Genomic DNA, 57,671 nt, shown 5'->3' with positions numbered 1-57,671 from the left:
GTCGGCGACGATCAGTCCCGCACACAGTCCGCCGAACATGGCGATCCCACCGAGCCGAGGAGTCGGCTCCCGGTGGACGTCGCGCGCGCGGATCGCGGGCATCGCCCCGACCGCGATGGCGAACTTACGCACCGGTCCGGTCAGCAGATAGGTCACCGCTGCCGTGACACAGAGCGTCAGCAGGTAATCACGCACGGGCTGCCCCAGAGAACTCGCCGGCCATCCAAAAACCACACCCTAGTCTCTTGAACAAGGACTCCACGGTACGGGTGATGGTTGCACAGGGTTCGTCTGCCCCGGATACGGCGGAGTCCGCTACCCCGGATAGGGCGGATTGCGCGCGGCCAGTTCACGGACCTCCGCCGCGATCGGGCTCACATCGCCCGGCTCCCGTACGGCCGCTCCGAACAGGGCCGCGATCCGGGCCATGTCCCCGTCGTCCATCCCCTGCGTGGTGACGGCGGCGGTGCCCAGGCGGATGCCCCGGGCGTCCCCGTACGGCAGTGCGCAGGTGTCCAGGACCATGCCGGCGGCCGACAGCCGCATCCGGGCGGTGCGGCCGTCGACGCCGAGCGGGGCCGGGTCCGCGACGATGATGTGGGTGTCCGTGCCGCCCGTGGTCACCTCGAACCCCTCGGCCTCCAGACCGGCGGCGAGCACCCGGGCGTGGGCGACGACCTGGTGGGCGTAGAGCGTGTACGCCGGTGTCTCCGCCTCCCCGAACGCGACCGCCTTCGCCGCCACCGTGTGCATCTGCGCCCCGCCCTGGGTGAACGGGAACACCGCCCGGTCGATCCGCTCGGCCAGCTCCGCGCCGCACAGGATCATGCCGCCGCGCGGGCCGCGCAGCACCTTGTGCGTGGTGGCGCAGACCACGTCGGCGTACGGGACCGGGCTCGGCGCCGCTCCCCCGGCGATCAGCCCCATCGGGTGGGCGGCGTCCGCGATCAGATACGCCCCGACCTCGTCGGCGATCTCCCGGAACAGCTCGTAGTCGGGGTGGCGGGGGTAGGAGATCGAGCCGCAGACGATGGCCTTGGGGCGGCGGGCGCGGGCCAGGGCGCGGAGCCGGGTGTAGTCGATGAGCCCGGTGTCCGGGTCCACCTCGTAGCCGGCGAAGTCGAACCAGCGGCCGGAGAAGTTGCCCGGCGCCCCGTGGGTGAGGTGTCCCCCGTACGGCAGTCCCATCGCGAGCACGGTGTCGCCGGGGCGCAGCAGCGCGGCGTACGCGGCGAGGACGGCCGAGGAGCCGGAGTGCGGCTGGACGTTGGCGTGCTCGGCGCCGAAGAGGGCGGTGGCCCGGCGGACCGCGATGCGTTCGGCGGCGTCCGCGTGCTCGCAGCCGCCGTGGTGGCGGGCGCCCGGGTACCCCTCGGCGTACTTGTTGCCGAGCGGGGAGCCGAGGGCCGCGAGGACCGCGGGCGACTGGAAGTTCTCGGCGGCGATCAGCTGGAGGGTGGTGGCCTGCCGGCCGCTCTCGGCGAGCAGGACACCGGCGATCTCCGGGTCCTGGCGGAGCAGGGCGCCGAAGTCCTGGGGCAGGGCGTCGGGCGGGGGTGACACGGCTGCGGGTGCGGCGGGCGAGGTGACCGGCATGGGACGGCTCCGGGCCAGGAGGTGGGTGCGCCGGCGAGAGGTGCCGGTGCCAGCTCCAATGTAGGCCGGGGCCGGGCGCCGTGCCCGCTGTCGCGGGATGCCGTACGCCGGTCGGCGCACCAGCCCTTCGACCACGGCGCGGGCAGGCCGCTCAGCTCGGAGCGCGTACGCCGGTGAGCGCGGTGACGACCGGGTCGAGGGCCTGGTTGATCTCGTCGCCGATGGAGCGGAAGAAGGTGACGGGAGCGCCGTAGGGGTCGTAGACCTCGTCCGCCTCGGCGGTCGGGGCCAGCAGCCAGCCGCGCAGCGCGGCGGCGGCGCGCACCAGGGCACGGGCGCGCTCGACGACGCCCTCGTCGCGCGGGTCGGGCAGGGTGGCCGGGTCTATGGCCCGCACCAGTCGGGTGAACTCCTTGAGCGTGAACGTGCGCAGGCCCGCGGAGTGACCCATGGAGATGACCTGGGCGCGGTGGTCGCGGGTGGCGGTGAGGACCAGGTCGGCGCGGATCACGTGCTCGTCGAGGAGCTCCCGGCCGACGAAGCCGGTGGCGTCCGCGCCGAAGTCGGCGAGGACGACCTCGGCGTTGGCCTCCATGGGCGCGCCTTCATGGCCCCAGGTGCCCGCGCTCTCCACGATCAGGCCGCCGCTGAGCGGGTCGCCGAGGCGGTCCACCAGGGCATGGCGGGTCAGCCGCTCGGTGATCGGTGAGCGGCAGACGTTGCCGGTGCTGACGTGGAGGATGCGGAAGGTGTCGGTCCGCCCCGCTATGCCACGCCCCTCGGGGGCGGTCAATTGGCCACCTCGAGGTCGGGGACCACCTTGCGCAGCTCCTCCGCGGAGAGGGCGCCGGCGCGCAGCAGGACCGGGGTGGCGCCGGTGACGTCGACGATCGAGGACGGCACGATGCCGGGCGTCGGGCCGCCGTCGAGGTAGACGGAGACGGAGTCGCCGAGCATGCCCTGGGCGGCGTCGCAGTCCTCCGGTGCGGGGTGTCCGGTGAGGTTGGCGCTGGAGACGGCCATCGGGCCGACCTCGGTCAGCAGCTCGATGGCGACCGGGTGCAGCGGCATCCGGATGGCGACGGTGCCCCGGGTGTCGCCGAGGTCCCACTGGAGGGAGGGCTGGTGCCGGGCGACGAGGGTGAGGGCGCCGGGCCAGAAGGCGTCGACGAGCTCCCAGGCCTCCTCCGAGAAGTCGGTGACCAGGCCGTGCAGGGTGTTCGGCGAGCCGATGAGGACGGGGGTGGGCATGTTGCGGCCCCGGCCCTTGGCGTCCAGCAGGTCCGCGACGGCCTCCGAGGTGAAGGCGTCCGCACCGATCCCGTACACGGTGTCGGTGGGCAGCACGACCAGTTCGCCCCGGCGGACGGCCGATGCGGCCTCGCGCAGGCCCGTGGTCCGGTCGGTGGCGTCGTTGCAGTCGTATCGCCGAGCCATCAGCCGGCCTCCTGGAGCGGGTACGGGTACGGGTGGTGGTGCCGGGGGCCGGTCACGGCATGGCCCTGCGGGCGGTGGCGAACCGGGGCCGCTTGTTCAGGTCGGGGTGGTCGGCGGCGTCCGCCCAGCCCCGCTCCTCGGTGAAGATCCACGGCACCTGGCCGCCCTGGGTGTCGGCGTGCTCGATGACGACGAGGCCGCCGGGGCGCAGCAGGCGGTGGGCGGTGCGTTCGATGCCGCGGATGAGGTCGAGGCCGTCCTCGCCGGAGAACAGGGCCATCTCCGGGTCGTGGTCACGGGCCTCGGGGGCGACGTACTCCCACTCGGTGAGCGGGATGTACGGCGGGTTGGAGATCACCAGGTCGACCTGGCCGTCGAGCTCGGGAAGGGCGCTCAGGGCGTCTCCCCTGTGCACGGTGACCCTGGAACCCTCGGCGTTCTTCCGGGTCCACCTGAGGGCGTCCTCGGACAGCTCCACGGCGTGCACCTTGGAGCGGGGGACCTCCTGCGCGATGGCGAGCGCGATGGCGCCCGATCCGGTGCACAGGTCGACGACGACGGGCTCGACGACGTCCATCGCGCGCACGGCGTCTATGGCCCAGCCGACGACGGACTCGGTCTCCGGGCGGGGCACGAAGACACCGGGTCCGACCTGGAGCTCCAGGTAGCGGAAGAAGGCGCGGCCGGTGATGTGCTGGAGGGGTTCGCGGGCCTCGCGGCGGGCGATCGTCTCCCAGTACCGGGCGTCGAAGTCCGTGTCGGGCACCGTGTGCAGCGCGCCCCGCTTCACTCCGTGGACGAAGGCCGCGAGTTCCTCGGCGTCGAATCGCGGTGAGGGGACACCGGCGTCGGCCAGCCGCTGGGTGGCCTGGGCCACCTCGGCGAGCAGCAGGTTCATCGCGGTTCTCCGTACGGGTTACGGGCGTGCGGGGCGGGCAGGTCGCTTACGCGTTGGCGAGCTTGGCGGCGGAGTCGGCGTCGACGCATGCCTGGATGACGGAGTCGAGCTCTCCGTCGAGCACCTGGTCCAAGTTGTACGCCTTGAAGCCGACGCGGTGGTCGGAGATGCGGTTTTCCGGGAAGTTGTACGTCCGGATCTTCTCGGAGCGGTCGACGGTACGGACCTGGCTGCGGCGTACGTCGGAGGCTTCCTGCTCGGCGGCCTCCTGGGCGGCGGCCAGCAGCCGGGAGCGCAGGATGCGCATGGCCTGCTCCTTGTTCTGGAGCTGGCTCTTCTCATTCTGGCAGGAGGCGACGACGCCGGTCGGCAGGTGCGTGATGCGGACGGCCGAGTCGGTCGTGTTGACGGACTGCCCGCCGGGGCCCGAGGAGCGGTAGACGTCGATACGGAGATCGTTGGCGTGGATCTCGACGTCGACCTCCTCGGCCTCGGGAGTGACGAGCACGCCCGCGGCGGAGGTGTGGATACGGCCCTGGGACTCGGTGGAGGGCACCCGCTGCACGCGGTGCACGCCGCCCTCGTACTTCATCCGGGCCCAGACACCCTGGCCGGGCTCGGTGGCGCCGTTGCCGCCCTTGGTCTTCACGGCGACCTGGACGTCCTTGTAGCCGCCGAGCTCGGACTCGGTGGAGTCGATGATCTCGGTCTTCCAGCCGATGCGCTCGGCGTAGCGCAGGTACATGCGCAGCAGGTCGCCCGCGAACAGGGCGGACTCGTCGCCGCCGGCGCCCGCCTTGATCTCCAGGAGCACGTCCTTGTCGTCGCTGGGGTCGCGCGGGACGAGGAGGAGGCGGAGCTTCTCGGTGAGCTCTTCGCGCTGCTTCTCCAGGTCCTTGACCTCGGCGGCGAAGTCGGGGTCGTCCGCGGCGAACTCGCGCGCGGTCCCGATGTCCTCGCCGGTCTGCTTCCAGGCCCGGTACGTGGAGACGATCGGGGTCAGCTCCGCGTAGCGCTTGTTCAGCTTGCGCGCGTTGGCCTGGTCGGCGTGGACCGACGGGTCGGCGAGCTGCTCTTCGAGACCGGCGTGTTCACCGATCAGTTCCTCGACCGCCTCGAACATTCGGGGGCTCCTGGTTGCTCTGCGTCTGCGGGCCTGCTGGAGGGCGTATTGCCGGGTGGGGTGTCCGGAGGGCTCCCCCGGACACCCGACCGGAAAAAACGCCGGTTCCGACGCCCCCGGGAAGAGGGCGCCGAGAACCGGCGCTGTGGCTCGCTACTTGCTGGCGGAGCCGGCAGCCTTGCCGAAGCGGGCCTCGAAGCGGGCCACGCGGCCGCCGGTGTCGAGGATCTTCTGCTTGCCCGTGTAGAACGGGTGGCACTCGGAGCAGACGTCGGCGCGGATGTTGCCGCTGTCGATGGTGCTCCGGGTGGTGAACGACGCACCGCAGGTGCAGCTGACCTGCGTCTCGACGTACTCGGGGTGGATGTCGCGCTTCAAGGTGTCTCCTAGTTTCGGGAGGGCGCCGGGTCGTCCGCGCGGATTGCGCGGCCGTGAACCGGGGCCGACGTACCAGTCTGCCAGGACCGGCCGTATCTCCCAAAACCGGGGGCGGAGCACAGGTATTCCCCGAACGCTCCGCGCACACGGCGTGACCGCCCGGTTCCGTGCGCCGTCGGGGCTACTCGACGACCTTCGCGGCGTCGCCCTTGTCGCCGGCCGACTCCTCGGTGGCGGAGGCGGGGATCGGCCGGTCGTTCTGGAGGGCGGCCCAGACCTGGCGGCCGGCCTTCTCCTGGGGCAGGACCCGGTTCGGGTCGGCCGGATCGTACTCCACGGGCAGGGTCACCATGTGGATGTTCTTCGCGTTCAGCCCCTTGAGGCCGCCCGCGAACCCGGTGAGCTTCTTGACCGAGCCGAGCCCGGAATCGGTGGTGACGGCCTTGGTGGCGGCGTCCGCGAGGCCGAACAGCCTCTTGGGGCTGGAGAACACCCCGACGCTCTTCGCCTGCTCCATCAGCGCCTTGATGAACGCCTGCTGGAGCTGGATGCGTCCCAGGTCGCTGCCGTCGCCGACGCTCTTGCGGGTACGGACGAGGCCGAGGGACTGCTCGCCGTTCAGGGTGTGGGTGCCCGGCTCCAGGTCCAGGTGGCTCTTGGAGTCGTCGATCGCGGCCTTCGTGGTGATCTCGACACCGCCGAGTTCGTCGATGAGCTCCTTGAAGCCGGTGAAGTCGACTTCCAGGTAGTGGTCCATGCGGATGCCGGACATCGACTCGACGGTCTTCACCGCGCAGGCGGGCCCGCCGACCTCGTAGGCGGTGTTGAACATCGCCCGGTGCGCGGCGCCGACGGGATCGCCCGTCGTGTCGCTCTCGCAGGCGGGGCGGTCTATCAGGGTGTCGCGCGGTATCGAGACGACACTCGCGGACTTGTGACCCTTGTCGACGTGCACGACCATCGCGGTGTCGGAGCGGGCCGCGCCCTCGTCGACGCCGTACTTCCCGTTGTCACCGGAGCGCGAGTCGGAACCCAGCACCAGGATGTCCTGCGAGCCGTCGTCCACGTCGTCGGGACGGTCGGCGCCGAGCTTGGCGTCGATGTCGATGCTGGAGAGGTTGCCGTCGAGCGCCATGTACGCGTATCCGAGTCCGGCCCCGCCGACGACCACGACGCCCGCCACCGTCCAGGCCGCGACGACCTTGGCACGGTGCCGGCCCGAGGGCTTCCGCCGTCGGCTGCCGGTGCCACGTATGCGGCCCGTGCTCCTGCTCTGCTCGCTCACGCGTCTCCTCGTCGCTCCTGTTGCTCCGCGCCCCCGGAGCCATGGTTCCGGGAGGGTTTGTCATCTCTTGATCAGACGACGGAGCAGCAAGAAGGGTTGCACAGGGGCCTGTGTGCCCGGCTCGGACGGCAGGCGCGGTGCACGGGCCGGCGGCAGGCCGGTGATCCGGCGTCCACCTGCGGTTTCCCGGCCACCGCCGGCCCCGGCCGGAGCGCCGTCGGGCGGTCCACCGTGTGGCAAAGGTCTCGGGCCGGGCCGGCGGACGCGCGAAGGCCTCCGTCACCGGAGTGACGGAGGCCTTCGCGCTCAACTGCCGGACGAACGTCAGTCGTTGCCGTTTCCGCTGCCCGGCGTCGTCTTCTGGATCTGGAGCAGGAACTCCGCGTTGGACTGGGTCTTCTTCATCCGGTCCAGGAGGAGCTCGATCGCCTGCTGCTGGTCGAGCGCGTGCAGCACCCGGCGCAGCTTCCAGACGACCGCCAGCTCGTCGGTGCCGAGCAGGATCTCCTCCTTACGGGTGGAGGACGCGTCGACGTCCACCGCCGGGAAGATGCGCTTGTCCGAGAGCTTCCGGTCGAGCTTGAGCTCCATGTTGCCGGTGCCCTTGAACTCCTCGAAGATCACCTCGTCCATGCGCGAGCCGGTCTCGACGAGCGCGGTGGCCAGGATGGTCAGCGAGCCGCCGTCCTCGATGTTGCGCGCGGCGCCGAAGAAGCGCTTCGGGGGGTACAGCGCGGTCGAGTCGACACCACCGGAGAGGATGCGGCCGGAGGCCGGCGCCGCGAGGTTGTACGCGCGGCCCAGGCGGGTGATCGAGTCGAGCAGGACGACCACGTCGTGACCCAGCTCGACGAGGCGCTTGGCGCGCTCGATGGCCAGCTCGGCGACGGTGGTGTGGTCCTCGGCGGGGCGGTCGAAGGTCGAGGAGATGACCTCGCCCTTCACCGACCGCTGCATGTCGGTGACCTCTTCCGGACGCTCGTCGACGAGGACGACCATCAGGTGGCACTCGGGGCTGTTGACCGTGATCGCGTTGGCGATGGCCTGCAGGATCATGGTCTTGCCGGTCTTCGGCGGGGCCACGATGAGCCCGCGCTGCCCCTTGCCGATCGGGGCCACCAGGTCGATGATCCGCGTCGTCAGGATGTTGGAGTCGGTCTCCAGACGGAGCCGGTCCTGCGGGTAGAGCGGGGTCAGCTTCTGGAACTCGGGCCGGCCGCGGCCGGACTCGGGGGCCATGCCGTTGACCGAGTCGAGGCGGACCAGCGCGTTGAACTTCTCGCGCCGCTCGCCGTCCTTGGGCTGACGCACCGCACCGGTGACGTGGTCACCCTTGCGCAGGCCGTTCTTGCGGACCTGGGCGAGCGAGACGTACACGTCGTTCGGGCCCGGCAGGTAGCCGGAGGTCCGGATGAACGCGTAGTTGTCGAGGATGTCCAGGATGCCCGCGACGGGGATCAGGACGTCGTCGTCGGCCACCTGCACGTCGCTCGCGAAGTCGTCGCGCCCGCGACGGCCCCGGCGGTCCCGGTAGCGGCCGCGACGGCCGCGACGGCCGCCCGCCTCGTCGTCGAAGTCGTCCTGCGGACCGTTGTCACGGTTCTGCTGGCCCTGACCCTGGCCCTGGCGCTGCGGGCGCTGCCCGCCGCCGCCCTGCTGGCCCTGGTCGTCGCCCTTGCCCCGGCGGTCGCGCTGACGCTCGCGGCGGTCGCCACGCTCACCGCGGTCGCCACGCTCACCCCGGCCCTGACGGTCGCCGCGACGGCCCTCGGCCGTGTCGGCGGCGGCCTCGGCCTTGGCGTCGCCCTTCGGCTCGCCCCGCTCCTCGGTCTTCTGCTCGGCCTGGGGCTCCGCCTTGGCCTTGACCTCGGTCTTGGTGTCCGGGCTGCCCGCCTGCGCGGTCGCACGGCGGCGACGACGCTCGCCCGCGGGCTGGTCGTCGCTGGCCGGCTGTCCGGGGATGTCGATCTGCTGCTGGGCGGCCGTGTCCTTCTCGGCGGCGGCAGCGGCGCCCTCGTCCCCGGTGCGCGCCTTGGAGGTCGCGCGGCGCTTCGGCTTGCTCTCCGCCTCGGCGGGGGCCTCGGCGGCCTTGGAGGAGGTCTTGGGGGCGGCGGATCCGCCGCCCGCCTGCGCCTCCTTGATGACCTCGATCAGCTGGCTCTTGCGCATCCGCGCGGTGCCCCTGATGCCGAGGCCGGACGCGACCTGCTGCAGCTCGGCCAGGACCATGCCCTCGAGGCCGGTGCCGGAGCGGCGGCGCCGTGCGGTGGTGCCAGTGGCAGCACCTTCGGCGGGCGCGGCGCTGTCGACGTTCTTGTCGGCAGTGACGCCCATCAGATCGGTGGTGTCGCTCACGAAGGGTCCTTCCCTGGAGCGGACGTCGGCCTTCTGGCTCGGCGACCGGTTGTGCTGTCCGACTGCGGTCTGTTGATCTTGCTGGATCGCGGACCTTGCCGGGGCGGTGGTCCGCCGGGTACGGCGGAGAGATGAACGTACGGGGTCCGGCGCGAGATCCCCCTGCTCGGCCCACTCCTGGACCAGCGAGGGGTGTCGTGCCGGTTCCGGAGCGTGCTCGAAACTGCTCAGGCAGGCTGCTCAGGCAGTTGGGGAGGCTCCCGGAAGAATGGTGGTCCCGGAGGGGGACACGAAGCAACGCGCCTCAAAGACGTCGGTTGCAGACTTGAGGTTAACACTACCGGCTCCAACAAACATTCCCCCTCTCGCTCACCGGTAATCACATGCGGTTACGCGGCCAGCGGCAGCACACTGGCGCCCGTCGCGTCGAGGGCCAGCCGGTTCGCCGCCCAGCCCTCCCCCGCCAGTCGGGCGACCTTGTCGGCCGAGCCTTCCTCCGTCAGCGCGAGGACCGTGGGCCCCGCGCCGGAGATGACCGCGGGCACACCGTCGGCGCGCAGACGGTTGACCAGTTCCACGCTCTCCGGCATGGCGGGACCCCGGTATTCCTGGTGGATCCGGTCCTCGGTGGCGGCGAGCAGCAGCTCGGGCCGACGGGTCAGGGCCTCGACGAGCAGGGCCGCCCGGCCGGCGTTGAGGGCCGCGTCGACGTGCGGGACGGTGCGCGGGAGCAGGCCGCGCGCCGTCTCGGTGAGCACCGGGCGTCCGGGGACGAAGACCACCGGGACGACGGAGTCGGCGGGATCCATCCTGATCGCCCGGGCCGCGCCGCCGTCCATCCAGGCGAGCGTGAAGCCGCCGAGCAGACAGGCCGCGACATTGTCGGGGTGCCCCTCGATCTCGGTCGCCAGCTCCAGCAGGGCCGCGTCGTCGAGGCGGGCGTCGCCGCCGGTCGTCACGGCGCGGGCGGCGACGATTCCGGCGCAGATGGCGGCGGAGGAGGAGCCGAGGCCGCGGCCGTGCGGGATGCGGTTGGCGCAGACGATCTCCAGCCCGCGGGGCTGGCCGCCGAGCAGGTCGAACGCGGTGCGCAGGGAGCGCACGAGCAGGTGGCTCTCGTCGCGGGGCAGCGTCTGGCTGCCCTCACCTGCGATGTCGATGTGCAGCCCGGAGTCGGCGACCCGGACGACGACGTCGTCGTACAGCCCCAGCGAGAGGCCCAGGGCGTCGAAACCCGGGCCCAGGTTGGCGCTGGTTGCGGGGACGCGCACCCTGACGGCGGCGGCTCGGAACGCGGGACCGGCCATCGGTCGGACCACTCCTTGTAAGGCGGCGGGGATGCAGTGCGGGTGGCTCTGCGGCGGCGGGGCGTGAGGGCGGGGCTATGGGCGGGTGCGAACGGCGGGGGTCATGGCAGTGGGGGTCGCGGCTGTGCGGAGGGCTCCGAAACGGTGCGGGAATCCGGCGGCCTGCCCGACGGCCACGACGGGGACCGCAGGCCTGGCGGTCCGGCGGGCGGATGCCGGGCGGATGGGGTACAGCTTATCGAAGGAAGGTTCTGTGGCGACATAGGGCGCACAGGAGGCGCACGATGCGTGTCGCCCGCCTCGCATGCGCTCTCCGCCCCGGAAAAGGGCTGGTTGGGCCGGGTTGTCGCGGTTGCCCCGGGTCGGCCGCGGCCGGCCCGGGGCCGGATCAGACGAGTCCGAGCTTCTCGGCGGCGGTGGCCGCGTCGACCGGGACCGTGACCGGCTGCGGGGCGCCCGCGACGGCCCAGTCGGGGTCCTTGAGGCCGTTGCCGGTGACCGTGCAGACGATGCGCTGGCCGGGGTCGACCCTGCCCTCCTCGGCGGCCTTGAGCAGGCCGGCGACGGACGCGGCCGACGCGGGCTCCACGAAGACGCCCTCCTGGGAGGCCAGCAGCCGGTACGCGGACAGGATCTGCCGGTCCGTCACCTCGTCGATGAAGCCGCCCGACTCGTCGCGCGCGGCGAGCGCGTAGTCCCAGGAGGCCGGGTTGCCGATGCGGATCGCGGTGGCGATGGTGGACGGGTCCTTGACGACCTCGCCGCGCACGATGGGCGCCGAGCCGGAGGCCTGGAAGCCCCACATGCGCGGGGAGCGGGTCGAGACGCCGTCACCGGCGTACTCGGTGTACCCCTTCCAGTACGCGGTGATGTTGCCCGCGTTGCCGACCGGCAGGACGTGGATGTCGGGGGCGTCGCCGAGCGCGTCGACGATCTCGAACGCGGCGGTCTTCTGACCCTCGATACGGACCGGATTGACCGAATTGACCAGCGCCACCGGGTAGTTGTCCGAGAGCGAGCGGGCCAGGGTCAGGCAGTCGTCGAAGTTGCCGTCGACCTGGAGGATCGTGGCGCCGTGCACGAGCGCCTGGCCCATCTTGCCGAGCGCGATCTTGCCCTGCGGTACGAGGACGGCGCAGACCATGCCCGCGCGCACCGCGTACGCCGCGGCGGAGGCCGAGGTGTTGCCGGTGGAGGCGCAGATGACGGCCTTCGCCCCCTCCTCCTTGGCCCGGGTGATGGCCATGGTCATACCGCGGTCCTTGAACGAACCGGTGGGATTGGCGCCCTCGACCTTGAGGTGCACCTCGCAGCCCGTGCGCTCGGAGAGGACCTGCGCCGGAACGAGCGGCGTACCGCCCTCACGAAGCGTGACGACGGGCGTCGTAGCTGTGACCGGAAGCCGGTCCCGGTACTCCTCGATGATGCCGCGCCACTGGTGGGTGCCCTTGCTGGTCATGGGTCCTTTACTCCCCTTCAACACGCATGATGCTGGCGACACCGCGCACGGTGTCGAGCTTGCGCAGCGCTTCGACGGTCCCGGAGAGGGCGGCGTCGGGCGCGCGGTGGGTGACGACGACGAGGGAGGCCTCGCCGTCCTTTCCCTGCTGGCGGACCGTATCGATGGATACGCCCTGCTCGGCGAAGACCGTCGCGACCTGGGCGAGGACGCCCGGCTTGTCGGCCACGTCGAGGCTGATGTGGTACCGCGTGACGACCTCGCCCATGGGGCTGACCGGCAGGCGGGTGTAGGCGGACTCACCGGGACCGGTGGCCTCGCCCAGTTTGTTGCGGCAGACCGCGACGAGGTCGCCGAGGACCGCCGAGGCGGTCGGCGAACCGCCGGCGCCGGGACCGTAGAACATGAGCTGGCCCGCGGCGTCGGCCTCGATGAAGACCGCGTTGTACGCCTCGCGGACCGAGGCCAGCGGGTGGCTGAGCGGGATCATCGCGGGGTGCACGCGGGCGGTGACGGAGGCGCCGTCGGCGGCGCGCTCGCAGATGGCCAGCAGTTTGACCGTGCAGCCCATCCGGCGGGCGGAGGCGATGTCGGCGGCGGTGACCTCGGTGATGCCCTCGCGGTGCACGTCGCCGATCTTGACGCGGGTGTGGAAGGCGATCCCGGCGAGGATCGCGGCCTTCGCGGCGGCGTCGAAGCCCTCGACGTCGGCGGTCGGGTCGGCCTCGGCGTACCCGAGGGCGGTGGCCTCGTCGAGCGCCTCGGAGTAGCCGGCGCCGCTGGTGTCCATCTTGTCGAGGATGAAGTTGGTCGTGCCGTTGACGATGCCGAGCACCCGGTTGACCTTGTCCCCGGCGAGCGACTCGCGCAGCGGCCGCACCAGCGGGATCGCCCCGGCGACGGCGGCCTCGTAATACAGATCGCGGCCGTACTTCTCGGCGGCGGCGTGCAGGGAGGCGCCGTCCTCGGCGAGCAGCGCCTTGTTCGCGGAGACGACGCTCGCACCGTTCTCGAAGGCGGTGGTGATGAGCGCACGGGCCGGCTCGATGCCCCCGATGACCTCGATGACGATGTCGATGTCGCCGCGCCGCACGAGCGCGGTCGCGTCGGTGGTGACCAGTGCGGGGTCGATGCCCTCACGCACCTTCGAGGGCCGGCGGACGGCCACACCGGCGAGCTCGACGGGCGCGCCGATGCGCGCCGCGAGGTCGTCGGCGTGCGTCGTCATGATGCGCGCCACCTCTGAGCCGACCACTCCACAGCCCAGCAGCGCCACCTTCAGCGGACGCGTACGCATCATCCGACCTCGTTTCTCATACCTAGACCCTCCGGCGATTGGGGGGCGGCGTCACGGGGCTGGGCACGCACTCCCCCAAGCTCTCGGCTTCGCTCGAGCAGGGAGGGGCCCCCTCCGGCGTTGTCGTCAATCACCATGGCTCTGCCATGCCTCAATCCTCCGCCTTGCAGCTGCACGCACCCAGCCCCGCTTCTTCTCCCACCCCCCAATCGCCGGAGGGTCATGCTCATGTGTGGACCAGTCTCACTCACCGGACGGGAGTTCCTGACCCCCGTCCGGATCCTGAGATGACTATTTCATCAGCCGACATCGAGGCGCAGGAGATCTTCCTCCGTCTCGCGCCGGACGATGACGCGCGCCTCTCCGTCGCGGACCGCGACGACCGGCGGGCGCAGTGCGTGGTTGTAGTTGCTCGCCATGGAACGGCAGTACGCGCCGGTGGCGGGGACGGCGATCAGATCGCCGGGGGCCAGGTCGGCGGGCAGGAACGCGTCCTTGACCACGATGTCGCCGCTCTCGCAGTGCTTGCCGACGACCCGGACGAGCATGGGTTCGGCGTCCGAGGTGCGGGAGACGAGCGCGACGCTGTACTCGGCGTCGTACAGCGCGGTGCGGATGTTGTCCGACATGCCGCCGTCGACGCTGACGTACGTCCGCAGCCCCTCCAGGGGCTTGATCGTGCCGACCTCGTACAGCGTGAACGCGGTGGGTCCGACGATGGCCCGCCCCGGCTCGACGGAGATACGGGGGGTGCGCAGCTTCGCCGACTCGCATTCGCGGGTGACGATGTCGCTGAGCGCCTTGGCGATCTCGTGCGGTTCGCGGGGGTCGTCCTCGGAGGTGTACGCGATACCGAGACCGCCGCCGAGGTCGATCTCGGGCAGCTCGACGCCGTGCTCGTCGCGGATCTCGGCGAGCAGCTGCACCACGCGCCGGGCGGAGACCTCGAAGCCGGCCATGTCGAAGATCTGCGAGCCGATGTGCGAGTGGACGCCGATGAGTTCGAGCCCGTCGAGGGCGAGCGCGCGGCGCACGGCCTCGGCGGCCTGCCCGTCGGCGAGCGCGATCCCGAACTTCTGGTCCTCGTGCGCGGTGGCGATGAACTCGTGGGTGTGGGCCTCGACGCCGACGGTGACGCGGATCTGCACGCGCTGGCGGACGCCGTGCCGCTGGGCGATGTGGGCGACGCGGACGATCTCCTGGAAGGAGTCGAGCACGATCCGCCCGACGCCGGCCTCGACGGCCCGCTCGATCTCGGCGACGGTCTTGTTGTTGCCGTGGAAGGCGATGCGCTCGGCGGGCATCCCGGCGTCCAGTGCGGTGGTCAGCTCACCACCGGAACAGACGTCGAGATTCAGCCCCTCCTCCTTGAGCCAGCGCACCACGGCACGGGAGAGGAAGGCCTTCCCGGCGTAGAAGACGTCGGCGTCCGGCCCGAAGGCATCCGCCCAGGCGCGGCAGCGGGCCCGGAAGTCGCTCTCGTCGAGGAAGTAGGCAGGCGTGCCGAACTCCTCCGCGAGCCGGGCGACGGCGATCCCGCCGACGGTGAGGGCGCCGTCCGCGTCGCGGGTGACGGTACGCGACCAGACCTTCTCGTCGAGGACGTTGAGGTCGGCGGCGGGCGCGGAGTAATGGCCCTCGGTGAAGACGTCGGCGTGGCGGGGTCCTGCGGGGTGTGCGGAGCGGCTCATCGTGATGGTTCTCTCGGGTCTCTTCTGATCGCGTCAGAGGTGTTCGGGCGCACGGATGCCGAGGAGGGACAGGCCGCCTGCCAGCACCGTCCCGGCGGCTTCGGCGAGAGCCAGCCGGGAGCGGTGGGCGGCCGAGGGTTTCTCGTCACCGGCGGGCAGGGACGGGCAGGAGTCGTGGAAGTCGAAGAACGCGTGCGCGACGGCTTCCAGCTGCCGGGCGACCCGGTCGGGCGCGCGGTGACGAGCTCCGGCGAGCAGGACGCCGGGGTGGTCGGCGATGAGGTCGAGGAGGGGGCGGGCGGCGCGGTCGTACGGGGCTTGGCCCTCGGCGTGGTCTTCGGCGTGCGGGGCGGGCTCGGCGTGGCTTCCGCCGTACGGGGCGGGCTCGGCGGTGAAGCCGAGGAGGGCGGCCCCGCGGGTGAGGGCACGGGTCCTGGCGTGGGCGTAGCGCACCCGGAAGAGCGGGTTGGTCTCACCCTGGACGAGCAGTTCGGGTCCGAGGGCGGCGCGGTCGTGCCCGGCGGGCCGCAGGAGCCCCCAGAGGGCCGCGTCGGGCCCGAGCCGCTCCAGCAGCTCCCCCGCGGTGGCCGCGGCGGGGACGGGCCGGATGCCGGTGTGCGGCACGGGGGGCGTCCCGTGCGTGTCGACGGTGACGCCGAGGCGGGCCCAGTCCGGGTCGGGCGCCTCCTCGCAGCTGATCCGGGCCCGGGCGCCCTGGGAGATGACGAGCCGGCGCACGGCATGGGCGGTGACGGCGGCGCGCACCTCCCGCGCGTGGTGGAGCTGGAGGACCTCGTCCCGGAGCGCGTCCCCGTGCCCGTACGCGAGGCCCTGTTCCCGTACGGCGTCGAGCACGGCCCGGTCGCCCTCGGCCGGGGCGTCGAGCGTGAAGCTCAGGAACCCCGGCCCGGTGATCTCGACCCGCCCGACGCCGGGCTCGGCGGCGACGCGTTCCCGCAGGATGCGGGCGACCTCCAGGGCGGGCAGCGCGGCGGGCCCGGCGAGCTGGAGCGCGACGGCACAGGCGTAGTCCCCGCTACCGCCGGGCCGTGTCCTCTCCACTCGCACGCGCGCGGGCACGGGTGCGCGCAACGCATCCTCGTCGACCGCGCGGCGCACGGCGTGCAGCACGGTCCGGGAGAGGTCGGCGGGGGTCACGGGTCAAGCGTAGGCGAGAGAGGGGGGCACTTCGCGACCCGGTTTCGCCATCCGGTCGGCCGGGGCCCACGTTCCACCGCCCTGACCGGCCGGGGCCACGTTCCACCGCCCTGACCGGCCGGGGCCACGTTCCACCGCCCTGACCGGCCGGGGCCCGCCGTGGCCGCCAGGGCCCCGGCTTCGACGCCCCGGTCAGCCGGCGGTGCTCCCCGCCCGCCCGGCGCCGTGCCGCCCGTCCACCGAGGGCTCTTCCTCCCCCGTCACCAGTCGGCGCATGATCCGCACCAGCTCGCTCGGCTCGAACGGCTTCGCCAGAAACGCGTCGACCCCGGCCGCCACGCCCGCGTCGACCTCGTAGGGCGTACAGGCGCTGATGACGGCGATGGGAAGGCCGCGGGTGCGGGGATCGGCGCGCAGGCGGGTGGCGGTCTCCAGACCGTCCAGCCGGGGCATCACGACATCGAGGGTGATGGCGTCGGGGCGGACCCGCTCGACCAGGTCCAGGCACTCGACGCCATCGGCCGCGGTCACGACCTCGAAGCCCTCCAGCTCGAGATTGACCCTGATCAGCTGCCGGATGACCTTGTTGTCGTCGACAACAAGCACGCGGCCGTACGCCCCTGACACCCTTCGAGAGTAGGTCGGCGGGAGGGGCGGCGTCCGAGTTTTGTCCACTTCCGCCCCGGACGGGTGGACACCGGTCGCACGGGCCTCCCGGCCGGGAGGAAGGGGCGCGGAGCCACGGCGGAATACCTGTTCACGGACACCCCGTGGGAGCTGGTAGTGTTTCACCCGTCGCAGAGCAGCACCGCGATACGCCCCCGTAGCTCAGGGGATAGAGCATCGGCCTCCGGAGCCGGGTGCGCAGGTTCGAATCCTGCCGGGGGCACTTCCGGATTGAAGAACCGGACCAGCAGAGGCTGGTCCGGTTTTTTCGTGTGCGCCACGCCCTCGTGCGTTCCGCACCCTCGTGAGGGCGAGCGGAGTCGGAGTGTGGTCCGGCTCGCCCTCCGAGGAGGTCGGGTCAGTACTCGCCGTCGACCGGGATCCAGCCGGACCAGGCCTCGGGCTGGTAGAACTTGCCGGTGTCGCCGTCGTACCGCAGAACCCGCAGGCGTACGTTGCCGGTCTCGCGGTAGTCCTTGTTGCAGGTCGCCCAGGTGTTCACGCCGAGCTTGTTGATGCAGACCGCCTCGGCTCGGCCGTAGTCGGTATAGACACCGATGGCCGCCGACATGCCGTCCTTCTTCGTGTCGCCCGCCCAGACGATGTCGCCGTTGTGCTGGAAGCACCCGCTGGAGCCGTAGGCGGCGGTCGCGCCCAGGCACGTGTTCGAGGGCGGAGCGGCCATCGCGGATGCCACCGCGTCCGCCGTTCCCGTCGTCTCCGTCCCGCCCACCGGGAAGGGGACCTCGGTCCCGGGTTCCGGGGCGATGCCCTCGACGATCTCCACGTCCGCGGGCACCTGCACTTCGAGGGGGGCCTCCGGTGCGTCGTCGGCCAGCGCCGGCGTCGCGGTGACGGCCGAGAACGCAAGTGCCGACGCACCGACGAGAACGCTCAACTTCGAGCGCCAGTTTCCACGCATGCTTCCTTACCCCCGCGCCTGACCTCTGTAGCGAGGTCATCAGTTGTCACATGTGAACAGGATGTGAGACTAAGAGATCGCTGTGACGGACGGAAGGGGCTCCTGTGACGCATGGGCCCCGTGGTGCCCCTGGTGACCTGCGTCGCCCGTGCGCCGGAGAGCGGGCAGGAACGCCGAAGCCGGGGCGGGACACAGAACTGGAGGGCGGCACGCCGATGGCGTGCCGCCCTCCAGTTGCGTCGCTCCCACTCGTTCGCGGGCCGGGCGCTACGGCAGAGTGGGCGGCTCCGCGGCCCGCTCCCCCTCCGTGACGTCGGCGAACGTGAGGTCGAGGGCGCAGGCCGCCGGGATCTCGGAGGCGGAGGTCGCGCACTTCGCGGGACCGGCCACGCTCTGCCCGTTCAACTCGGGCGGGCCCGCCTGGCGCTCGCCCGTCTCGATGTTCCCCGCCAGGCCTTCCACGGGAGCCGGCGCGGTGGGGGCGGCGGGCCGGGTGGCGTCCGCGGCGTCCGGCGAGGACGAACAGGCCGCCGCGCCCGCCGTGGCGCACAGGACGAGCACGGCCGAGGCCGCGGCGGTACGAAGTCGCATCAAGGTCCCCCTTCGCGGATGCCCGGACACCCGGGTCATCAGTTGATCCACGGTGTCACAGGGGGCGGTTCGGAGGGCGGAGAACCTGTGAAAGACGCGGGGTGGTGTGCGTGACTCGTACAGCCACCCGTACGAATTGCCCATACCGACGGCATGCCCCAGGTCGTCCAGTCCGAGAGTGTCTGCGCATCCGTGTGTCCGGAGCCGTGCGCGGGAGGAGGTGCCGCCGACCTGGAAGTGCACCGGTGCCGGCGACGGAGGACGGGCATCCCACACTGGCGGCGGTGAGCGGGCTGGGCGGGGTGGAGAAGACCGTGGTCACACTGGCCTGGCTTCACACGCTGCGCCCACACTTCCCCAGGGTCAGGTGTACGCCGATCTGGGCACGCAGGCGCCGGGCGGCCCCGGCGTGGGCCATGGGGAGTGGCGCCGGGCACTCCCCCCGCCCTCGTCAACAGCCGCTCCGTCGAGGAAATTGTCCAAGAGGCCGTCCGGCAACCTACTGAGAACCGCGTTCTCCGCGTGAGCCTCTCTCGCGCGCATGTGGAGCCTGCCGACGACCTGTGCGAACCGCTCACGCATGGAAGACGGGGGCCAATGGAGTACAGAGGAAGCCAACGCGTTGCGGCTCAGTTCGCGCCCCCCCGGCCCTTGGGCCGCAGCGGTGAGCTCCCTGCTTCGGGATCGGACTTCGTGCAGGAGCCAGTACGTGTCGGCCAACGTCTCGGTATGCAGGGCCAGCACGCCTCGCCCGGGCACTACCGGCACCTCGTTCAGGACAGCATGCACGCCGTCCTCCCTGGTCGCGAGGAGAAGGGACTGGGGAGCGCACACGGAGTCCCCGTCAGGGGATACCAGCCAGGCCTCTGTCCGCGAGACGTACGGAAGGCCCTTGCGCAGCACGTCCGCAGGCGCGAGGAAAGGCACACCGTCTTTCGGGAGCACCCCTGTTGGGGAAGAGGCACCCTCACGGGGGCGCGCCACTTGCCCCATGCGCAAGTGCGTCACCGCGCCAAAGGATCGTTCGGGCCAGGCTCCCCTGTTCCGCGCCTCGACGGCGAACAGCGCGTCGCTCAGCGACATGGCGCATTCCGCGATACGCCTGTTCACCGACATCTTTCCCTCTGCTGCCTTCACCGTCCGGAGAAGTGCCGCCTCGGCTCCTGCGGGCGGCAGCGGCACGGGGAGCCCGCGCAGGTCCTTCAGGTTGAGAGTGCGTTGCAGCGTAGAGCCTCTGACGTGCCTGTCGCACCAGGCCCGGACGTACGACGACCTCAGCCACAGTCTGAGCCAGGCTGCCTGGTCCGGACCCGTCGTGCGCACCAGTGCGACCGTACGGGCCACGTTCCATCCTTCGTGCGCCTCGGTCACCAGAGCTGTCTCACCAACTCTCCCCACGAGCACGATGAGTACATCCCCCACCCTCACCTCGCTGCGGGCATTCGCCTTGTGGGTGAGGGGACTGATCCTCCTCGGTTCCTCGCTGAGGAGTCGGCCCTCCTGGATGTCGGAGGCTCGGACCATCCCTACGCCGTCGTCCTCGTGCGCACCGGGCCGGGTGATGCCGTAGCGGATGTCCTGAACCCATGGCAGCCGCTCCAGGGGGGCTGCTCGCCAGCCTCGGGGCAGTCGGCTCAGGCGCTCCTCCAGGGGGTCCGGGCTCACCACTGCTCCAGAAGATCGCGCAGCTCGGCCTCCAGCCGGTGGGACATGTCGAAGAGGCCGTACAGCTCCTGGGTCAAGTCGCCCACCCGCTCCTTGTCATCGCCGTGGCCAGCCTCCACTACGGGCGCGCCGACACGGCGGGAAGGCAGAACGTCGTAGTCCTGAGCGGCGATCTCCTCGATCGACAGCGATCTGCACCAGCTGGGCACGTCCTCGTAGGGCTCCTCGTCCTGCGCACCGCGCCAGGATGCGAAGGTGGCCGTGATGCGGCTTCTGGCGTCGTCCGGCAGAATCCGGCGTCCGCGCGCGACCTTGACCGCGGTATCGCTGGCGTCGATCAGCAGGGTGTGCCCGGACCGGTCGCTCGCTCCCCAGGGCATGCCGCCTTTCTTGCTGCTGTTGAAGAGCCACAGCGTCACCGGGTTACGTACGTGCGGGAGTAGACCCGCAGGAAGCTCGATCACGCAGCTGAGGGCATCGTTCTCGATGAGGTTTGCACGGATCTGGAGTTCCGCGGACCGTGTGGTGGAGGCAGCGGCGGTGGGCAGAAGCAAGGCTCCGCGGCCGGGCCCCTTGGGCGACATCCTGCTCACCACGTGCTGCGCCCAGGCGAAGTTCCCGTTTCCTGCCGGCGGGACCCCGTAACGCCAGTCGGGATGGATCTCCCGGCCCTGCTGGGACCACGCGGTCTGGTTGAAGGGCGGGTTGGCGAGGACCACGTCGAAGGTCAGGTCCTGGAACCCGCCCTCGGTCAGGCTGGACGCCGGGCCGTGCAGAGAGCTCGGAACGCCGTGCACCGTGAGGTTGATCGCAGCCGTTTCCAGCGCTGCCCGGTTGGAGTCCTGTCCGTACAGAGCCGTATCGCCGGGCTGCCCGCCCCGCGTACGCGCGTACTCATCGGCCTTGAGCAAGAAGCCGCCGGAGCCGCATGCCGGGTCGTAGACGCTCTCGCCCGGACGAGGTTCCATCAGGCCGGACACCAGTCCGGCCAGGTCCATGGGGGTGTAGTAGTCCCCTCCCTTGGCCGACCTCTGGACGTGTTCCAGGCAGTCCTCGAACAACGTCGCCAGGTCCTGAGCCGTGGACACGCAGTGGACGAGCGGCTCCAGATCGGCCCCCCGAACGTCCGTGAGGTCAGGCGGCAGGTCCCGCAGTTCCCTGTGGTGCGCCTGCCACTCCCCCAGGCCGCGCATGACCTCCGACACGACATCGCGTCCGTCCCGCATCCACAGGCCCCGGCCCAGAACTCCGCTCCAGGCGTGCTCCGCCTGCGACGTCTCCATCAAGTCGTCGCGCTGCGCCTCGTGGCGCAGGAGGGCCAGCAGCATGACGAAGTGAACGGCATCCGGTTGGGTCAACGCGCCGCGCACAGCGTCCAGCGCACGCGACAGCGGCACATTCGACGCTTTCTCCACCTTCGGCTCCTGTCCTCTCGTGCCACCCACGTACGTGTGCCGGGTCCGCCCCATCATGCCTGTCGGTGCTCAGTCGGACCCCACGTAGGTCAGGACGATGAAGGCCAGGCTGACCACGGCGACGAACACCATCCCACCGGCCTCCAGCCCCTGGTCCACGCTGCCGGTACGGGCCAACTGCCAGAACGCGGCCGTCAGCGCACAGATCATCCCCAGCGCCACGGCGGACTTCGCCCGGGCCTTCCGCTCCTCCATCTGCCCTCCCGTTGATCCAGACATCACTGAATGACCACAAAGCAGACGTGAAGGCGTGCCCCTCAGCCAGCTACCTCACCACCGTACCGCATGCAGCAGTCCGTTCGGAGAGACACAGCAGTCCGTTGGGGAACGAATCATGGGTCATGATTCTGCCTCAGGCTCCACGCCCGTCACGAAGCATCACCGCGATACCGCCACTCGACGTTCCCCGGTGTCCGGCGAAGCACCGCCCACGAGATTCCGAAGCCCCCGCGACAGGCGCAGGCAATCGCGCCCAGCCGATACGATCGGTCGGGGGATTTCTCCGTGGCTGAAGCGAACAGGACGCCGCGAATCCCCGGACACCACGGAAGCGGAGCGGGGACGGCGTATGCGGGAAGGCCGCTGGGAAACGGTCACGGAATCCGAGTTCCCGCACGAGCGGCGGGGCCTGGAGGCCATCCGCGCCGAGTTGCCGGACAACGATCCCTGGCGGGCCTGGTCGAACTTCACCTTCACCGCCAACACCGGTCACGTCCGCGAGGTGGACCTCCTGGTCATCGCTCCGGGTGGTGTGCACCTCATCGAGCTGAAGGACTGGCACGGCTCGGTCGAGTCCCGCAACGGCTCGTGGTTGCAGACCCGGCCCGGCGGCCGGGCGGTCTCGCACGGCAACCCCCTGCACCTGGCGAACCGGAAGGCCAAGGAGCTGGCGGGACTGCTGGAGAGCCAGGGCGTACGGGTCTGGGTCTCGGAGGCGGTGTGCTTCACCGACTCCGCGCTGAGGAACCGTCTCCCGGCCCATGACCGGCACGGCGTCCACACCGTCCCGCAGCTCGTCGTGATGCTGAAGGAGCCTCCGGCCTACGACCAGCGCCGGATCGACGCGGTGCGTTCGCGTGCCGTGGCCGGGGCGCTGAAGAAGATCGGCATCGCCCCCAGCGACGCCGAGTACAAGGTCGGCCCCTACCTCCTGAACCGCAAGTCCTTCGATTCCGGTCCCACCTGGGCCGACTACCTGGCCAAGCACACCGATCTGCCAGAGGCAGCGCGGGTGCGGGTGTATCTGCGGGAACGCGGCTCGGACGCCGGCCTGCGTGCCTCGGTGGAGAACGCGGCACGGCGGGAGGCCGCGGTGCTGCGGCGTTTCCGGCACCCGGGAGTCGTGCAGCTGAAGCAGTACGACCCGTCCGGGCACTCCGCGGGCCCCGCGCTGATCTTCGACTACGACCCGCGAACTCTGCGGCTGGACGAGTATCTGCTCCAGCACGGAGCCAAGCTGGACATCCTGAGCCGCATGGCACTGGTACGCCAGCTCGCCGAGACGGTGCGTTCGGCGCACGGCCGACGGATCTACCACCGCAGTCTCGCGGCACGCGCGATTCATCTGATGCCGCGCCCCCGGGGCGCGAACGGCTCGGACGGCGAGGACGCGGGGTGGCTCAGCCCGTTCCTGCAGATCTCCGACTGGCAGATCGCCGTCCAGCGCGGCTCCGAGCAGGGTGGCCCCGGCGGCGGTGACCGTCTTGCGCCCACGACACTCTCCCGTGCGGGCGCGCACCTCGCCGAGGGCGCGGACCCCTATCTGGCGCCTGAGCTGACCGCGCTGAAGCCCGATCCTGTCGGCCTGGACGTGTACGGGCTGGGCGTGCTGACCTACCTGCTGGCCACGCTCAGGGCCCCGGCCGCCAGCCAGGCCGAGCTGCTGGCCCGGTTCGAGGCGGGCGAGGGACTGCGTCCCAGCGCGGTCGTGGACGGCCTGTCGGGGTACATCGACGAGCTGGTGCAGGCTGCCACCGCGTACGAGGTGGATACCCGGCTGTCGTCGGTGGACGAGTTTCTGGAGATGCTGGAGGTCGTCGAGGAGGACCTCACCGAGCCCGTATCCGCCGATCCGGTTGTACCAGCCCCCCCGGCCGCCGCGCCGCTGGCCCCCGTACCGGAGAAGGACCCGCTGGACGCGGTGGCGGGCGACGTGCTGGCGGGGCGCTGGGAGGTCCGGCGCCGGCTGGGTACGGGGTCGACGAGCCGCGCCTTCCTGGTGCGGGACCTGCTTGCCGGGCCGGAGGTGCGGTTCTCCAAATCGCTGGCCGTCCTGAAGGTGGCGCTGTCCGACAGCCGCGCCGAGGTGCTGGTGCGCGAGGCCGAGGTCATGGGGCGGCTGCGCGCCGACTCACGGATCATCCGTCTCGTCGAGCCGGAGCCTCAGCGCATCGCCCACCGCACGGTGCTGGTCATGGAGTACGTGGGCGACGAGCGGGCCGCCGACCCGGACACCGCCGCCGCGCCGGGCTCGACCCGGGCCAGGCGCCGCGAGGAGACCGTGGCCCGTCAGCTGCGCGACTCCGGCCGTCTGTCGGTGGACCAGCTGGAGGCGTACGGGGACTATCTCTTCGGGGCGGTGGACTTCCTGGAGGGCGAGGGAGTCTGGCACCGGGACATCAAGCCGGACAACATCGCGATCCGGATCCGCCCGAACCGTACCCGCGAGCTGGTGCTGATCGACTTCTCGCTCGCCGGCTATCCGGTGCACGAGACAGGTGCGGGCACGGACGGCTATCTCGACCCGTTCATCGGTACGCTCACCGATCGCTCGGTGTACGACGCGCACGCCGAGCGGTACGCCCTGGCGGTGACGCTCCACGAGATGGCATCGCGCGAGCTGCCGCTGTGGGGCGACGGCAAGGTGTCCGCCCGGCAGACCGACCCGAAGCGGGAGCCGTACCCGACCATCGCGGGAGACGCGTTCGACCCGGCGGTCAAGGACGGACTGGTCGCCTTCTTCCGTACGGCACTCCACCGCGACGCCTCGCAGCGCTTCCGCGATCTCAAGCCGATGCGGGACGCCTGGAAGAAGACCTTCCTGGCGATGGACGAGGCCAAGCCCTCCACCCGCCGCTCCCGGACCGTCCCGGACGCCGATGAACAGGTGTCGGCCCGTCCCCGTACGCCCGAGGCGGGGATCGCGGACGCCGAGGAGGACAGTGCGGAGCGGCTGCGTGACCGGCAGGCCGCGCAGGCGGACCGCACCACGGCCGTCTCGGCGTCGGGCCTCGGCCCGGCGGCGGTGTCCTTCGTGTACGGGCTGAAGGTGAACACGGTCGGTGAGCTGCTGGACTACAGCCAGCGGCAGTTGGTGAACGCACCGGGGCTCGGAGCCAAGACCCGCCGGGAGGTGCTGGGCCGGATCAAGGAGTGGCGTCGGCGTCTTGCCGAACTACCGGCTGCCCCGCTCACCCCGCAGGGCCGCAAGGAGGCGAGGGCCGAGCTTTCGGCGGCCGAGGAGGCCGTGGCGGGCGAGCTGGCCAACGCCGGGGCGACGGACTCCGATTCACTGCCGCAGCGCGCGCTGCGCGGAGTCAGCCTGGACGCCCTGGCCACGATCTTCGTACCGGAGCTGAAGAAGGACGGCTCGAACCGCAACGAGTGCGAGATGGTCCGGCTGCTGCTGCGGCTGCCGAACGAGCGTGGCGAGCTGCCGTCCGAGGTCGGCGTCTGGCCGAAGCAGAAGGACGTCGCGGAGGCGCTGGGCCTGTCGGCGGGCCGCATCCCGCAGATGCTGAAGACGCAGCGCACCCGGTGGAAGAGGCATCCCACGGTACGGGCGCTGCGCGCGGAGATCCTGGAGCTTCTGCACACCTCGGGCCGGCTGGCATCGGCGGCGGAGGTCGCGGACGCCCTGGCGGTCCGCCGGGGCACCACGCTGCTGGAACGCGAGCAGCGCCGCGCGCTGGCCCTGGCGGCGGTCCGCGCGGTGGTGGAGGCCGAGCAACTCCTGCCGCAGGAGAGCGAGTTCCGGCACGCCCCGAACCGGGACGCGGCCGACGAGGCGATGGGCGCGGGCCTGCTGGCTCTGGAGGTCGGCGAGAACGACGCGCCCCGGACACCGTCCGCACCCGGACTCCTCTACTACGCGCAGCAGCTGGGGCGGGTCGCGGACCGGCTGGCGAAGCTGGACACCCTGCCGACCGCGACGACCGTCCTCACGGAGCTGACGGCGGTCCCCCCGCCGAGCGAGACGGTCGAGTGGGACGAACGCCGGCTGGTCGTCGTCGCGGCGGCCGCGTCCCGGAACGCGGGAGCGACGCCCCGGCTGGAGGTCTACCCGCGCGATCTGCCCCTGGTGCGGGCGCTGCGTCTGACCCAGGCGGGGCTGGTCCGCTGGATTCCGGGTGTGCCGGACGCCGACCAGCCGGGCCTGCCTCCCTCCGAGGTCCAGGAGCGGGTCCGGGCTCGTTTCCCGGAGCTGCTCAACGAGCGGGGGGAACGGACGCTGCTGAGCGGCGGTCGGCTGACCAAGGCGCTGCGCGACGCCGGCTTCGAGCTGGTGCTGTCCACCCGCCAGAGCACCGGCACCCTGCGCTACCTGCCTCGTCGGTCCGATATCGCCTCCAGCTTCCTCTCCTCGGAGGGCCGCCGCCAGGCGACCGCCACCATCTCCGCGCGGCGCTACTCAGACGACGCGGAGAACGCAGGTGCCTGGGCGGCCGAGGAACGTCTGCTGGCATCGGCGAGGCGGGACGGCTTCCGCGTGTTGACCGTACGTACGGCACTCACACGGGATGCCGTACGGGAGTTGACGAGCGACCGCTTCGGTGCCCGGCCCGTTTCGGTGACCGAACTGTTCCTGGATGCCCTGCACGACCTGGTCGACGCCCGCCCCAAACCGACCTGGGAGACGATCCTGCGCGCGGACGTGGCTCCGCCGGGTTCGAAGGGCGCGATGAAGTTCGCGGAGTACGCACGCACCGCGTGGGCGGCGGTCGAGCCGCGCGTGGGCGAGCTGCTGTCCGTGGCGGGCTTCCAGTCCCCCGTCCTCCTCACGGATGCAGGGGTGCTCGCGCGCTACGACGCGATGGGCGTGCTCGACCGGCTGGCGGAGCAGGCGCGGGACGGCCGGGCCGGACTGTGGCTGCTGTGCCCGCAGAGCGATCCGGCGCGGCCACCCCGGCTGGGACGGACGGCGGTCCCGCACCAGGCGGGGCTGGGCGAGTGGATCCCGCTGCCGGACGGCTGGGCGCTGAACGTCCACCGCGGCGACGAACAAGAGGGCGGCGGCGTACGGAGTACGTCGGCAGTGAACGCGAACGCGACAACGGGAGACGTGCAGAAGTGATCGACCGCGAGGGCAAGGCACTGCTGACCGACCTGATCAAGCAGGTGAAGGCGGTCGAGAACGATCTCGACCAGCAGGTGGCGGAGGGCGACAAGGTCCTCAAGCCGCTGCGTACGGAGCACGGGAAGGCGTGCGCGACCTTCGCCGTTCCCTCCCAGGCCCCGAGGTGGGACACCTGGCTGGAGGAGCGCGTCGCGGAGCTTCCCCCCGAGCGCGCGGAGGCCGTACGGAACGCGGAGGCTGTCGCGGGCCGGCTGCGGGCGGAGCACGAGGAGGCCCGGAAGTTGGGGCGCACGGCTGCGACCTGGAGCGCGTGGCTGGGCGAGCGGGTCACGCAGGTGGCGGTGGCGTGGGTGCTGGGCACGGTCTTCGTCCGGTTCTGCGAGGACAACCGGCTCGTCCCGGAGCCGTACATCACGGGTCCGGACGCGGAGCGCCGCGACCTGGCGGAGGCCCGGTTCGCCCAGTACGTGGAGGACGAGGCGATCGAGAACCCCACGTACCGGGGCTGGCTGGAGAGGGCGTTCGCGGAACTGGGCGAGGGCCAGGCCGGCAGGCTCCTGTTCGACCGGGAGCGCAACCCGCTCTACCAGATCCCGATCTCGCACGACGGGGCCCGTGCGCTCGTGGAGTTCTGGCGGGAGCGCGCGGCCGGTGACGCGGGGGCGGCCGGTGCGGCCGACTCCACCGGTACGGAGGGCGCTCTTCCGCCACTGGTCCACGACTTCACGGACCCGCTGAACGAGGACGGCACGGAGGGCTGGGACACCCGCTTCCTGGGGGACCTGTACCAGGACCTGTCGGAGGCGGCGCGGAAGACGTACGCGCTGCTCCAGACGCCGGAGTTCGTGGAGGAGTTCATCCTCGACCGGACGATGAGCCCGGTGGTGCGGGAGCTGGGCGGCCGGTTCGGCGAGCTGAAGATGATCGACCCGACGTGCGGGTCGGGTCACTTCGTGCTGGGCGCGTTCCGGCGGATGGTGAAGCTGTGGGCGGAACGGCAGCCGGGCCGGGATGTGCACGAGCGGGTGCGGGACGCGCTGAACTCCGTGCACGGGGTGGACATCAACCCGTTCGCGGTGGCCATCGCCCGGTTCCGGCTGCTGCTGGCGGCGATGGCGGCGGCGAATGTGCGGACGCTGGCGGAGGCGGGGCGGTACGACTGGCCGGTGCACTTGGCGGTGGGCGACTCGTTGATCGAGGACCGACAGCAGGAGATCGATCTCTTTAATCCGGACACCGGTAAGCGGCTGGTGGACTTCTCCTATGCGACGGAGGACCTGGATGACTATCCGGGGATTTTGGAGCGGGGGAGGTATGACGTGGTGGTGGGGAATCCCCCCTATATCACGGTGAAGGATAAGAAGCTGAATGTTTTGTATCGGAGCTTGTACGCATCATGCGAGGGGACATATGCACTCTCTGTCCCATTCGCCGAAAGATTTTTTCAGCTCGCGAAAGCGCCGGGCAGGGACACTCGCGGGTACGGAATGGTGGGACAGATCACCTCAAATTCGTTCATGAAACGCGACTTCGGCACCTCGCTAATCACTGATTATTTTGCCCACAAGGTTGAACTCACAGAGGTTATCGACACTTCCGGCGCCTACATTCCAGAGCACGGAACACCTACCGTCATTCTCGTCGGTCGACGTAGAGCAGGAACCGAACGTCAAGTCAGAGTCCGCGCGGTACGCAGCATCCAGGGCGAACCGAAAGCACCAGATCACGGCGAGGATGGTCTCGTATGGACGGCAATTGTCGACCAGATCGATAACCCTGGAACAACCAGCCAGTGGGTCTCTGTAGACGACCTCGAACGCGAAAGGTACTTCTCTCGGCATCCATGGATCCTCACCAACGGAGGACTTGAGATGGTAGAGAAGATGGACGCCGCCAGGTCCCAGCGCCTCCGAACGGCAATCGTTCCTCCAATTGGCCGAGCAGTCAGAGTCGGTGCCGATGGCGCCTACCTGCGCCCCGCCCACCTAGCGAATCGCATCTCAACTAGTCTCGGTGGCCCCGTTCCCTTCATGACAGGCGAGGCGGTGAGGAACTGGCAAACCAAACCCCAAGAATCGATCATTTCCCCGTACACCGAGCATGCCAACAAAGAAGCGCTGCTCAAGGAGCTGTGGCCGACCCGTCGCGTTCTCGAAACACGCAGAACCTTTCAAGGCGACATGGCTGCTGCAGGCCTAAACTGGTGGGACTACATGCAATACACTCCCTCCGCCTACAGCACTCCGCTGTCCATCACCTTCGCGTTCGTGACAACACATAATCATTTTGCGCTCGATCGGGGCGGTAAAATTTTCAACCGTCACGCGCCAGTGATAAAACTAAAAGAAGAGGCGAGCGAGGAGGAGCATCTGAAGCTAATCGGCCTACTGAATAGCTCAACCGCCTGCTTCTGGATGAAACAAGTAAGCCAATCGAAGGGGAACGGGGGAGTTGGCGGAGGGATCTCGGACGAGTTGTGGGAGCATCGGTTCGAGTTCACAGGAAACAAGCTCGAAGAATTCCCAATCCCCGACTCGTATCCGACTGTTGGAGTTAACCTCGACGCGCTTGCTAGGGATTCCGCATCCGCTAGCCCCGATGTACTAATTCGATCCACATCTTTCGATGATATGGGCGCAGCTCGAGCTAATTGGCACTCTCTGCAAACTCAGATGATCGCCCTGCAAGAGGAGCTGGACTGGCAGGTCTACTCCCTCTACAAGCTGCACTCCGAAGACCTGCGCGCCCCAGAACCCGAGGTCCCCGAACTTGCCCTCGGTGAGCGCGCCTTCGAGATCGTCCTCGCGCGGCGGGTCGCAAAGGGCGAGGCGTCCGGCGAGTGGTTTAAGCGGCACGATTCCACCCCCATCACCGAGATGCCCGACCACTGGTCCGACGCCTACAAGGCCGTCGTTCAGAAGCGCATCGACGTCATCGAGACCTCCCGGGCCATCGGCATGATCGAGCGCCCCGAGTACAAACGGCGCTGGGCGACCGAAGGCTGGGACGTTCTTCAGGAACGGGCCCTCAAGTCCTGGTTGCTCGACAGGATCGAGAACCGTGACCTGTGGTTCCAGGACGGCCAGCCGACCGTCCTCACCCGCACCCAGCTCACCTCCGCGCTCTCCCTCGATGAGGACTTCGTGTCCGTAGCCGAGTTGTACGCCCCCCGCAAGGAGCTGGCGACCGTCGTCGCCGACCTCCTCTCCGAGGAGCACGTGCCCTTCCTCGCCGCCATGCGCTACAAGCCCTCCGGCCTGAAGAAGCGCGCCGAGTGGGAGCACGTGTGGGATCTCCAGCGGCTGGAGGACGCCGCCCCGGACGAGCCGGCCAAGCGGAAGATCCGGGACTCGATCCCCGTACCGTCCAAATACACCTCGGCCGACTTCCTCAAGCCGTCCTACTGGCGGGCGCGCGGCAAGCTGGACGTGCCGAAGGAGCGGTTCATCTCGTACGCCACCGGCCCGATCTCCGGCACCCCAGAGCTGTTTGGCTGGATGGGATGGGACCACCGCGAGCAGGCCCAGGCGCTGACGACGTACTTCACCAACGAGCACGAGTTGTCCACGGAAGAGATGACGCCACTCCTCGCGGGTGTGCTGGAACTCCAGCCCTGGCTCGACCAGTGGCACAACGAGTTCGACCCGCTGTACGGCAGCAGCCCTGCCGCCTTCTTCGCCGGTTACCGTGCTACCCAGCAGGGCGATCGCGGCCTGACCGACGAGGATCTGCGCACCTGGCGCCCCGCCCCGGCCACGCGCGGGAGGCGTGCGGCCAGCCGCTGACGTAGCCGATTCCCGAGGTGCGACGTACAAGTGGTCAGACCTGCACGGTCTGTACGTCGTACTGCGGGATATAGATGTTCCGGGTGACCACGGCCAGCCCCTCGGCCTGCGCCTGTGCGACCACTATCCGGTCGAAGGGGTCTGTGTGCAGTATCGGCAGCCGACCCGCCCGCACGCCGTGTGCAGCGGTGACGGGGATACTCGGGAAACGCAGGTCCCGAACCTGTTCGGCGAGGTCGCCCGGCCCTTCGACCTCACCGAGGAACTGCTTGATGGTGACCTCCCAGGGCGACACCGCACTGACATGAACTGCCGGTTCGGTGTCGATCAGGTCCTTGATGCGCGCAGGCAGGTGCGGGGCGTCCGCCATCCACCACAACACGACACGGGTATCGAGCAGAAGCCTCATCAACGCACCCCGAATGCTTCTGCGATGCTGACACGAGGGTCGTCAAAGGTTGCCGAGATGCGGACACGTCCCCGCAGCGAACCTCGCCCGTCCCGGACCATCAGGAACCGTGCCGGTGGCGACGTTGGCACGCGTTGACCCGCCCCACCGACCACGACGGCGCGGCCTCCGATCACCTGCACCAGCGTGCCGGTGAACCGGGGTCCGGCAGTCTCCACGGAACGCCGACGCTGCCTGAACCTCTCCCACAGCCACCTCACGGCGCGCTCACCGGGCCCACCGTGAGCCGGGGTCGGGCCTCGGAGGTTCGGGGATCGTCCACTCCATGCGCTCCGGCCGCCCGCACGGTCACCACGTCTCCGGCTTGCAGCCGCAAGGCCGGACCGTCCTCCAGGCCGACGACGAAGAAGAGCCCACCGGACGCGTACCGCTCGCTCCGTACGCTGCGGACCCTTCGCCAGACTTCTCCGTCTCGTACGCTCTGGCCCACCCGTACGGTCACCGCCGCGACCTCCTCCTCCCCTTTCGCGGGAACGATGCCCGGGGCCAGAAGCTCAGCCCACACCGTCTTCCCGATGCCGGCCTGCCGCTCGCACACGCCCCAGCGATGAGCCAGTGCCTCCACGATCAGGAGCCCACGCCCGGCCGTGTCCAGGCCCTTGGGCTGCCGTACCACCGGCCGCCCCTCCCCCGCGTCGCTCACCTCCAGCCGCAACAACCCACCGCGCTGCCTGCACTCGATGCGTACGCCGATCACCCGGTCTCCGGGCACCTTGACCCTCAACGCGTTGGTCACCAGCTCGGACAGAACCAACTCGGCATCTGCGGTAACCGTTTGATCTGCACGCCACTCGCCGAGCTTGGCGCGTAAGGCTGCCCGCGCCCTCGAAACGCTGCTGCGGCTGCGTACCAGCCTGAACTTCACTTCACACGCTTCACCCACGGCCACTCCCAGAGGTTCGTACCGGTCGGAGCCCCATGCGAACGTCCACCATCCGCCCCAGGGATCGTTGCCAACACAGGCAGAATGGGCGCGCATCACGCGAAACTGCAACGTTGCCAATAGATGTAGCGTCATTTTTCACCCATTCGAGTAACAGGGGCCCACCCCGGGTGTCCGCTGCGGTAGAGGTAGCTCCATGCAACCGAAGAGCACCACAACAAGCCCCTCGACCGTTCTCGGACGCCAACTCGGGGATGAGCTGCGCCGGTTGCGGGAGGCCGCAGCACTCACAACCGCCCAGGCGGCCGACGCCCTCGACTGCACCAAGGGGAAGATCAGCCGCATCGAAAACGGACGCGTCGCCGTCCGTCTCCCTGACCTGACCGCGATGCTCCTCGCCTACGAGGTCTCGGACGACGAGGTGCGCGAGCGCCTCACCTCACTGGCTCGCAAGGCCAACCGCAGACGCCGGGAGGGCTGGTGGAACCAGTACGGCGATGTACTTGCTGACACCTATCGCGACTACATCGCGTTGGAGGCCATGGCTGAATCGATCCGAACATTCCAAGCCCAACTGGTGCCCGGGCTGCTCCAGACTCCGGAGTACATCCGTGCCGTCACCGTGGCCTCGCGGCAGTGGCAGTCGGCGGACGAGATCGAGAAGTTCGTGCAGGTGCGCCTCGCTCGGCAGGAACGCCTCCTCTCCGACGACCCATTGCAGCTGTGGGCCGTGGTCTCGGAGGCCGTACTGCTTCAGCAGGTGGGTGGCCCGAACGTCATGAATACGCAGCTGACGCACCTGCTGGCCAGTTCTGAGCTTCCCAACGTGACCATCCAGGTGCTGCCGTTCTCTCGTGGGGCCCATGCGAGTATGTTCGGCCCGTACGTACTGTTGGGCTTTCCCGAAGATGGGGCGCTCGATGTGGTGTTGGTGGACAACCCGTCCGGCTCCATGTGGATGGAGAGGGAGGCGGATGTGTCCCGGTACCAAGACCTGTTCATTGCGGCACGCACAGCTGCGCTGTCGCCGACAGAGTCCCACGCTGCAATCCATCGACGGGCCAAGGAGCATCGAACATGAACAGCGCACACCCCGGAACGCCGGACCTGATAGGCGCGAGGTGGCGCACCAGCACGTACAGCGGTGGCAACAACGAGTGCGTCGAGGTAGCCCCCGACCTCCCCCACCTAGTCCCCGTCCGAGACAGCAAGCGCCCGACCGGCCCCATCCTCGCCTTCGGCCACGCCGCATGGCGCACCTTCGTCAGTGACCTTCTCTGACCCCCAGGCCGCCCCGCGAGGGAGGAAGCCCCACGATCGAACGACCGCCGCGACGTCGAAGGAGACCCAGCTCGTCCTGGACGCTCTGGAAATGGCGCTGTGGCAGCGCGACCGCGATGAACACCCCCATACTCGGGGCGAGTTGATACACCACAGCGATGCGGGCAGCCAATACACCAGCTTCAAGCTGGCCGAACACCTGGACGTGGCCGGCATCGCGGCATCGATCGGCTCGGTCGGCGACGCGTACGACAACGCCCTGATGGAGAGCACGATCGGCCTGTTCAAGACCGAGCTGATCAAGCCGCAGCGGCCCTGGAAGACCCTCTCCCAGATCGAGCTGGCCACCGCCGAGTGGATCGAGTGGTACTGCCACCGGCGCCTGCACGGTGAGACAGGCCACGTCCCACCCGTCGAGTACGAGACCAACTACTACACGGAACTCACAAAACCCCAGGCCACAACCACAATCTGAGATCTCTACCGAACCCGGGGCGGTTCACCACGAAGCAGCTCCGGAAATGCTTCAAGCACTTCCCCGGCTTGAAGGACGACGCGGTGTTCCAGGAGGAGTTCAAGAACCATCTCGCCGGATGGAACGACCAGTCGGGCAACTGCATGCGCGGGAGCGGCAAGTCCTGGGTGTACTACCACCCTCTGGACACGCAGCAGCGTGCCACCGGGGTCACGGCCTGTCTGAGAGCCGACGGCGTCGACTTCCGTGGCCGCGGAAGAAAGGCGGACCCGGACAAGCAGACGGACATCATGGGCAGCGACACCGCCCGTGGCCGTGGCACCGCGAACACCAACCCCGCCGGCTGGCAGCATCTGGACGGTGACATCGGCTTCGCTCGCGGGCACCTTCTGGCGCGGCAGCTCGGCGGGAACGGCCGCGACCGCCGCAATCTGGTGAAGATGCACAACATGGCGAATTCCGTGGATATGCAGCTTTACGAGAGCGCCGTCCGCCGTCGGCTGGACGCCGGGGAAGCCATCTTCTACATGTCCGTTCCCCGCTACGCCGGAAGCAATACAATGCCGGATACCATCGATCTCTATGCCATGGGCAACCGCGGCTATTTCCAGCAGTGGACGGTATTCAACACAGCCAGTGGACTCCCGCCGAACGGACTGACACCGTGACAATCGAAGAACTCGCCTCCGCCGCGGGGCTGACCGCCGCGCGCCGGTACCTCGTGGACTGGGACCGCATGGAGAGGCAGATCGGAACCCGCCTGCCCGCGGACTACAAGGAGTACGTCTACTGGTTCGGCCCTGGCTGCTTCGATTACTACCTCTACATCTGCGTGCCGGGCGTCGAGAACAGCAACACGGAGCTGGCGGCCCACCTAGCGACGCAACGGGCGCATGAACGACGGCGCGCACAGATCGACAGGTCCGCCCCCCTGTCCCCCTTGTTCCCCGAGCCCGACGGATGGCTGCCCTGGGGGTACACCACCGCCAGTGACGTCCTGTACTGGAAGACATCGGCGAAGGACCCGGACGACTGGACGATCATCGGGCGGCCCGGCGACAGCGATAATTTCGCGCCCTTCGACGGCGGCTTCACGGACTTCCTGCACGCCTTCGTGTGGGACACGGTGGAGATGCCTTTCATCGCCGAGACGGATAGCGAAGTGCCGATCGCCTTCGAACCTCTGACAGGCGAGTGGCGCGGTGGCGCCGGAGAGCGTCTGCAGCCGTATGGCCGCTTCGAGCACGAGTAGCGCCGGCGCTCAGCCGTCGTAGCGGCCGGGCTTGTACCAGCAGCAAGCCGGCGGCGGGCCCCGCAGGAGCGCACCACCCGCACCGCTGACGACTCGCAGTGACCCGCCCGCTTGCCCGGGCGGGCACTGCGACGTCGCGCAGTGACCCCAGCGGCATTGGGGTCAGACGCCCGCGGAGCTCCTCAAATACAAGCTGTCTTGGACGACTGCCTGTACCAACGAGCTCCGTTGTTCTGCGTCGCGAATCCTTCAACTGGCTTGCGTGACCTGCGAAGACGTTAACTACCCGGCCTTGATCGAACAACAACCCCGTTGCTAGAGTGAACCGTTGACTTCGATCAGGGGCGGGGGACCCATGACGTTCGACGACGAGTGGGCAGCACTCAATCCGACGCGCGAGACAGGCAGTCGGCGCAGATGAGCCTCAACACCGCTGGGTCCCAGCCCGGTGTTCCGGCGTCCGGCACCGATCGCGACCTCGTGGTGCACCGGGACGAACTGGGCGCGGTCGGCAACGAGGCATTCCGGGTCCACGGGGAGCTGCGGAAGCGTGCCGACGTGGCGGGTGCCGGTGCCGACAAGGCCGGCGCGGGGACCACCGCCCGGGCCGCGGCGGAGTTGCAGGGCCGGAACTTCAGCGCGGGTGGCGAGTTGTACACCACGCTCGAAGTCTGGACTTCGCAGGTGAAGACGGTCCTGCAGATGTTCGCGCACATCTCCAACCACCTGGACTACTCGAAGAAGTCGCACGCCAACGACGAGGCGGAGATCGCCGCCACTTTCAAGCGGCGAGACGGCTCCGCCGTCCCCGTGTCGGAACTGCAAGGCAGTGACCATCGATCTTCCTGGAGGCGGGGACATCGGTATTCCAAACGGTCGGATGGCCCGCCTCCACACCACCGGCATCGCCCAGGAGTTCGACATGGCGGGCAGCAGCTCCGTCAAACACCACGATCTGGGCGGATCGGCCCCGAGCCATGGCCCGCTGCCCGCGCCGGATGAGCCAGGGCGCGAGGGTGACCGCACTGACCCGGGCCGTGAACAGCAGGAAGCACGGTGAATGACCGATGAGCAGCTCCAGCAGGCCCACTGTCGGCGAGCGGCCGGTGAGTCGCCGTCGTACGCCGGTCGCAGTCGTCGTCGTCCTGGTGCTCCTCGCCTGCGTCGCCGCCACGATCGGGGTGGTCTCCTGCGTCGCCGACGACGTGTCGTCGGACCTGACGGACCAGGAGATGACCTGCTGCTGGGAGGACGGAGCCACGCCCACCTGGATGAGCGGCGAGCTCGGTATCCGCATTCCGGAGGGTGCTTCGGACAGGCGCGCGAGCTACAAGGTCGGGCAGCGATACGACACCGGTCTGCTGTCCTTCGTCCTTCCGAGCGAGGAAGCGGTGACGTACACGGGCCGGCTCATCGAGAAGGGCACCGTGATGATCGCGAACTCCCACCCCAAGGGAAAGGGCTACCGCCCGGCAGCCGCCTTCGATCACCTCGGGCTTCCCGAACCGGAGACGTTCGTCCAAGGGCTGCGGATGACCAGCCTGTGCCCGGACGGCCTCGCGTCCCCGGAGGGCAAGTACCTCCAACGCTGCGTCGACCTCTTCGCCCACGAGTTCACACCCGGCACCACGCGGATCTACGTCCGGTCGACCATCGAACCGTCCATCACGCCTCCGCCCGCGAGCAAGGCTCCGTAGCCCGCTGCGCGGGCATGGCGGAGAGGGCGGCGGAATGCCATGGGGCCCGGTCTCCTCAGCCCTCCCTCCCTCCCTCCCACCCCGCCGCACAGCCCTCCCAGCCGGATACGATCGGAGCCGGGCCCGCAGGCGTGCGCGCAGCCGCCCGCGGCGGGACGCCCGATCGCCGCACACGCAGGAAATCCAGGAGAAGCGAGACAGAGATGGCCCCGACAGCCGCCACGGCCCCCCTCCTCCGGGATGTCTTCCACATCAAGACATCCATCTCGACCTCCGACTACGTGCTCAAGCTCGCCGAGGCGGTCACCGAGGACGGTGCGGAGGACGCGCTGCGGAACTACGTCGTCACCGAACGGCTGCTGGAGAACTTCGACGAGGCCCTCGGGCTGATCAAGGCCGCGCTGGACGGGCACACCTCGAAGGCCGCGTATCTGCACGGCTCGTTCGGTTCCGGTAAGTCACACTTCATGGCCGTTCTGCACGCGCTCCTGCGCGGGGACGAGGCCGCACGGGCGCGGAGGGACTTCGACCCGGTCCTGGGCAAGCACGAGTGGCTGGGCGGCGACCGCAAGAAGTTCCTGCTCGTGCCCTACCACATGCTCGGGGCCAAGTCCCTGGAGCAGCGAGTGCTCGGCGGATACGTCAGCCATGTCAAGGCGCTCCATCCGCAGGCCCCGACCCCGCAGGTGTACCGGACCGACGCCCTCTTCCAGGACATCCACTCCCACCGGGAGCGGATGGGTGACGCGGCCTTCATCCAGGGTCTCGCCGGGGCGGACTCGGAGGCCGGGGCCAAGGCATCCGACGGCGACGGGGACGACTGGGGCGACGAGTTCGCGTGGACTCCCGAGCTGCTGTCCACCGCGCTCGCGGCCGAGGAACTGGGCGGGGACGAGATCGCTCCCGACCTGGTCAACCCGAGCACCCCGGCCGAGCTGCGCGCCAAACTCGTGCACGACGCGTGCGCCACGTGGTTCCCCGGTTTCACCCGGAACGCCGCCGAGGACGAGCACGGCTTCATCTCGCTGGACGCCGGCCTCGCGGTGATCGCCGAGCACGCCAAGTCGCTCGGCTACCACGGGCTGATCCTCTTCATGGACGAGCTGATCCTCTGGCTCGCCAACCGGGTGCACGACCAGAAGTTCGTCTCCCGGGAGGCGGACAAAATCACGAACTTCGTCGAGGGCGCGGACTCCCGTCGGGCGGTGCCGATCGTGTCTTTCATCGCCCGCCAGCGTGACCTGCGGGAACTGGTCGGCGAGGAGATCTCCGGTGCGGCCGAGGCCGCGATCCAGGACAGTCTGCGACTCGCCTCGGGGCGCTTCGACACGATCACGCTGGAGGACCGCAACCTGCCCCAGGTCGCCCACGCCCGGCTGCTGTCGCCGAAGAACCCGGAGGCCGCCGCGAAGCTGGACGCGGCATTCGCCAAGATCAAGCGGGTCGGGCCCCAGGTATGGGACGTGCTGCTGGGGTCCGATGAGGGGACGACGGGCGCGGACGAGGAGTCGTTCCGGCTGACGTACCCCTTCACGCCCGCGTTCATGGACACGCTGGTGCACATCTCCTCGGCTCTTCAGCGGTCCCGTACCGGTCTGAAGCTGATGGGGCAGCTCCTGGCAGCGCACCGCGACTCCGCGACCCTGGACAACCTGATCCCACTCGGCGATCTGTATCCCGTGATCGCGGACGGCGGGGACAAGCCGTTCGTGGACAGTCTGAAGGTGGAGTTCCAGGCGGCCGACAAGCTGTACCGCGCCAAGCTCCGCCCGCACCTGCTGGCCACGTACGAGATCACCGAGGAGGACATCGAGCGCTACCGGCACCGTCGTGACACCATCACCGATCCGCAGCTGACCAACCGGTGCCGGGGCTTCATCGGCGACGACCGGCTGATGTGCACGCTGCTGCTGTCCGCGCTGGCGCCCAGCGTGCCCGCCCTGCGGGACCTGACCATCCGGCGGCTCGGAGCCCTGAACCACGGTTCGGTCCTCTCCCCCATCCCCGGTGCGGAGGTCGGGGTGATCAGGACGAAGGTCGACGAGTGGGCCTCGCGGTTCGCCGAGATCAAGGCGACCGGCACGGACGCCAATCCCGGTGTGCGGCTTGAGCTGGCCGGGGTGGACGTCGACTCCGTCATCGCCAACGCCGACGTGAACAACAGCTCGTCCAACCGGCGGGCCCTCGCCAAGCGGCTGCTCGCGGAGGAGCTGGGGCTATCGCTCCAGGAACGTCTGGTCGCGGACGAGTTGCACCTCGTCTGGCGAGGATCGGAGCGCACGGCGGAGGTGGTCTTCGGCAACATCGCGGACGCCGACGACTTCCCCGACCACGATTTCTCGCCCGGTCAGGACGGGCTGTGGCGGATCGTCCTGGACCTGCCCTACCACGAGGGCGAGTCGGGGCCCGTCGAGGACGCCAACCGGATGGGCACCCTGCGCACCCTCCCCGGGGCCCGGCCCCGTACCGTCGCCTGGATTCCGACGCACCTGTCCGCCGCCCGGTTCAAGGACTTCCAGCGGCTGGTCGTGATCGACTACGCGCTGGCGGACCAGCGGCGCTTCGACACCGTGTACGCGCGGCACCTCAACGCCGACAACCGGGCCCGCGCCAAGGGTCTGCTCGAAGGACAGCGGGACTCACTCACCAAGGCGGTGAAGGCCGCGTTCAAACAGGCCTACGGATGTGCGGACAAGAAGCCGAGCGACGTCGACGTGTCGTTCAACGAGCACTTCGAGCCGCTGCCGGACATCTCCGGGCTGCGGGTGTCCATCGGGATGTCGCTGCACGCCGGGATCCGCCATGTCGTGGACAAGCTGCTGGCCCACCAGTTCCCCGCCCACCCCGACCTGGACCCGGAGAACACCGGTACGGCAGTGCGGTCCTCCGACATCCGCACGGTCTTCGGGCACATCCGGGCGGCGACGGAGGCCGGCGACCGGCAGGCGGAGATCCCGGCCAAGGACCGGTCCGCGATGCGGCGGATCGGCACGCCACTCGGCCTCGGGCAGCAGAAGGAGGCGTACTTCCGGCTCTCCAACCGGTGGGTGGACCACTTCGGCCTCCAGGCCCGTACCGAGGGCGGCCCGGGCGATCTGAGCGTCGTCCAGCTCACCGAGTGGATCGACCGGCCGGCTCCCATGGGGCTCGATCCGCTGCTGGCGCACCTGGTCATCGCCGCCTACGCGGAGATGGACGACCGGGTGTGGGTGCAGAGCGGTTCCCTGCTCGACCCGGCGCCCGAGCCGTCCGCCGTCAAGCCGGTCTACGCACTCCGCTCCCAGCCGCTGCCGGACGAAGCAGTCTGGGAAGAGGCCGGACAACGGTTCTGGGAGATCTTCGGGGAGCAGCCGCCGAAGCTGCGGCGCGGCCGGATGGTCGGCCTGCTCGCCCGGCGGATCGGCCACCAGGCCAGGACCTACCAGCCGCACGCGGCCGACCTCGTACGGGAGCTCGAGAAGCGCTCCGTGCTGCTCGGCCTGGACGAGGCGGACGAAGGCGGCCGGCTCGCACTGGCCCGCCGTTCGCGGGACCTGCTCGACTCGCTGGTAACGCTGGAGCGGGAGTCTGCCGGCGGCTCGGCGGGGGCCAAGCAGATCATCACCGGCTTCGCCGGCTTCGACCTCGGTGAGGTGTCGGCAGGACGCTACGGGGCGTCGGTCAAGCAGGCCGAGGGGGTGGCCTCGGCTCTGGCAGGAGCTGCCTGGGACATGCTGAGGCTCGCCCCGAACTACGGTGCGGCGGGTGAGGCGGTCCTGGAGTCGCTGCGTGGAGCAGCCCGTGCCGACCAGCGCACCACGGATCTGAAGGGTGCGCTCGGCGAGGCGCGGAGCGCACTCGTGGCGGTGATCGACCGGAGCCAGCCGGCCACACCCGTGGCTCCGCCTCCGGCCACCGCCCCCGCGGCCGACCGGCCCGCCACACCGAACGACATCGACCTGAACACCGGAGCGAACCGGCCTCCGGTCCCGACGACCCACCCGCTGCCGGGGCGTGCTCCCCGTCGGTCAGGAGGAGGACGGACCACGGCGGCCCGCGCCATCGCCGAACTGCAGGCCGAGCTCGCGGGGCTGACCGCGGCGGAGCCCGACGCGACCGTCGAGATCACCTGGCGGGTGGTGGAATGAACCGGCCGACGACCGGCACGGCCGGTGCGACGAACACCGCGGCCGGCGCGGTGCGGCTCAACACGGCTACCGTGACCCAGTACCTGGCCTCGCAGTCCGCAGGCCTGACCCAGGGCAAGCGCCGGGCGGTGCTGCTGCGGGCGGAGCCCGTGTGGGACGGCCCATCCCCGCTGACCTGGGGCGAGCAACGCCGGGCCGTGGTGGTGGGCGCCCCCTCGCCGCTGGCCGCGTACGAACTGGTCCTCGCCCACCAGCGCCCGGCGGCCGCCGGGCCCGATGTCCTGGTGGTCCTGACCGACCGGGAGGAGGCAGACCTCGGGCCCGACCTGCTGGCGAAGGTGCACAAGCAGCGGGTGAACGCGGTCGACACCTGGGACGTCGTGCGGGAGGCTTTCGCTGCCAGGGGGAGGGATCCGCGTCTCGAACAGGACAACTGGGCAGCCGAAGCTCTGCTGGATGCCAGCCCGCCGGGGGGCTGGCCGCAGCTCGGGGGCGGCATACTCACCCGTTCCACCGCCCTGACCTCGCTCGCTCTGCGCAGGCTGGGCATCGGTCGGTACGACCCCGACCGCGACCCGGGCGACGGTGACGCCGGTGCGTCGGCCGAGCCGGAAGCCAGCGGCGATCCGGCCGCGGAGGGTCCGCCGGAAACCCTCGCGAGTGGCGACACCCTTGATGTGCACACCTTGCTCCGGTGGTCGCTGACGCCCGGCGGCCCCGAACGGCTGCTGGCCCTGCGCAGGCCGGAGCGGGACGGGCTGGCGGACTTCCTGGGCAAGGATGACCGGACCGGGCCGGCCGGGCAGGCCCTGATCACCCTGGTCGACGCCGGACACGGGCCGGACGCCGTGGCGTTCGGGCTGGTCTGCGCCGCCCTGTGGGCGAGCCCCGGGGCCGAGGCCGAGGACTACCGGGCCCGTGGGCGGGCCGAACGCTGGTTCGGCGAGGAGCCGCCCGTACGGGGCGAGGCACTGGACTCGATGGCGGCGGCATTCGGACGGTGCTGCGAGGAATTCGTCTCCGGGCTCCTGCTGACCGGGCGCACCGGTGCCCCGGACCCGGCGGCACAGGCACGCCGCCTGGCCGGTTCCACGCTCGACCGGGCCTCCTCACTGGTTCGCCAGTTCGGTGCGGAACGGGCTGCCCGCACAAGTCCCGTACTCGCGGAGGGACTGGAAGCCCTGTTCGACGCGGCGGGGCGCGCGTTGTCCGACGGCGGACCGGAGGGCATCAACGGTGCCGTGGACGCGCTGGAGGAGCACCGGCAGGCAGCTGACCCCGATGCCTGGACCCGTATCCGACGGGTCGTGATGGCCCAGCGGCTGGCCCGTTGGCTGGCCACCGGGCCCGAACCGGAAAGTCCGCACGTCGAAGCCGGGATCGGCCGCCACATGGCGGAGACCGCCTGGGTCGACCTCGCCCTGGACCACATCGAGGCCGGAGGTGACCCCGCCCCCTCGCTCACCTCCGCCTACAACACCCTCTGTGCCGCGGTACGCGAACAGCGGCGCGAGATCGACCGTCGCTTCGCCGGCCTCCTCGCCACCTGGACTGCCAACGGCACCGACCCCGGCATGATGCTGACCGTCGAGACGTTCCTGCCGACGGTAGTCGCACCAGTGGTGAAGGCCGGGGAGCGCCGTGTCCTGCTGCTCGTCCTGGACGGCATGAGCGCGGCGATCGCCTCCGAGCTGGGCGAGGAACTGCGCGAACACTGGGTCGAGTACGACCCGCTGCCCAGGGCGAAGGGCACACCCCGGCGCCGGGGCATGGCCGCAGCGCTTCCGACCGTCACGTCGGTCTCCCGGACCTCCCTGTTCGCCGCACGGCTGATGTCGGGCACCCAGGCGGACGAGAAGCGGCTGTTCCCCGGCCACCGTTTCTGGGGCGGCGCGGACGCCGCGGTGTTCCACAAAGACGATCTGCGGAGCGAGAGCAGCGGAAGCACCCTCGGGGCAGGGCTGCGTGACGCGCTGGCCGGGGACCGTACCCATGTCGCGGTGGTGCTGAACACCGTGGACGACAGACTGGCCGGTGACCAGAAGCTGGGGGACGGCAGCTGGCGGTTGAACGACATAGGGCAGTTGCGGCAATTGCTGCGGCTGGCCGCCGAGCAGGGTCGCGCGGTGATCCTCACCAGTGATCACGGCCACGTCGTGGACCGGCACGGAGTGCGGACCGACGCGGGCCGTCCGCTCTCGGCCCGGCACCGAGTGGCCGGGGGGCCGGTGGGCGACGCGGAGATCCGGCTGGCCGGACCACGGGTCCTCGCACCGGAACCGGGGGGTGCGATCGTGGCGTTGTGGGACGCCGACTCCCGCTACACCGACCGGCGGGCGGGCTACCACGGCGGGGCGTCCCTGGCCGAGGTCACCATTCCGGTGCTGGCGTTCCTGCCGTTCGGCGCCCAGCCGCCCGGCGGCTGGCGAGAGCTGGGCAGCCAGCAGCCGCCGTGGTGGTCACTCGACCCGCGGCCGGCCGCGAGCACGTCAGCGGCGGCTCTGCCTCCTCTCAAGCCCGTCCAGCGCAGGAAGACGCGGCCGCAGGCCGACAAGGGCCCGGACGCGCTGTTCGACGTCACACTCACCCCGAGTACGCCTGCGGAAGGGGGCGCCCTGCTCTCGGTCGGGCTGGTGGTGCCGCAGGACGCGCTCGTCGACGACCTGCTCGCGTCCGAACTCTTCGCTACACAGGTCACGGTGCTGGCCCGCAAGCCCAACCTGCTCCAGGTGGAGAAGGCCATACGTGCGCTGCTGGACGCCGGTGGCACGTTGCCGGTGACCGCGCTGGCGCAGCGAGCGGGTGTGCGCGCCAGTGGGGCCGACGGTTTCGGAGCCGTGCTGCGGCAATTGCTGAACTTCGACGGCGCGCAGGTGCTGGAAGCGCTGCCGGACGGACGGACGCTACGACTGGACGAGGCGCTTCTGCGGGAACAGTTCGAGCTGCGGTAGCCCGGCGCGGATGCCGGGCCCTGGCGGCCCGGCACCCACTGTCCCTCAGGTGAGTTCGCGCAGGATACGGAGAAAGCCGCGCAGTTCGTCACTCAGCCGCGATGTGAGGGGCTCGGCGTCGAAGTGCGCGATGCTGTTGCGGATGACCCGGACGCGGTCGAGCTGGCGCACGAACTGGATGCGGTTCATGCGCCAGTCGAGGGCTTTCCAGTTCTCGTCGGCCTTCGCGCGCAGCGCCGGATTCTGCTGCTCGCCGTCCAGCAGCTTCACGTAACCGTTGAACATCAGGTCGGTGATCAGGCCCGTCTGCATCCGCGCCTGGTTGGGCTGGACGGCACGGATCGCGTCCGGGCCGATCTTCGCGCCGAGACACTTGCGCAGCCGGAACTCGATCTCCCCGATGACGAAGAACGGCCAGGCGGTCGCACCGAACCTCTCGGTGATGTCCGCCGCGGTCACGATGCCGCTGAACGATCCGTTGTTGGCACGGACCAGCAGATATCCCTCCTCGCTCACCCGTGGGAGCAGCGAGAAGAAGTCGTGGTGCGCCTCGACGACGGGAGGGTCGATGAGCGCTTCCGGCAGGCTGGGGTGGTTCACCTTCTCGTAGGCCTTGACCACCGATCGCCAGGTGACGACGCCGTGCAGGATCGAGCCGGCCTCGATGACGGGGATCTGCGAGTAGTTCCTGCTCCGCATGAGATAGGTGACCTCGGAGAGCTTCTTGTCCGGCGTCACCGAGCACAGACCGCTCACGGCGGCCGGGATGTCGCCGATCCTGATGGGATTCTGTGGCAGCCCGCCGCCGGGCAGTTCCTCCGGCTCCTCCTCGGACGGCTCGGGGGGATCCGGAACCGCCGCGCGGGCCACGATCTGGATGTCGGCGCCGCTGCCGCACGTGGCGAAGTCCGGGAGGGTCGACAGACCGGCGTCCTTGAGTGCCTGTTCGATGAGCGGGACCGTCAGCTCGTTCCGCAGGCGGGCGCCGAAGAGCGCCAGGAGGCGCAGCACGGGGATCTGCTTGCCCTTGAGAGCGCGGAGCTCCGCCTCGGTGGGGTGCTGGGACATGGCGGCGCTCACCGGTCCTGTGCGTCGCGGAAGACGGTCCGCTTGCCCATGGCCGAGTCCACCAGCGCGAGCAGCCGCTCGGCACGGTGCTCGTAGAACGTCTCGAAGTCGTCGGTCTCCAGCGCGGTCAGATCGACGAGATGCGTGACCAGGACGTCGCCGAACCACTCCGGCCGCACGCCCGACTCCAGCGTGAGCGTCTTGAGATAGGCGTGCGGTGGGCCCGTCATGCTCTTGCTGGCGCGCAGGGAGAGGGGGGTCTTGTTGACGATCGAGTTGGCGTGCGCGGCGCGGCCTCGGTGGTTCTTCGTGATCCACTCCTTGGGGAAGATCGGCCGGACGTCCACTGCGTGCTCCACCAGCCGGTCGGGGACCAGCGGGCCGTCGGTGAAGTACCAGTCCACCGCGCCCTGCTTGATGAGGAGGGCGTAGATGCCCTTGTAGGCGGCACTGTTGCGGGTGGTCAGCGTGTCCAGCCGGTCGGAGAGGAAGGCGGCCTCGGCGACGGTGTCGGGCACCAGGACGCTGCCGTCCTCGCGGATACAGCTGACCAGCTGCTCGACGTCACGGGTGAAGCGGCTCTCGGTCGACCCGCCGTACATCTCCCCCATCACGCCGCACCAGTACCACTGGGTGATCCGGTCGTCCGCTCCCGGGCTGTCCGTCTCGTTGCCGATGAGGGCCCGGACGGCCGCGAGGGGCACCAGCTGGGTGCGGTAGGGGAGGTCGGCTGTGCGGACGATGCACTGGCGCCGCAGAAAGCCCCCCACCCAGGCGAATGCCTCCGCCACCCTCGGTGCGAGCCGGCGGAAGTCCTCCAGCGGCAGTTCGAGCAGGTCCCGGCGTTTGCAGGACACCGAGATGCTGCGGCCCGACCGTTTGGCCTCCCAGGTCCGGACCAGGGCGACGGCCTGGAGGAAGTCGCTGCTGCTCAGGCCGTCGTCGGGCCCCGCCTCGGGTCGGCCGAACACCGGATAGGCGGAGGTGAGCTTCTTCTTGATCCCGTGCCACTCGTCCGGGAGACGGTAGTAGTCGCCGTGCTCCTCGGCATGTGCCTGATTGCCCGCGTAGGTGGCGGTGAGCAGTTCGAAGACGTTGAGCGGCACGCCGCCCGTGTTGACTCGCTCGAAGACCGCGCACACGGCGTCCATCGTGGTGGTGGCGGACAGTTTGATCATCGGTACGTCGAACGACAGCATGTTGTGCAGTACCTGCTCCTGGAACTTCATCCAGACGGGCCAGTTGGCCGGATTCTTGACGAACTCCTGCTGCCAGGCGCCTACCCGTTGCGTGTCGAAGACGTAGTGGAGGGGAAAGAAGCCGGCTTCGCACTCGAGCTCGACGGAGCTGAGATCTCGTCCCGGCCTGCGGGCGAAGTCCCTTTTGAGAATGCGGTCCTCGGGCACCGAGACGATCGCGTCGTCCCGGTCCGCCGCGGGCCCTACCGCTTTCTCGATGTCGACGTAATACCACCGCTTGAGGTCCTTGCCGCGAGCGTCGACGGTTTCCACCGGCTTGTCCTGGTGCAGCGCCTGGAAAAGTGAGGTGAGCCGCTGTTGCCCGTCCAGCAGCAGCAGGTCCGGCACCTGTGTCTCACCGTCCTCCGCGCCCTTGAGTGCTCGCGCCTTGAACTGGGGAGTGCCTCCGGTGTGCAGCGCCATCACCACGCCGAGCGGGTACTTCAGGGTCACCGTCGCGATGAGCGCCCTGATCCGCTCGTCGTCCCACTTCCACTCCCGCTGGAAGTCCGGCAACTGAAGTGCGCCGGATGTGACGTCCTTGAGTACGTCCTTGAGGTCCGGATTGTCGAGCGCCACGTTGCCTATTCCCCACCTTCGACCGAAACTATGCAACTGATAATAGGAGCAAGGGAATAGCGTTGGTGTCAATCATTCGGCCCTCACGATGATCCGCTGAGGCGATTTTCAGCCGCATGTTCGCCGAGGTCGGTCGGATGCGAGACTGGCCGAGTGAGTAACGACCGCCTCGAACGCACCGGTTCCGTCAGTGCCGCCCGCCGCCGCGAGGTGATCGATGCCCTCCGCCGGGGAGCCGTCCCGGAAAACGGGCTCGATCTGCTCGCCACCGGGCTCGGCAGGTTCGAGGAGGCAGTCGACGCCGAACTGGACACAGCGGCCTCGGGTGGTTCGGTCTTCAAGGCGGTGCGGGGTGAATACGGGTCCGGCAAGACCTTCTTCACCCGGTGGCTCGGCGAGCGGGCCAAGCGCCGCAACTTCGCCGTGGCCGAGATCCAGGTTTCGGAGACCGAAACGCCCCTGCACAAACTGGAGACCGTCTACCGCCGTCTCACCGAGCGACTGACGACCTCCGGCTTTCCCCCGAGCGCGCTGCGCCCCGTCGTGGACGCCTGGTTCTACGCGCTGGAGGAGGACGCGCTGTCCGCGGGCGCCGCCGAGGAGGATCTCGCGGGGGAGGTGGAACGGCTGCTGGCGGCACGGCTCAGCGAGGTGTCCCGGCACGCCCCCTCCTTCGCCACCGCGCTCCGCGGCTACCGCACCGCACTGACCTCCGGTGACGAAGGAACCGCGGCCGCCGTGCTGGCCTGGCTGGGAGGCCAGCCGCATGTGGCCGCCTCGGCCCGCAGGGCCGTCGGTGTCCGCGGCGACCTCGACCACTTCGGGGCCTTCGGCTTCCTCCAGGGCCTGCTCACCGTGTTGCGCGACTCGGGACACAAGGGCCTCTTCATCGTGCTGGACGAGGTGGAGACACTCCAGCGGGTCCGCTCGGACGCACGGGACAAGGCGCTCAACGCTCTGCGCCAGCTCATCGACGAGGTGCACTCAGGGCGCTTTCCCGGCCTGTATCTGCTGATCACGGGGACCCCCGCGTTCTTCGAAGGCCAACAGGGCGTGCAGCGTCTGGCGCCGCTGGCGCAACGGCTCGCCACCGATTTCACCACCGACCCCCGCTTCGACAACCCGCGTGCCGTGCAGGTGCGGCTTCCCGGCTTCACCCACGCGTCCCTGGTGGGCCTCGGCACCACGATCCGTGACCTGTACGCGGACGGTGCCGGCGATTCCGGACGGGTCAAAGCCGTCGTGGACGACGCATACATCTCGGAGCTGGCCGCCGCGGTGGGCGGGGCTCTCGGAGGCCGGGTTGGCGTCGCGCCCCGGCTGTTCCTCAAGAAGCTCGTCGGTGACGTCCTGGACCGGGTCGACCAGTTCGACGACTTCGATCCGCGTCAGCACTACGCGCTGACCATGAGTTCCAACGAGATGAGCGACATCGAGCGCAACGCGGCGGCGACCGACGCCGACGAGATCGAGCTGGACCTTCCATGAGCGAGCCGTCCGGACCTGCCGGGTCCACTGATCCACTCGATCTGCTTCACCCCGGGCTCGTCCATCACATCGTGAACACCCTTGGCTGGGCCGGGCTGCGGCCCCTCCAGGAGGAGGCCATCGGGCCGCTGACCGGCGGCGCGGACGCCCTGCTGCTCGCACCCACCGCCGGAGGCAAGACCGAAGCGGCGTGCTTTCCCCTGCTGTCCCGTATGGAACGGGAGAGGTGGACCGGCACATCCCTTCTCTACGTCTGTCCGCTCAAAGCCCTCTTGAACAACCTGCTGCCCCGGCTGGAGACCTACACTTCTTGGCTGGGACGCACCGCGGCCCTCTGGCACGGGGACGTGGCCCAGACCCGCAGGAGGCGCATCCTTCGCGAACGCCCTGACGTGCTGCTGACCACCCCGGAGTCACTTGAGGCGATGCTGGTCAGTGTCAACGTCGACCACACGGCGTTCTTCTCCGGTCTGCGCGGCATCGTGGTGGACGAGGTGCACGCCTTCGCCGGCGACGACAGGGGCTGGCACCTGCTCGCCGTGCTGGAACGGCTGGAACGCGTAGCGGGCCGTCCTGTCCAGCGCGTGGGGCTTTCGGCGACGGTGGGAAACCCGGAGCAGTTGCTGACGTGGCTGCGAGGAGCACGCTGCCGTGACGAGCTGGACGATCATGGCGCACGGGTGATCGCTCCCCGGGCGCCCTCTGCGGTGACCCCCTCATCGGCTCCCTCGGAGACGGCCCCCGCCGGCGATGTCCAACTGGACTACGTGGGTTCCCTGGCCAACGCGGCCACGGTGATCGCCGCGTTGCACCGGGGCGAGAAGCGTCTGGTGTTCTGCGAGTCGCGCAAACAGGTCGAAGAGCTCGGGCAGAGCCTGCGCGCCAAAGGTGTCACCACTTTCCTGTCACACGCCTCGCTCTCCGCTGACGAGCGCAGACGTGCGGAGGAGGCCTTCAGCGACGCCCGCGACTGCGTGATCGTCTCCACGAGCACACTCGAACTCGGGATCGACGTCGGAGACCTCGACCGCGTCGTCCAGATCGACTCACCGAGCACGGTGGCGTCCTTCCTGCAACGCCTCGGCCGTACCGGCCGCAGGCCCGGATCCCAACGCAACTGCCTCTTCCTGACCCTCGACGAGGCGGCACTGTTGTCTGCGGCCGCCCTTCTGCTGCTGTGGACACGCGACTGGGTCGAGCCCATTGTCGCTCCGCCGGAACCCCGGCACATCGTCGCCCAGCAGATCCTCGCGCTCTGTCTTCAGGAACAGCGGGTGGGAGACCGCCTGTGGCAGGAGTGGTGGGGCGGGCTGGGCCCGTTCGGCCCCGCGTCCGAGCCCCTCGTACGGCATCTGCTGGAAGCCGGGTTCCTGAACCGTGACACCGGTCTGATGTTCATCGGACCCGAAGCGGAAAAACGCTTCGGGTATCGGCACTTCATGGACCTGACCGCTGTCTTCACCGCCGCCCCGGAGTTCACCGTCCTGACCGGACGCACGGAGATCGGTACGGCGGACCCCGTCCTGCTGACGGAGCGGGTCGCGGGCCCACGTCGTCTCCTGCTCGCCGGGCGCAGTTGGCAGGTGACCTACATCGACTGGTCGCGCCGCCGCTGTTTCGTCGAACCGGTCGACGGCGGTGGAAAGGCACGCTGGGGCGGCGTGGGTCTCTCCCGTACGTCGTCCTACGCGCTGACCCGAGCTGCCCGAGAGGTCATGCTCGGCGCGACACCACGGGTGGCGTTCACGCGCCGCGCGGACGGCGCTCTCGATCAGCTGCGCGCCAAGGGGAAGGAACTGGTGGACCCTGTTGGCACGGTGCTGCTGCGTGGCGGCCGCGACACGAATGTTCGCTGGTGGACCTGGGCCGGATACAAGGCGAACGCGACACTGGCAGCCACGCTCGCATCGGTATCCGACCCTCTTCAGCGTCCCACCGACATGTATGTGCGGCTCCGCGAAGATCTCACGTCGCAGGAATGGCATCGGGCGAAGTCCGACGCCGGGGAGCGCCTGTGCCTCCCGGTGGTGGACCCCCGGGCCCTCCAAGGGCTGAAGTTCAACGCGGCTCTCCCTCCTCGGCTGGCCGAGGCCACACTCTCGGCCCGGATGGCGGATCTGGACGGGGCGGCCTCGGCTCTCGCCGAACCCGTAAGGTTCACGAACCGGGTCATCTGAACCTTCGGGTGCGGGGAGACGTGAGGAGAGACCCGGCCGGGAGCTCCGATCGTAGGCCGACGGGTCCTGCCAGACGAAGGGGCGCCGATGGGAATGCCGTCAGACCCTGCCTGCTTCCCGGGCCCTTCCTGCTTCCCGGGGTCAGAACACCGGCAGCCCCGGTGCCGGGTACGCGTCCATCAGGTCCTTCACCTCCTCCCGCACCTTCTTGATCACAGTCTCGTCGCCCATGCGAGCCCCTTCGACGGCCGTGTCGATCCATCCGGCGACGGTGGCCATCGCGGAGGCGGGAATGACCCGAGAAGTGAGCGCGGGGGTGCCGATGCGGATCCCGGAGGGGTCGAAGGGCTTGCGGGGGTCGTAGGGGACGGCGTTGTGGTTGACGACGATTCCCGCGCGGTCGAGTGCTCCGGCCGCGGTTTTGCCGGGGACGTCCTTGTTCGTGAGGTCGATCAGCAGGAGATGGTTGTCGGTGCCGCCGGAGACCAGGTCGAAGCCACGGTCGGCCAACTGCTCCCCCAGCGTCCGGGCGTTGGCCACGACCTGATGGGCGTACGAGCAGAAGCCGGCGGTGGCGGCTTCGCCGAGGGCGACCGCGATGGCGGCCGTGGTCTGGTTGTGCGGGCCGCCCTGGAGGCCGGGGAAGACCGCGCGGTCGATGGCGCGGGCGTGAACGGCGGTGCTGAGCAGCATCGCGCCGCGCGGGCCGCGCAGGGTCTTGTGGGTGGTGGAAACGACGTCCGTGTGGCCGGCGGGCGAGGGGTGCGCGCCGCCCGCGATCAGGCCCGCGATGTGCGCGATGTCGGCGACCAGGACGGCGCCCGTCTCTCTGGCGATCTCGGCGAAGCCCGCGGAATCGATCGTGCGCGGCACGGCCGTGCCGCCGCAGAAGATGAGCTTGGGCCGTTCGGCGAGGGCCAGGTCGCGGACCTCGTCCAGGTCGATCCGGCCGGTGTCGCGGCGGACCCCGTACCGGATGCCGCGGAACCAGCGGCCGGTGGCGGAGACGTACCAGCCGTGCGTGAGATGGCCGCCCATCGGGAGGGACATGCCGAGGACGGCGTCACCGGGCTGCGGTGGCGCGGAACTGGGCGAGTTGTTGCGTACGTTCCCCGATTCCGGCCCCGCGCGGCAGGTGGGGCCCGCGATCGGCGAGCAGATCAAGGACCGGGTCGCGGCGGTGAAGGGGGCCGATCCGTGCGCGGCCACCGCGGTGCTGCGCAGACTCGGCACCACCGCGTCCGAACTCCCGGACGAGAGCGTGAAGTCGCTGCGCGCCGATGCCGACAAGGGTGTCCTGGACGGGGTGTACGCCTGCGGAGTCGACCAGTTCAAGGACAGGAAGTTCGGCGACGCGCGCAGGACGCTGACCGATTTCGCGCGGACGTACAAGAGCGACGGGCGGGTGCGGCAGGCGCGGAACATCGCCATAGCCGCGGAGATCGCCGACGACCGGCCGGCCGCGGGCAAGCGGCTGCCGGCGTCGAAGCGGCCCGGCGGTGCCCGGATGGAGCTGGTCATCAGCAATGACGCGCCGAACGCGGTCGAGGTGCTCTACACCGGTCCCGTCGCCGGCACCGTCACGCTGAAGGCCTGCGCCGGCTGTGGACGGTACAGCGCCTCCGCCGGAGCGCGGCAGGCCTGCAAGGCGAGCGGCCGGAGCTACCCGAAGGCACGGCTTCGGCTTCCCGCCGGCGAGTACCACTTCCTCTACAAGCACGGCACGGGCGCGGCCGCCGGGGTGGACAGCTACTCCTCGGGGTCGAGGGTCGAGCCGGGCTACACGTACACCAGCTGCACCTATGTCACCGAGCGGAATCCGCTGGGGCTGGAGCTGCCCCAGCTCCCGGACCTGGTCGAACCGGTGCTCAGCCCTTGGGGCGCGGGTGCTTCTCGATGACCCGGCCGTCCAGGTACGCGGTGAGGTGGGCGCCCCCGTGCGTGTCGGAGACGTAGACGCGCAGCACCGGGCGGTCGTCGTGGAAGGGTGACGAGGGGTCCACGATCACATAACGGCTCTCCGGGTCGGGGATGTTGAGCGTCTTCTCCGCCGTCCTCAGCAGGGCGGGCAGCGCGTCCCAGTCGACGGAGTCCAGGTCGACCGTCGTGTCCGTCGACATCAGCGTGCCGCCCATCTCGTCGTTCTCCGCCCGGCCGTCGCGGTAGCTGAAGCGGTCGTACAGCGCGGCGTTGGACTTCAGCGGCGCCTCGGCCGAGGCGTGCTCGTCGAAGAGGTTGAAGTCGGTGACCTTCGTCCCGCCCATGAGCGGCTCCAGCGCCTTGATCGCCGCCCGCGCCCCGTCCGGGGTCAGCAGGTTCTCGGCCTCCGGTACGTCCTTCTCGTCGGATGCGCCGGGCCCGTCGGGCCCGTCGGGCCCGTCGGGCCCGTCGGGCCCGTCCGACTCGTCGGCGACCGGGCTCCGCGTCGGGGCGGGGGCCTGGGGCGCGCTCGCCCTGTCCCGGGGGCGGTCGTCGCTCCCGGAGCCTTGGGAGGAGAACGGGTCGACCATCCAGAGGATGACGCCCGTGATCACCACGGCCGCGACGACGGACGAGGCCGCGCCGATCATCCGGACGCGGCGCAGCGTGCGCTGTTGGCGCTCCGCGGGGGCGGGGGCGGGGCCGCCGGTGACGGCCTGCGGGGAGCCGTGGCCGTAGCCCGTCGGGACCCGGTCCTCCGGCGCGCCGGGACCGGCGGACGTCGGTGGCCTCCGGTCGGGCGTGGGCTCCGGCGTGGGCCCCGGTCCGGGCGGAGACACGGCGGCCGCCTGCGTGGGGGCGGCGTGCACGGACCCGGGGTGCGCGGACGCCGGCCGTTCCCGTACGGGCTCCGTGGGTGTCGGGGCCGTGCTCCCGCCGGTGCGCGCGGCCTCGGCCAGCAGGCGGTCGAGGGTCTCGGCGTCCGGGCGGGCGGGGATGTCCCGGGTGAGGAGCGCGTTCAGCACCGGGGTGAGGGCCCGGGCCCTCACCGGCGGCGGGATCTCCTCGTCGAGCACGGCGGCCAGCGTGGCCAGGGTGGTGGCCCGGCGCAGCGGATGGCGGCCCTCGACGGCGACGTACAGCATCATGCCGAGCGACCAGAGGTCGGACGACGGATCGCCCTCGGTGCCCCGGATGCGCTCGGGGGCTATGTAGTCGGGCGAGCCGATGAGGGCGCCGGTGGCGGTGAGGCTCGTCGACTCCCGGATCGCGGCGATGCCGAAGTCGGTGAGGACGGGGCGGCCGTCGGTGCGCAGGAGCACGTTGGCGGGCTTGACGTCGCGGTGCTGGATGCCGGAGGCGTGGGCGGCGCGGAGGGCGGAGAGGACGCCGCGCCCCAGTTCGGCGGCCTCGGCGGGCTCCATGGGCCCGGCGGCGAGCCGTTCGTGCAGGGAGGAGCCGGCCACCAGCTCCATCACGATCCACGGGTAGCCCTCCTCACCGGGGTCGACGATGTGGTGGACGGTGACCACGTTGGGGTGGTCGACCCGGGCCAGGGCGCGGGCTTCGCGCAGCACCCGGGCGCGCAACGTACGGGCCCCTTCGGGGTCGTACTCCGCGAGCGCCGGGTCCGGGGGCCGTACTTCCTTGAGCGCGACGTCGCGGTGGAGCGCCTCGTCGTGGGCCCGCCAGACCATGCCCATGCCACCGCTGCCGAGCCGCTCCACCAGCGTGAAGCGGCCGTCGATCACCCGTCCCGAGGGGGCCTCTGCGCTCATGGGCCGTAGCGTACGGGGGGCGTAGGACAACGGGGAGCGGGGGCCGCGCCAGCGGCAGGACGGACTCGGGTGGCCGACTGCCGTACGCCGTGGGCCGGGCGCCGGCCGACCGCCCGGGCCGGGGTAGCTGTCAGGCCGAGGCGCGTTTGCGGGAGGATGCCGCCTTCTTCTCCGAGGTGCCGCCGCTCGACGACGTCTGCTTCTTCACCGCGGTCCTCCTCGCCTCGGTCTTCGTCGCGGTCGTCCGGCTTCCGCCGCTTCCGCCGCTTCCGGTGGACTTCTTCGCCGTCGACGAGGACTTCTTCGCGCCGGTGGACTTGGGGGCGGACTTCTTCGTCGTGGAGCTTCCGGAGCGGGTGACCGTCTTGCCGGTCGGCGTGCGGCGCGTGGCCTTCTTCGTGGTCTGCCCGGACGACTTCCCCGACTTCTTCCCGGCGGCCCTTCCGGACGTCTTCTTGATGGGGCGGACATCGGCCATGCCGTCCTCGCCCTCGTCCTCCGTCCCGGTCCCCTGCTCTCCCCGGGACTTCCTGGCCGCCTGCACGCTGTTCTCCAGGGCCGCGATCAGGTCGATGACCTTGCCGCCGCCGGCCTCCTCGGTCTGCGCGGGCAGCACGCTCTCGCCGGAGGCCTTCGCCGCGATGAGTTCCTCCACCGCCTCCCGGTAGTCGTCGTGGAGGCTGTCCATGTCGACCTCGCCGAGCGTGTCCATCAGGGCGTCCGCCAGGTCGAGTTCGGCGTCGCGGACCGTGACGTCGGCGTCCGGGGCCACGCCCTCGGGGGCGCGGATCTCGTCCGGCCACAGAAGGCCGTGCATGGCGATCACGTCGTCGACGACGCGGAGCATGCCGAGCCGTTCACGGCCGCGCAGGGCGTACTTGGCGACGGCGACCTTGTTGCTGCGCTTGAGGGCCTCGCGGAGCAGGGTGTACGGCTTGGCGGCCGGGACGCCGTTGGCGGAGAGGTAGTACGCCGCATCCATCTGGAGCGGGTCGATCTGGTCCGCGGGCACGAAGGCGACGATCTCGATCGTCTTCGCCGTGGGCAGCGGGAGCCGGGCGAGATCCTCGTCGGTGATCGGGATCATCGTGCCGTCGGCGTCCTCGTAGGCCTTGCCGATCTCGCCGGCCTCGATCTCCTCCTCGTCCAGTTCACAGACCTTGCGGTACCGGATCCGGCCGCCGTCGGCGAGGTGGATCTGCCGGAAGTGGATCGAGTGGTTCTCGGTGGCGTTGACCAGCTTGATCGGAATGCTGACCAGCCCGAAGGAGATCGCGCCGTTCCATATGGACCTCACCGTTCACCCCTTGTCGACCGTCGAACACTCTTCGGCTTCCCAAGCACCCCATGCCCGCTAAAGACGCTTTGGCTGCTAGGGGAGCTTTCTCATGGTTTCGTGTGATTCTTATCGTATGACGCCGATCACCGAGGTGGAGGGGCGACGGGTCTCGCTCAGCAATCTCGACAAGGTCCTGTATCCGGCCACCGGCACGACCAAGGGCGAGGTGCTCCACTACTACGCGGCCACCGCGGGCGGCGTGATCCTGCCCCATCTGCGCGACCGTCCCGTGTCCTTCCTGCGGTACCCGGACGGGCCGGGCGGCCAGCTCTTCTTCACCAAGAATCCGCCGCCCGGTACGCCCGCCTGGGTGGCCACCGCCGCCGTCCCCCGGAGCGAGGACCGGGCAGCCCGGCAGGTGGTCGTGCGGGATCTGGCCTCGCTGATGTGGGCCGCCAACCTGGTGGTGGAGTTCCACACCCCGCAGTGGCGCACGGACACGCCGGAGGTCGCCGACCGGATGGTCTTCGACCTGGACCCCGGCTCCCCCGCGACCGTCGTGGAGTGCTGCGCGGTGGCGCTCTGGCTGCGGGAGCGGCTGGCGGCCGACGGGCTGTTCGCGTACGGGAAGACGTCCGGGTCCAAGGGGCTGCATCTGCTGGTCCCGCTGGAGGCCGCTCCCTCCGGCGAGGTGTCCGCGTACGCGAAGCGGCTCGCGGTGGAGGCGGAGGCGGCCCTGCCGGGGCTGGCGCTGCACCGGATGAGGCGCGCCCTGCGGCCGGGCAAGGTCTTCGTCGACTTCAGCCAGAACGCCGCGGCGAAGACGACCGCCACGCCCTACACCCTGCGCGCCAGGCCCGAGCCCACCGTGTCGGCTCCGGTCACCTGGGACGAGATCGCGGGGTGCCAGGAGGCCGGGGACCTGGTGTTCCGCGCCGGGGACATGGCCGCCCGGCTGGACCTGCACGGCGATCTGCTCGCCCCGCTGAACGATCCGGAGCGGGCGCGTCCGCTGCCGGTGTGACGCGCCGGGCCGGACCGTGTGACACGCCGGGCCGGCCGGTGCGACGCCTCGGCCGGCCCGGCGCGACGCTTCGGCCGGAGGGCGGGCGCCCGCCGTTCACAGGTATCTCACTGCCGAATCGTCTTGACCGGGTCATGACCTCGTTACGGCCCGAGGAAAGGCCACAAGTGGCGGGTGGATTGACGGAGCCGTGGTGCACACTCTGCGCAGGCGCTTTCTGCGGGGCGCGCCGGGAGGGGTGTGACGGACAGCGCGCGCCACGGGCGTGCCGGTCCGGGCGCTGTCGTGGTCGTGGGGAGGGGATGGCGTGTTCTCGGGGATCGACGAGGTCGACTGGGCTTCGATGGAGCATGCCTATGGGCCTGCCGACGATGTGCCGGAGCTCCTGCGGGGGCTCGCCTCCGACGATCCGGCGGAGCGGGAGACGGCGCTCGACGGCATGTACGGCGCGGTGCACCACCAGGGCGATGTGTACGCGTGCACGCTCGCGTGCATCCCGTTCCTGTTCGAGCTGGTCGTGGATCCGGGGGTGCAGGACCGGGGCAGCGTGGTCGAACTGCTCACCAGCATCGGCGGCTTCGACCTCGACGAGGACGACGAGGCGGAGATCGACGAGGACGAGATCGAGGGCGCCGCGAACTACGCGATGGCGGCTGCGGCGGTCACCGCGGGCGCGGGGGTGTTCGTCGAGCTGATCGCCGACGAGGACCCCGGGGTGCGGCTCGCGGCCCCGCTGGCGCTCGCCACGCTGCACCGGCACCCCGTGCGGGTGCTCGCGCTGCTGCGGGAGCGGCTGCCGGTGGAGCCCGACGAGGAGGTGCGGCTCGCGCTCGTGGAGGCGGCCGGGCGGGTCGCGCTGCGGCATCGGCCGCTGACCGGGCGGGTCGCGGAGTGGCTGGGCCGGCTGGCGTCCCTGGCGCACTCCCCGGGGCTGCGGCTCGCGGCCCTGGCCCAGTTGGCGCGCTGTGCGCCCGACGGGCTGCCCGGCGATGTGGTGCCGGTGGTCTCGGGACTGCTGCGCGAGATGCGTTCGGCGCCGGAGGGGGACGCCGCCCCGGAGGGGGACGAGCCGGACCCGGACGCGGAGCCGGTGGAATCCGAACAGGCGGACTCCGAGCAGGCGGACTCCGAGCAGATGGACGCGGAGCAGATGGACGCGGAGCCGGTGGCCGCGGCGGAGACCTCCCGGGGCGAGCAGGTCGCGACGCCGACGCTCGTGGGGCAGCTGCGGTCGCTGTCCGCCCAGGAGAACGCCGGGCGCGGCACCCCCTGGGCCGCGGATCTGCTGCGCACCCTGCACGTCGGCCTCGACGACCGGGTGGGTGACCGCACGGCGCTGCTCGCCGACCAGTTGCGCAGCCCCGACCGCCGGCAGCGCATCGACGCGGTGCGGATGAGCGGCGGGCTGATACGGGCCTGGCGCGGCCCGTACGAGGAGTTGGTGGCGCTCGTCGGCGATCAGCTCTCCGACCCCGAGCCCCGGCTGGCCGAGGCCGCGTCCCATGTGCTGGAGGAGTTGTTCTCCCTCGCCGCGCCCGCCGCGGACGCCCTGGCCGCCCGGCTGGCCGCCGAGCCCGGGGACTGGGTGAAGACCTGGGCCG

General features: G+C 70.2%; 40 protein-coding genes, 1 tRNA gene and 3 pseudogenes (1 of these 44 running past the window's edge). 17 read left to right on the top strand and 27 right to left on the bottom strand.

Annotation, left to right across the window (positions count from 1 at the left end; all coding sequences use genetic code 11):
• The 15 genes from B9S58_RS25045 to B9S58_RS24975 all read right to left on the bottom strand — a co-directional run.
• Window positions 1-207 carry the beginning of an MraY family glycosyltransferase gene (locus tag B9S58_RS25045; protein ID WP_181009447.1) on the bottom strand. Its footprint begins 1,182 nt before the window's first position, so only the first 207 of its 1,389 coding nucleotides appear in the window; its start codon is at window positions 205-207; its stop codon lies beyond the left edge, outside the window.
• Between the two features lie 108 nt (window positions 208-315).
• The gene (glyA, locus tag B9S58_RS25040; protein WP_103534319.1) at window positions 316-1,596 is read right to left on the bottom strand and encodes a serine hydroxymethyltransferase; all 1,281 of its coding nucleotides are present in this window, start codon (window positions 1,594-1,596) and stop codon (window positions 316-318) included.
• Between the two features lie 151 nt (window positions 1,597-1,747).
• On the bottom strand, window positions 1,748-2,389 hold the full coding sequence (locus tag B9S58_RS25035) for a protein-tyrosine-phosphatase (RefSeq protein ID WP_103534318.1): 642 nt from the start codon (window positions 2,387-2,389) through the stop codon (window positions 1,748-1,750).
• Window positions 2,386-3,033, bottom strand: coding sequence for an L-threonylcarbamoyladenylate synthase (locus B9S58_RS25030; RefSeq protein ID WP_006127582.1), 648 nt, complete (start codon window positions 3,031-3,033; stop codon window positions 2,386-2,388). The genes B9S58_RS25035 and B9S58_RS25030 overlap by 4 nt, the downstream gene beginning before the upstream one ends.
• Before the next feature lie 52 nt (window positions 3,034-3,085).
• A complete protein-coding gene (prmC, locus tag B9S58_RS25025; RefSeq protein ID WP_103534317.1) occupies window positions 3,086-3,931 on the bottom strand; it encodes a peptide chain release factor N(5)-glutamine methyltransferase in 846 nt (281 codons plus the stop codon).
• A gap of 46 nt (window positions 3,932-3,977) precedes the next feature.
• Window positions 3,978-5,054, bottom strand: a complete 1,077-nt coding sequence (gene prfA / locus B9S58_RS25020; protein ID WP_103534316.1) for a peptide chain release factor 1 — start codon at window positions 5,052-5,054, stop codon at window positions 3,978-3,980.
• Between the two features lie 153 nt (window positions 5,055-5,207).
• Window positions 5,208-5,432 (bottom strand): 50S ribosomal protein L31, encoded by a 225-nt coding sequence (gene rpmE, locus B9S58_RS25015; RefSeq protein WP_018958997.1) that lies wholly within the window; start codon window positions 5,430-5,432, stop codon window positions 5,208-5,210.
• Window positions 5,433-5,613: 181 nt separating this feature from the next.
• Window positions 5,614-6,717 (bottom strand): LCP family protein, encoded by a 1,104-nt coding sequence (locus B9S58_RS25010; RefSeq protein WP_103534315.1) that lies wholly within the window; start codon window positions 6,715-6,717, stop codon window positions 5,614-5,616.
• A gap of 324 nt (window positions 6,718-7,041) precedes the next feature.
• Complete coding sequence (gene rho / locus B9S58_RS25005; RefSeq protein WP_103534314.1) at window positions 7,042-9,072, bottom strand: transcription termination factor Rho; 2,031 nt, start codon at window positions 9,070-9,072, stop codon at window positions 7,042-7,044.
• A gap of 389 nt (window positions 9,073-9,461) precedes the next feature.
• Window positions 9,462-10,379 carry a homoserine kinase gene (gene thrB, locus B9S58_RS25000; protein ID WP_103534313.1) on the bottom strand — a complete coding sequence of 306 codons (918 nt, stop codon included), beginning with the start codon at window positions 10,377-10,379 and terminating at the stop codon, window positions 9,462-9,464.
• Window positions 10,380-10,767: 388 nt separating this feature from the next.
• A complete protein-coding gene (gene thrC / locus B9S58_RS24995; protein WP_103534312.1) occupies window positions 10,768-11,838 on the bottom strand; it encodes a threonine synthase in 1,071 nt (356 codons plus the stop codon).
• Between the two features lie 7 nt (window positions 11,839-11,845).
• On the bottom strand, window positions 11,846-13,135 hold the full coding sequence (locus B9S58_RS24990; protein ID WP_103534336.1) for a homoserine dehydrogenase: 1,290 nt from the start codon (window positions 13,133-13,135) through the stop codon (window positions 11,846-11,848).
• Window positions 13,136-13,434: 299 nt separating this feature from the next.
• On the bottom strand, window positions 13,435-14,826 hold the full coding sequence (gene lysA / locus B9S58_RS24985) for a diaminopimelate decarboxylase (protein WP_103534311.1): 1,392 nt from the start codon (window positions 14,824-14,826) through the stop codon (window positions 13,435-13,437).
• Window positions 14,827-14,859: 33 nt separating this feature from the next.
• A complete protein-coding gene (gene nrtL, locus B9S58_RS24980) occupies window positions 14,860-15,984 on the bottom strand; it encodes an ArgS-related anticodon-binding protein NrtL (RefSeq protein ID WP_103534310.1) in 1,125 nt (374 codons plus the stop codon).
• Between the two features lie 192 nt (window positions 15,985-16,176).
• Entirely contained in the window at window positions 16,177-16,590 is a 414-nt protein-coding gene (locus B9S58_RS24975; protein ID WP_103534309.1) for a response regulator, read from the bottom strand.
• 211 nt (window positions 16,591-16,801) lie between these two features.
• Here B9S58_RS24975 and B9S58_RS24970 point away from each other — a divergent pair.
• Window positions 16,802-16,873 (top strand) — tRNA-Arg (locus B9S58_RS24970).
• A gap of 135 nt (window positions 16,874-17,008) precedes the next feature.
• Here the strand turns inward: B9S58_RS24970 and B9S58_RS24965 are convergent.
• From B9S58_RS24965 to B9S58_RS24950, 5 genes are all read right to left on the bottom strand, one after another.
• Window positions 17,009-17,572 (bottom strand): hypothetical protein, encoded by a 564-nt coding sequence (locus B9S58_RS24965; protein WP_103534308.1) that lies wholly within the window; start codon window positions 17,570-17,572, stop codon window positions 17,009-17,011.
• Window positions 17,573-17,839: 267 nt separating this feature from the next.
• On the bottom strand, window positions 17,840-18,163 hold the full coding sequence (locus B9S58_RS24960; protein WP_103534307.1) for a hypothetical protein: 324 nt from the start codon (window positions 18,161-18,163) through the stop codon (window positions 17,840-17,842).
• Between the two features lie 363 nt (window positions 18,164-18,526).
• Window positions 18,527-19,828, bottom strand: coding sequence for a hypothetical protein (locus B9S58_RS38175; protein ID WP_181009446.1), 1,302 nt, complete (start codon window positions 19,826-19,828; stop codon window positions 18,527-18,529).
• Complete coding sequence (locus B9S58_RS24955; RefSeq protein WP_181009445.1) at window positions 19,825-21,243, bottom strand: N-6 DNA methylase; 1,419 nt, start codon at window positions 21,241-21,243, stop codon at window positions 19,825-19,827. Before B9S58_RS24955 ends, B9S58_RS38175 begins: the two co-directional genes overlap by 4 nt.
• Window positions 21,244-21,312: 69 nt before the next feature.
• The gene (locus B9S58_RS24950) at window positions 21,313-21,498 is read right to left on the bottom strand and encodes a hypothetical protein (protein ID WP_103534305.1); all 186 of its coding nucleotides are present in this window, start codon (window positions 21,496-21,498) and stop codon (window positions 21,313-21,315) included.
• A gap of 373 nt (window positions 21,499-21,871) precedes the next feature.
• On the opposite strand from B9S58_RS24950, the gene pglW reads away from it, so the two are divergent.
• Window positions 21,872-26,596, top strand: a complete 4,725-nt coding sequence (gene pglW, locus B9S58_RS24945) for a BREX system serine/threonine kinase PglW (protein ID WP_103534304.1) — start codon at window positions 21,872-21,874, stop codon at window positions 26,594-26,596.
• Window positions 26,593-30,384: a BREX-2 system adenine-specific DNA-methyltransferase PglX gene (pglX, locus tag B9S58_RS24940; RefSeq protein ID WP_258044981.1), complete on the top strand. Its 3,792-nt coding sequence runs from the start codon at window positions 26,593-26,595 to the stop codon at window positions 30,382-30,384. The genes pglW and pglX overlap by 4 nt, the downstream gene beginning before the upstream one ends.
• A 34-nt stretch (window positions 30,385-30,418) precedes the next feature.
• On the opposite strand, the gene B9S58_RS24935 is transcribed toward pglX, so the two are convergent.
• On the bottom strand, window positions 30,419-30,793 hold the full coding sequence (locus B9S58_RS24935) for a type II toxin-antitoxin system VapC family toxin (RefSeq protein WP_103534303.1): 375 nt from the start codon (window positions 30,791-30,793) through the stop codon (window positions 30,419-30,421).
• A 256-nt stretch (window positions 30,794-31,049) separates the two neighbouring features.
• Complete coding sequence (locus tag B9S58_RS24930; RefSeq protein WP_103534302.1) at window positions 31,050-31,718, bottom strand: ATP-binding protein; 669 nt, start codon at window positions 31,716-31,718, stop codon at window positions 31,050-31,052.
• Between the two features lie 214 nt (window positions 31,719-31,932).
• On the opposite strand from B9S58_RS24930, the gene B9S58_RS24925 reads away from it, so the two are divergent.
• The 9 genes from B9S58_RS24925 (at window position 31,933) to pglZ (ending at window position 43,519) form a co-directional block, all read left to right on the top strand.
• Window positions 31,933-32,817: a helix-turn-helix transcriptional regulator gene (locus tag B9S58_RS24925; protein WP_103534301.1), complete on the top strand. Its 885-nt coding sequence runs from the start codon at window positions 31,933-31,935 to the stop codon at window positions 32,815-32,817.
• The gene (locus B9S58_RS24920; RefSeq protein ID WP_103534300.1) at window positions 32,814-33,017 is read left to right on the top strand and encodes a DUF397 domain-containing protein; all 204 of its coding nucleotides are present in this window, start codon (window positions 32,814-32,816) and stop codon (window positions 33,015-33,017) included. Before B9S58_RS24925 ends, B9S58_RS24920 begins: the two co-directional genes overlap by 4 nt.
• Window positions 33,004-33,492 carry an integrase core domain-containing protein gene (locus B9S58_RS24915; RefSeq protein ID WP_146063560.1) on the top strand — a complete coding sequence of 163 codons (489 nt, stop codon included), beginning with the start codon at window positions 33,004-33,006 and terminating at the stop codon, window positions 33,490-33,492. Before B9S58_RS24920 ends, B9S58_RS24915 begins: the two co-directional genes overlap by 14 nt.
• Before the next feature lie 83 nt (window positions 33,493-33,575).
• Window positions 33,576-34,160 carry a DNA/RNA non-specific endonuclease gene (locus B9S58_RS24910; protein WP_219818912.1) on the top strand — a complete coding sequence of 195 codons (585 nt, stop codon included), beginning with the start codon at window positions 33,576-33,578 and terminating at the stop codon, window positions 34,158-34,160.
• Window positions 34,157-34,744 carry an SMI1/KNR4 family protein gene (locus B9S58_RS24905; protein ID WP_103534297.1) on the top strand — a complete coding sequence of 196 codons (588 nt, stop codon included), beginning with the start codon at window positions 34,157-34,159 and terminating at the stop codon, window positions 34,742-34,744. Before B9S58_RS24910 ends, B9S58_RS24905 begins: the two co-directional genes overlap by 4 nt.
• Window positions 34,745-35,161: 417 nt before the next feature.
• A complete protein-coding gene (locus B9S58_RS40290) occupies window positions 35,162-35,746 on the top strand; it encodes a hypothetical protein (protein ID WP_374935707.1) in 585 nt (194 codons plus the stop codon).
• Window positions 35,747-35,811: 65 nt separating this feature from the next.
• A complete protein-coding gene (locus tag B9S58_RS24890) occupies window positions 35,812-36,441 on the top strand; it encodes a hypothetical protein (RefSeq protein WP_103534296.1) in 630 nt (209 codons plus the stop codon).
• A 203-nt stretch (window positions 36,442-36,644) separates the two neighbouring features.
• On the top strand, window positions 36,645-40,568 hold the full coding sequence (locus tag B9S58_RS24885; protein ID WP_103534295.1) for a phage resistance protein: 3,924 nt from the start codon (window positions 36,645-36,647) through the stop codon (window positions 40,566-40,568).
• On the top strand, window positions 40,565-43,519 hold the full coding sequence (gene pglZ / locus B9S58_RS24880) for a BREX-2 system phosphatase PglZ (RefSeq protein WP_103534294.1): 2,955 nt from the start codon (window positions 40,565-40,567) through the stop codon (window positions 43,517-43,519). The genes B9S58_RS24885 and pglZ overlap by 4 nt, the downstream gene beginning before the upstream one ends.
• Before the next feature lie 45 nt (window positions 43,520-43,564).
• Here the strand turns inward: pglZ and B9S58_RS24875 are convergent, their stop codons facing one another.
• Both B9S58_RS24875 and B9S58_RS24870 read right to left on the bottom strand, forming a co-directional pair.
• Window positions 43,565-44,599 carry a CBS domain-containing protein gene (locus tag B9S58_RS24875; protein ID WP_258044975.1) on the bottom strand — a complete coding sequence of 345 codons (1,035 nt, stop codon included), beginning with the start codon at window positions 44,597-44,599 and terminating at the stop codon, window positions 43,565-43,567.
• Window positions 44,596-46,404 (bottom strand): DUF262 domain-containing protein, encoded by a 1,809-nt coding sequence (locus B9S58_RS24870; RefSeq protein WP_103534293.1) that lies wholly within the window; start codon window positions 46,402-46,404, stop codon window positions 44,596-44,598. The genes B9S58_RS24875 and B9S58_RS24870 overlap by 4 nt, the downstream gene beginning before the upstream one ends.
• 153 nt (window positions 46,405-46,557) lie before the next feature.
• Here B9S58_RS24870 and brxD point away from each other — a divergent pair, with 153 nt between their 5' ends.
• Together brxD and B9S58_RS24860 are read left to right on the top strand one after the other, a co-directional pair.
• On the top strand, window positions 46,558-47,892 hold the full coding sequence (brxD, locus tag B9S58_RS24865; protein ID WP_103534292.1) for a BREX system ATP-binding protein BrxD: 1,335 nt from the start codon (window positions 46,558-46,560) through the stop codon (window positions 47,890-47,892).
• Entirely contained in the window at window positions 47,889-50,069 is a 2,181-nt protein-coding gene (locus B9S58_RS24860; RefSeq protein WP_103534291.1) for a DEAD/DEAH box helicase, read from the top strand. The genes brxD and B9S58_RS24860 overlap by 4 nt, the downstream gene beginning before the upstream one ends.
• Before the next feature lie 141 nt (window positions 50,070-50,210).
• Here B9S58_RS24860 and glyA (B9S58_RS24855) read toward each other — a convergent pair.
• Window positions 50,211-51,146: pseudogene (gene glyA / locus B9S58_RS24855) on the bottom strand (serine hydroxymethyltransferase); the annotation flags it as partial.
• Here glyA (B9S58_RS24855) and B9S58_RS24850 point away from each other — a divergent pair.
• Window positions 51,130-51,969: pseudogene (locus B9S58_RS24850) on the top strand (hypothetical protein); the annotation flags it as partial. The pseudogenes glyA (B9S58_RS24855) and B9S58_RS24850 sit on opposite strands and share 17 nt — an antisense overlap.
• Here the strand turns inward: B9S58_RS24850 and B9S58_RS24845 are convergent.
• Window positions 51,938-53,767 (bottom strand): serine/threonine-protein kinase, encoded by a 1,830-nt coding sequence (locus B9S58_RS24845; protein WP_181009444.1) that lies wholly within the window; start codon window positions 53,765-53,767, stop codon window positions 51,938-51,940. The pseudogene B9S58_RS24850 and the gene B9S58_RS24845 overlap by 32 nt on opposite strands.
• Window positions 53,768-53,897: 130 nt before the next feature.
• The gene (locus B9S58_RS24840) at window positions 53,898-55,064 is read right to left on the bottom strand and encodes a Ku protein (protein ID WP_103534289.1); all 1,167 of its coding nucleotides are present in this window, start codon (window positions 55,062-55,064) and stop codon (window positions 53,898-53,900) included.
• Between the two features lie 115 nt (window positions 55,065-55,179).
• Between B9S58_RS24840 and ligD the strand changes: the two genes are divergently transcribed.
• On the top strand, window positions 55,180-56,070 hold the full coding sequence (ligD, locus tag B9S58_RS24835; protein ID WP_103534288.1) for a non-homologous end-joining DNA ligase: 891 nt from the start codon (window positions 55,180-55,182) through the stop codon (window positions 56,068-56,070).
• A 307-nt stretch (window positions 56,071-56,377) separates the two neighbouring features.
• A pseudogene (locus B9S58_RS24830) lies at window positions 56,378-57,671 on the top strand (PBS lyase); the annotation flags it as partial.

It is taken from the genome of Streptomyces sp. SM11 (assembly GCF_002910905.1).
Lineage (GTDB): Bacteria > Actinomycetota > Actinomycetes > Streptomycetales > Streptomycetaceae > Streptomyces.
This window is presented reverse-complemented; position numbering and strand designations above follow the sequence as displayed.

Excerpts from the sequence above, each read along its gene's own strand:
- glyA (WP_103534319.1), bottom strand. The coding sequence starts at position 1,596 with ATGCCGGTCACCTCGCCCGCCGCACCCGCAGCCGTGTCACCCCCGCCC.
- B9S58_RS25030 (WP_006127582.1), bottom strand. The coding sequence starts at position 3,033 with ATGGCTCGGCGATACGACTGCAACGACGCCACCGACCGGACCACGGGC.
- prmC (WP_103534317.1), bottom strand. The coding sequence starts at position 3,931 with ATGAACCTGCTGCTCGCCGAGGTGGCCCAGGCCACCCAGCGGCTGGCC.
- prfA (WP_103534316.1), bottom strand. The coding sequence starts at position 5,054 with ATGTTCGAGGCGGTCGAGGAACTGATCGGTGAACACGCCGGTCTCGAA.
- thrB (WP_103534313.1), bottom strand. The coding sequence starts at position 10,379 with ATGGCCGGTCCCGCGTTCCGAGCCGCCGCCGTCAGGGTGCGCGTCCCC.
- thrC (WP_103534312.1), bottom strand. The coding sequence starts at position 11,838 with ATGACCAGCAAGGGCACCCACCAGTGGCGCGGCATCATCGAGGAGTAC.
- B9S58_RS24990 (WP_103534336.1), bottom strand. The coding sequence starts at position 13,135 with ATGCGTACGCGTCCGCTGAAGGTGGCGCTGCTGGGCTGTGGAGTGGTC.
- lysA (WP_103534311.1), bottom strand. The coding sequence starts at position 14,826 with ATGAGCCGCTCCGCACACCCCGCAGGACCCCGCCACGCCGACGTCTTC.
- B9S58_RS24965 (WP_103534308.1), bottom strand. The coding sequence starts at position 17,572 with ATGCGTGGAAACTGGCGCTCGAAGTTGAGCGTTCTCGTCGGTGCGTCG.
- B9S58_RS24960 (WP_103534307.1), bottom strand. The coding sequence starts at position 18,163 with ATGCGACTTCGTACCGCCGCGGCCTCGGCCGTGCTCGTCCTGTGCGCC.
- B9S58_RS24950 (WP_103534305.1), bottom strand. The coding sequence starts at position 21,498 with ATGGAGGAGCGGAAGGCCCGGGCGAAGTCCGCCGTGGCGCTGGGGATG.
- pglW (WP_103534304.1), top strand. The coding sequence starts at position 21,872 with ATGCGGGAAGGCCGCTGGGAAACGGTCACGGAATCCGAGTTCCCGCAC.
- B9S58_RS24935 (WP_103534303.1), bottom strand. The coding sequence starts at position 30,793 with ATGAGGCTTCTGCTCGATACCCGTGTCGTGTTGTGGTGGATGGCGGAC.
- B9S58_RS24925 (WP_103534301.1), top strand. The coding sequence starts at position 31,933 with ATGCAACCGAAGAGCACCACAACAAGCCCCTCGACCGTTCTCGGACGC.
- B9S58_RS24920 (WP_103534300.1), top strand. The coding sequence starts at position 32,814 with ATGAACAGCGCACACCCCGGAACGCCGGACCTGATAGGCGCGAGGTGG.
- B9S58_RS40290 (WP_374935707.1), top strand. The coding sequence starts at position 35,162 with ATGAGCCTCAACACCGCTGGGTCCCAGCCCGGTGTTCCGGCGTCCGGC.
- B9S58_RS24890 (WP_103534296.1), top strand. The coding sequence starts at position 35,812 with ATGAGCAGCTCCAGCAGGCCCACTGTCGGCGAGCGGCCGGTGAGTCGC.
- B9S58_RS24885 (WP_103534295.1), top strand. The coding sequence starts at position 36,645 with ATGGCCCCGACAGCCGCCACGGCCCCCCTCCTCCGGGATGTCTTCCAC.
- pglZ (WP_103534294.1), top strand. The coding sequence starts at position 40,565 with ATGAACCGGCCGACGACCGGCACGGCCGGTGCGACGAACACCGCGGCC.
- B9S58_RS24860 (WP_103534291.1), top strand. The coding sequence starts at position 47,889 with ATGAGCGAGCCGTCCGGACCTGCCGGGTCCACTGATCCACTCGATCTG.
- B9S58_RS24845 (WP_181009444.1), bottom strand. The coding sequence starts at position 53,767 with ATGAGCGCAGAGGCCCCCTCGGGACGGGTGATCGACGGCCGCTTCACG.
- ligD (WP_103534288.1), top strand. The coding sequence starts at position 55,180 with ATGACGCCGATCACCGAGGTGGAGGGGCGACGGGTCTCGCTCAGCAAT.